This window comes from Micromonospora sp. NPDC049081, assembly GCF_040648835.1.
Lineage (GTDB): Bacteria > Actinomycetota > Actinomycetes > Mycobacteriales > Micromonosporaceae > Micromonospora > Micromonospora antibiotica.
Window position 1 is genome coordinate 1 of record NZ_JBEZEK010000025.1, and the last position, 56614, is coordinate 56614.

58 protein-coding genes, 2 tRNA genes and 1 pseudogene (1 of these 61 cut by a window edge) are annotated in these 56614 nt (G+C 73.3%); 23 read left to right on the forward strand and 38 right to left on the reverse strand.

The window, feature by feature from the left end; all coding sequences use genetic code 11:
• The 8 genes and pseudogenes from AB0B63_RS26755 to AB0B63_RS26790 all read right to left on the reverse strand — a co-directional run.
• Window positions 1–143, reverse strand: a pseudogene (locus AB0B63_RS26755) (sulfate adenylyltransferase small subunit); the annotation flags it as partial.
• Window positions 144–221: 78 nt separating this feature from the next.
• Window positions 222–1025, reverse strand: a complete 804-nt coding sequence (locus AB0B63_RS26760; protein ID WP_357023656.1) for a 3'(2'),5'-bisphosphate nucleotidase CysQ — start codon at window positions 1023–1025, stop codon at window positions 222–224.
• A gap of 116 nt (window positions 1026–1141) precedes the next feature.
• On the reverse strand, window positions 1142–1732 hold the full coding sequence (gene pth, locus AB0B63_RS26765) for an aminoacyl-tRNA hydrolase (protein ID WP_208570412.1): 591 nt from the start codon (window positions 1730–1732) through the stop codon (window positions 1142–1144).
• A 99-nt stretch (window positions 1733–1831) separates the two neighbouring features.
• Complete coding sequence (locus AB0B63_RS26770; RefSeq protein ID WP_208570411.1) at window positions 1832–2524, reverse strand: 50S ribosomal protein L25/general stress protein Ctc; 693 nt, start codon at window positions 2522–2524, stop codon at window positions 1832–1834.
• A 415-nt stretch (window positions 2525–2939) separates the two neighbouring features.
• Window positions 2940–3920: a ribose-phosphate diphosphokinase gene (locus AB0B63_RS26775; RefSeq protein ID WP_208570410.1), complete on the reverse strand. Its 981-nt coding sequence runs from the start codon at window positions 3918–3920 to the stop codon at window positions 2940–2942.
• Window positions 3921–4006: 86 nt separating this feature from the next.
• Entirely contained in the window at window positions 4007–5506 is a 1500-nt protein-coding gene (gene glmU, locus AB0B63_RS26780) for a bifunctional UDP-N-acetylglucosamine diphosphorylase/glucosamine-1-phosphate N-acetyltransferase GlmU (RefSeq protein WP_219466876.1), read from the reverse strand.
• A gap of 102 nt (window positions 5507–5608) precedes the next feature.
• A tRNA-Gln gene (locus AB0B63_RS26785) sits at window positions 5609–5680 on the reverse strand.
• A 46-nt stretch (window positions 5681–5726) separates the two neighbouring features.
• Entirely contained in the window at window positions 5727–6029 is a 303-nt protein-coding gene (locus tag AB0B63_RS26790; protein WP_357023551.1) for a helix-turn-helix domain-containing protein, read from the reverse strand.
• Window positions 6030–6297: 268 nt separating this feature from the next.
• Between AB0B63_RS26790 and AB0B63_RS26795 the strand changes: the two genes are divergently transcribed.
• On the forward strand, window positions 6298–6987 hold the full coding sequence (locus AB0B63_RS26795; RefSeq protein WP_208570407.1) for a TetR/AcrR family transcriptional regulator: 690 nt from the start codon (window positions 6298–6300) through the stop codon (window positions 6985–6987).
• Window positions 6988–6995: 8 nt separating this feature from the next.
• Here AB0B63_RS26795 and AB0B63_RS26800 read toward each other — a convergent pair whose 3' ends face one another.
• From AB0B63_RS26800 to AB0B63_RS26830, 7 genes are all read right to left on the reverse strand, one after another.
• Entirely contained in the window at window positions 6996–7457 is a 462-nt protein-coding gene (locus tag AB0B63_RS26800; RefSeq protein ID WP_208570406.1) for a DUF4383 domain-containing protein, read from the reverse strand.
• A 101-nt stretch (window positions 7458–7558) separates the two neighbouring features.
• On the reverse strand, window positions 7559–8014 hold the full coding sequence (locus tag AB0B63_RS26805) for a DUF4383 domain-containing protein (RefSeq protein ID WP_357023554.1): 456 nt from the start codon (window positions 8012–8014) through the stop codon (window positions 7559–7561).
• 90 nt (window positions 8015–8104) lie between these two features.
• On the reverse strand, window positions 8105–9907 hold the full coding sequence (locus AB0B63_RS26810) for an ABC-F family ATP-binding cassette domain-containing protein (protein ID WP_357023557.1): 1803 nt from the start codon (window positions 9905–9907) through the stop codon (window positions 8105–8107).
• A 236-nt stretch (window positions 9908–10143) separates the two neighbouring features.
• On the reverse strand, window positions 10144–11097 hold the full coding sequence (locus AB0B63_RS26815; RefSeq protein ID WP_208570403.1) for a 4-(cytidine 5'-diphospho)-2-C-methyl-D-erythritol kinase: 954 nt from the start codon (window positions 11095–11097) through the stop codon (window positions 10144–10146).
• Window positions 11094–11234 (reverse strand): hypothetical protein, encoded by a 141-nt coding sequence (locus tag AB0B63_RS26820; protein WP_208570402.1) that lies wholly within the window; start codon window positions 11232–11234, stop codon window positions 11094–11096. The genes AB0B63_RS26815 and AB0B63_RS26820 overlap by 4 nt, the downstream gene beginning before the upstream one ends.
• A 9-nt stretch (window positions 11235–11243) precedes the next feature.
• Window positions 11244–12113, reverse strand: coding sequence for a 16S rRNA (adenine(1518)-N(6)/adenine(1519)-N(6))-dimethyltransferase RsmA (gene rsmA / locus AB0B63_RS26825; RefSeq protein WP_208570401.1), 870 nt, complete (start codon window positions 12111–12113; stop codon window positions 11244–11246).
• A 32-nt stretch (window positions 12114–12145) separates the two neighbouring features.
• Complete coding sequence (locus AB0B63_RS26830; RefSeq protein WP_219466865.1) at window positions 12146–13042, reverse strand: TatD family hydrolase; 897 nt, start codon at window positions 13040–13042, stop codon at window positions 12146–12148.
• 197 nt (window positions 13043–13239) lie between these two features.
• Between AB0B63_RS26830 and AB0B63_RS26835 the strand changes: the two genes are divergently transcribed.
• Window positions 13240–14484 (forward strand): hypothetical protein, encoded by a 1245-nt coding sequence (locus tag AB0B63_RS26835; protein ID WP_208570400.1) that lies wholly within the window; start codon window positions 13240–13242, stop codon window positions 14482–14484.
• 65 nt (window positions 14485–14549) lie between these two features.
• On the forward strand, window positions 14550–15401 hold the full coding sequence (locus tag AB0B63_RS26840; RefSeq protein ID WP_357023563.1) for an alpha/beta hydrolase: 852 nt from the start codon (window positions 14550–14552) through the stop codon (window positions 15399–15401).
• Window positions 15402–15462: 61 nt separating this feature from the next.
• On the opposite strand, the gene metG is transcribed toward AB0B63_RS26840, so the two are convergent.
• Window positions 15463–17265, reverse strand: a complete 1803-nt coding sequence (metG, locus tag AB0B63_RS26845; RefSeq protein WP_357023566.1) for a methionine--tRNA ligase — start codon at window positions 17263–17265, stop codon at window positions 15463–15465.
• A gap of 152 nt (window positions 17266–17417) precedes the next feature.
• Between metG and AB0B63_RS26850 the strand changes: the two genes are divergently transcribed.
• Entirely contained in the window at window positions 17418–18284 is an 867-nt protein-coding gene (locus tag AB0B63_RS26850; protein WP_357023569.1) for a hypothetical protein, read from the forward strand.
• 52 nt (window positions 18285–18336) lie between these two features.
• Here AB0B63_RS26850 and rsmI read toward each other — a convergent pair whose 3' ends face one another.
• On the reverse strand, window positions 18337–19185 hold the full coding sequence (rsmI, locus tag AB0B63_RS26855) for a 16S rRNA (cytidine(1402)-2'-O)-methyltransferase (RefSeq protein WP_208570397.1): 849 nt from the start codon (window positions 19183–19185) through the stop codon (window positions 18337–18339).
• 83 nt (window positions 19186–19268) lie between these two features.
• Between rsmI and AB0B63_RS26860 the strand changes: the two genes are divergently transcribed.
• From AB0B63_RS26860 to AB0B63_RS26885, 6 genes are all read left to right on the forward strand, one after another.
• Window positions 19269–21161, forward strand: coding sequence for a phospholipid carrier-dependent glycosyltransferase (locus tag AB0B63_RS26860; RefSeq protein WP_357023572.1), 1893 nt, complete (start codon window positions 19269–19271; stop codon window positions 21159–21161).
• A 592-nt stretch (window positions 21162–21753) separates the two neighbouring features.
• Window positions 21754–23034, forward strand: coding sequence for a VWA domain-containing protein (locus AB0B63_RS26865; protein WP_357023575.1), 1281 nt, complete (start codon window positions 21754–21756; stop codon window positions 23032–23034).
• 2 nt (window positions 23035–23036) lie between these two features.
• Complete coding sequence (locus AB0B63_RS26870; protein WP_208570422.1) at window positions 23037–23816, forward strand: peptidase; 780 nt, start codon at window positions 23037–23039, stop codon at window positions 23814–23816.
• A 149-nt stretch (window positions 23817–23965) separates the two neighbouring features.
• Window positions 23966–24622, forward strand: a complete 657-nt coding sequence (locus AB0B63_RS26875) for a 4'-phosphopantetheinyl transferase superfamily protein (RefSeq protein WP_357023578.1) — start codon at window positions 23966–23968, stop codon at window positions 24620–24622.
• Window positions 24623–24677: 55 nt separating this feature from the next.
• Window positions 24678–25775: a DUF4352 domain-containing protein gene (locus tag AB0B63_RS26880; RefSeq protein ID WP_357023581.1), complete on the forward strand. Its 1098-nt coding sequence runs from the start codon at window positions 24678–24680 to the stop codon at window positions 25773–25775.
• A gap of 170 nt (window positions 25776–25945) precedes the next feature.
• Window positions 25946–26839, forward strand: coding sequence for a S1 family peptidase (locus AB0B63_RS26885; RefSeq protein ID WP_357023584.1), 894 nt, complete (start codon window positions 25946–25948; stop codon window positions 26837–26839).
• Window positions 26840–26923: 84 nt separating this feature from the next.
• On the opposite strand, the gene AB0B63_RS26890 is transcribed toward AB0B63_RS26885, so the two are convergent.
• The 6 genes from AB0B63_RS26890 to AB0B63_RS26915 all read right to left on the reverse strand — a co-directional run bounded on the left by AB0B63_RS26890 (window position 26924) and on the right by AB0B63_RS26915 (window position 33599).
• A tRNA-Ala gene (locus tag AB0B63_RS26890) sits at window positions 26924–27000 on the reverse strand.
• A 307-nt stretch (window positions 27001–27307) separates the two neighbouring features.
• Complete coding sequence (locus tag AB0B63_RS26895) at window positions 27308–28120, reverse strand: hypothetical protein (RefSeq protein WP_208570392.1); 813 nt, start codon at window positions 28118–28120, stop codon at window positions 27308–27310.
• Between the two features lie 178 nt (window positions 28121–28298).
• Complete coding sequence (locus AB0B63_RS26900; protein WP_208570421.1) at window positions 28299–28907, reverse strand: GNAT family protein; 609 nt, start codon at window positions 28905–28907, stop codon at window positions 28299–28301.
• A gap of 85 nt (window positions 28908–28992) precedes the next feature.
• Window positions 28993–30285, reverse strand: coding sequence for a gephyrin-like molybdotransferase Glp (gene glp / locus AB0B63_RS26905; RefSeq protein WP_208570391.1), 1293 nt, complete (start codon window positions 30283–30285; stop codon window positions 28993–28995).
• Window positions 30282–31283 (reverse strand): UTP--glucose-1-phosphate uridylyltransferase, encoded by a 1002-nt coding sequence (locus tag AB0B63_RS26910; RefSeq protein ID WP_208570390.1) that lies wholly within the window; start codon window positions 31281–31283, stop codon window positions 30282–30284. The genes glp and AB0B63_RS26910 overlap by 4 nt, the downstream gene beginning before the upstream one ends.
• A 9-nt stretch (window positions 31284–31292) precedes the next feature.
• Window positions 31293–33599, reverse strand: coding sequence for a diguanylate cyclase (locus tag AB0B63_RS26915; RefSeq protein ID WP_357023589.1), 2307 nt, complete (start codon window positions 33597–33599; stop codon window positions 31293–31295).
• An 85-nt stretch (window positions 33600–33684) separates the two neighbouring features.
• On the opposite strand from AB0B63_RS26915, the gene AB0B63_RS26920 reads away from it, so the two are divergent.
• The 3 genes from AB0B63_RS26920 (at window position 33685) to AB0B63_RS26930 (ending at window position 36325) form a co-directional block, all read left to right on the forward strand.
• Window positions 33685–34350, forward strand: a complete 666-nt coding sequence (locus tag AB0B63_RS26920; RefSeq protein ID WP_357023592.1) for a 5-formyltetrahydrofolate cyclo-ligase — start codon at window positions 33685–33687, stop codon at window positions 34348–34350.
• A 462-nt stretch (window positions 34351–34812) separates the two neighbouring features.
• Entirely contained in the window at window positions 34813–35190 is a 378-nt protein-coding gene (locus AB0B63_RS26925; RefSeq protein ID WP_208570387.1) for an FmdB family zinc ribbon protein, read from the forward strand.
• Window positions 35191–35884: 694 nt separating this feature from the next.
• Window positions 35885–36325 (forward strand): hypothetical protein, encoded by a 441-nt coding sequence (locus AB0B63_RS26930; protein ID WP_244253448.1) that lies wholly within the window; start codon window positions 35885–35887, stop codon window positions 36323–36325.
• 153 nt (window positions 36326–36478) lie between these two features.
• Here AB0B63_RS26930 and AB0B63_RS26935 read toward each other — a convergent pair whose 3' ends face one another.
• The gene (locus AB0B63_RS26935; RefSeq protein WP_244253477.1) at window positions 36479–36661 is read right to left on the reverse strand and encodes a hypothetical protein; all 183 of its coding nucleotides are present in this window, start codon (window positions 36659–36661) and stop codon (window positions 36479–36481) included.
• 978 nt (window positions 36662–37639) lie between these two features.
• On the opposite strand from AB0B63_RS26935, the gene AB0B63_RS26940 reads away from it, so the two are divergent.
• Window positions 37640–37804 (forward strand): hypothetical protein, encoded by a 165-nt coding sequence (locus AB0B63_RS26940; protein WP_307799874.1) that lies wholly within the window; start codon window positions 37640–37642, stop codon window positions 37802–37804.
• A gap of 315 nt (window positions 37805–38119) precedes the next feature.
• Here AB0B63_RS26940 and AB0B63_RS26945 read toward each other — a convergent pair whose 3' ends face one another.
• Window positions 38120–38602 (reverse strand): DUF2231 domain-containing protein, encoded by a 483-nt coding sequence (locus tag AB0B63_RS26945; RefSeq protein WP_208570420.1) that lies wholly within the window; start codon window positions 38600–38602, stop codon window positions 38120–38122.
• 209 nt (window positions 38603–38811) lie between these two features.
• Here AB0B63_RS26945 and AB0B63_RS26950 point away from each other — a divergent pair, with 209 nt between their 5' ends.
• Window positions 38812–39663, forward strand: a complete 852-nt coding sequence (locus tag AB0B63_RS26950) for an oxygenase MpaB family protein (protein ID WP_357023599.1) — start codon at window positions 38812–38814, stop codon at window positions 39661–39663.
• Between the two features lie 60 nt (window positions 39664–39723).
• Here AB0B63_RS26950 and AB0B63_RS26955 read toward each other — a convergent pair whose 3' ends face one another.
• The 10 genes from AB0B63_RS26955 to AB0B63_RS27000 form a co-directional block, all read right to left on the reverse strand.
• A complete protein-coding gene (locus tag AB0B63_RS26955; protein WP_208570419.1) occupies window positions 39724–40584 on the reverse strand; it encodes a PD-(D/E)XK nuclease family protein in 861 nt (286 codons plus the stop codon).
• Between the two features lie 126 nt (window positions 40585–40710).
• Window positions 40711–41325, reverse strand: a complete 615-nt coding sequence (locus tag AB0B63_RS26960; RefSeq protein WP_208570384.1) for a MarC family protein — start codon at window positions 41323–41325, stop codon at window positions 40711–40713.
• Window positions 41326–41365: 40 nt separating this feature from the next.
• On the reverse strand, window positions 41366–42232 hold the full coding sequence (locus AB0B63_RS26965; protein ID WP_357023602.1) for a PHP domain-containing protein: 867 nt from the start codon (window positions 42230–42232) through the stop codon (window positions 41366–41368).
• A gap of 35 nt (window positions 42233–42267) precedes the next feature.
• Window positions 42268–43512, reverse strand: coding sequence for a hypothetical protein (locus AB0B63_RS26970; protein ID WP_357023605.1), 1245 nt, complete (start codon window positions 43510–43512; stop codon window positions 42268–42270).
• Complete coding sequence (locus AB0B63_RS26975) at window positions 43509–44345, reverse strand: SigE family RNA polymerase sigma factor (RefSeq protein ID WP_357023608.1); 837 nt, start codon at window positions 44343–44345, stop codon at window positions 43509–43511. The genes AB0B63_RS26970 and AB0B63_RS26975 overlap by 4 nt, the downstream gene beginning before the upstream one ends.
• 103 nt (window positions 44346–44448) lie before the next feature.
• Window positions 44449–45315 (reverse strand): PH domain-containing protein, encoded by an 867-nt coding sequence (locus AB0B63_RS26980; RefSeq protein ID WP_208570381.1) that lies wholly within the window; start codon window positions 45313–45315, stop codon window positions 44449–44451.
• A gap of 6 nt (window positions 45316–45321) precedes the next feature.
• Window positions 45322–45480, reverse strand: a complete 159-nt coding sequence (locus tag AB0B63_RS26985) for a hypothetical protein (RefSeq protein WP_165942702.1) — start codon at window positions 45478–45480, stop codon at window positions 45322–45324.
• A 116-nt stretch (window positions 45481–45596) separates the two neighbouring features.
• The gene (locus AB0B63_RS26990) at window positions 45597–46289 is read right to left on the reverse strand and encodes a DUF6758 family protein (protein WP_357023661.1); all 693 of its coding nucleotides are present in this window, start codon (window positions 46287–46289) and stop codon (window positions 45597–45599) included.
• A gap of 159 nt (window positions 46290–46448) precedes the next feature.
• The gene (locus AB0B63_RS26995; RefSeq protein ID WP_208570380.1) at window positions 46449–47072 is read right to left on the reverse strand and encodes an RNA methyltransferase; all 624 of its coding nucleotides are present in this window, start codon (window positions 47070–47072) and stop codon (window positions 46449–46451) included.
• Between the two features lie 98 nt (window positions 47073–47170).
• Window positions 47171–47740 carry a hypothetical protein gene (locus AB0B63_RS27000; protein WP_357023613.1) on the reverse strand — a complete coding sequence of 190 codons (570 nt, stop codon included), beginning with the start codon at window positions 47738–47740 and terminating at the stop codon, window positions 47171–47173.
• Window positions 47741–48533: 793 nt separating this feature from the next.
• Here AB0B63_RS27000 and trxA point away from each other — a divergent pair.
• The 4 genes from trxA to AB0B63_RS27020 all read left to right on the forward strand — a co-directional run bounded on the left by trxA (window position 48534) and on the right by AB0B63_RS27020 (window position 51264).
• On the forward strand, window positions 48534–48896 hold the full coding sequence (gene trxA, locus AB0B63_RS27005) for a thioredoxin (protein WP_088647038.1): 363 nt from the start codon (window positions 48534–48536) through the stop codon (window positions 48894–48896).
• A gap of 70 nt (window positions 48897–48966) precedes the next feature.
• Entirely contained in the window at window positions 48967–50013 is a 1047-nt protein-coding gene (locus tag AB0B63_RS27010; protein WP_357023616.1) for an Rv2578c family radical SAM protein, read from the forward strand.
• 90 nt (window positions 50014–50103) lie between these two features.
• Entirely contained in the window at window positions 50104–50511 is a 408-nt protein-coding gene (locus AB0B63_RS27015) for a CoA-binding protein (protein WP_208570377.1), read from the forward strand.
• 126 nt (window positions 50512–50637) lie between these two features.
• A complete protein-coding gene (locus AB0B63_RS27020; protein ID WP_357023619.1) occupies window positions 50638–51264 on the forward strand; it encodes a DUF4190 domain-containing protein in 627 nt (208 codons plus the stop codon).
• On the opposite strand, the gene AB0B63_RS27025 is transcribed toward AB0B63_RS27020, so the two are convergent.
• A complete protein-coding gene (locus AB0B63_RS27025; RefSeq protein ID WP_208570417.1) occupies window positions 51265–52101 on the reverse strand; it encodes an SDR family NAD(P)-dependent oxidoreductase in 837 nt (278 codons plus the stop codon).
• Between the two features lie 184 nt (window positions 52102–52285).
• Between AB0B63_RS27025 and AB0B63_RS27030 the strand changes: the two genes are divergently transcribed.
• Both AB0B63_RS27030 and AB0B63_RS27035 read left to right on the forward strand, forming a co-directional pair.
• The gene (locus tag AB0B63_RS27030) at window positions 52286–52849 is read left to right on the forward strand and encodes a DUF4190 domain-containing protein (RefSeq protein WP_208570375.1); all 564 of its coding nucleotides are present in this window, start codon (window positions 52286–52288) and stop codon (window positions 52847–52849) included.
• 234 nt (window positions 52850–53083) lie between these two features.
• On the forward strand, window positions 53084–53908 hold the full coding sequence (locus AB0B63_RS27035) for an SDR family NAD(P)-dependent oxidoreductase (RefSeq protein WP_208570416.1): 825 nt from the start codon (window positions 53084–53086) through the stop codon (window positions 53906–53908).
• Between the two features lie 98 nt (window positions 53909–54006).
• On the opposite strand, the gene AB0B63_RS27040 is transcribed toward AB0B63_RS27035, so the two are convergent.
• Entirely contained in the window at window positions 54007–55149 is a 1143-nt protein-coding gene (locus tag AB0B63_RS27040) for a helix-turn-helix domain-containing protein (protein ID WP_357023622.1), read from the reverse strand.
• Between the two features lie 407 nt (window positions 55150–55556).
• Between AB0B63_RS27040 and AB0B63_RS27045 the strand changes: the two genes are divergently transcribed.
• The gene (locus AB0B63_RS27045) at window positions 55557–55778 is read left to right on the forward strand and encodes a winged helix-turn-helix domain-containing protein (protein WP_208570373.1); all 222 of its coding nucleotides are present in this window, start codon (window positions 55557–55559) and stop codon (window positions 55776–55778) included.
• A 194-nt stretch (window positions 55779–55972) separates the two neighbouring features.
• Window positions 55973–56140 (forward strand): hypothetical protein, encoded by a 168-nt coding sequence (locus AB0B63_RS27050; protein WP_208570372.1) that lies wholly within the window; start codon window positions 55973–55975, stop codon window positions 56138–56140.
• Between the two features lie 89 nt (window positions 56141–56229).
• Here the strand turns inward: AB0B63_RS27050 and AB0B63_RS27055 are convergent, their stop codons facing one another.
• Window positions 56230–56614, reverse strand: the final stretch of a protein-coding gene (locus tag AB0B63_RS27055) for an APC family permease (protein WP_357023626.1). It continues 1859 nt past the right edge of the window; 385 of the gene's 2244 nt are visible here — the last part of the coding sequence; the start codon falls outside the window, past its right edge; its stop codon occupies window positions 56230–56232.

Sequence of the window (56614 nt, forward strand, 5' to 3'; positions counted from 1 at the left end):
AGCATCACGATCGAGTCCTTGCCACCGGAGAAGAGCAGCACCGGCCGCTCCATCTCGGCGACCACCTCACGCATCACGAAGATGCTCTCCGCCTCGAGCGCGTCGAGGTGGGAGACCTGGTAGAAGCGGCCGGGGGCGGTCATGCCACAGGCTCGATCGGCGCGGATCCGTTCATGGATTCCAGACCTTTCCGGTCGGACAAATCAAAAACAGCGCTCAGGCTACCCGGAATGCCTCTGCAGCGCTGCAAGCAACCGGCTGGCGAGATCCTTGCGGCAGACCAGCAGGTCCGGCAGGCGCGGATCCGCCTCGTTGTATCTCAGCGCAGAACCGTCGATTCGGGAAGCGTGCAGCCCGGTGGCCGTCGCCACAGCGATCGGGGCCGCCGAATCCCACTCGTACTGGCCGCCCGCGTGGATGTAGGCGTCGACGTCACCGGTCACCACCGCCGCGATCTTTGCCCCCGCCGAACCCATCGGCACCAGTTGGGCGCCCACATCATCGGCCAGGTCGGTGAGGAAGGCCGGCGGTCGGCTCCGACTCGCCGCCAACCGCAGCGTACGGTCGCCCGACGTCGCCGCCTCCACCGTCATCGGCGGGTACGCCGGCGGATAGTCAGTGCCCAGCACCCGGTGCTGCGCCGGCAGACCCACCGCGCCCGCCACCAGCCCGTGCGGCGTCGGCGCGTTGCGCGCCCAGAGCGCCACGTGCACCGCCCAGTCGGCACGCCCCTGCTCGGAGAACTCCCGGGTGCCGTCCAACGGGTCGATGATCCACACCCGGTCGGCGGTCAGCCGGGAGACGCCGTCCGTGGAGTCCACCAGCCGGGACCCCTCGTCCTCCTCGGAGAGGACGGCGTCACCGGGCCGCCACTTCGCCAACTCGCTGCGGATCAGATCGTGGGAGATCTTGTCCCCGGCCGACTTCAACGCCGCCGCGTCCGCGAACCCCATCTCGTCGCGCAGCGCCAGCAGGGCCTGCCCGGCCCGGTCCGCCAGCCAGCGGGCGAACGCGCCGTCGATCATCGGAGGACTGCCCACGAACTCGCTCCCGTCCCAACCACGGCCCGTTGGGGGCACGCCACGTCAGAACGCGCAGACTACCGCCCTCCCCGCCGCGCCACGAGTACGCCCCCGCGAAATCAGGCCCCGTGGTAGGCGTTCTGGGTCGGCTCCACACCCTTGCTGACCACCGACTCCACCATGTCAGCAGCCCGATCCACCAGAAACTCCAACTCCTTGCGCTCCGCGGTGCCGAAATCCGACAGCACGAAATCCGCCGGGTCCTGCCGCCCCGGCGGCCGGCCGATGCCGAACCGCACCCGCACGTAGTCCTTCGTCCCGAGCGACTTCGACATCGAGCGCAGACCGTTGTGCCCGCCCTCGCCACCGCCCTGCTTCACCCGCAGCTGCCCGTACGGGATGTCCAACTCGTCGTGCACGGCGATCACCCGGTCGACCGGGATCTTGTGGAACTGCGCCAGCGCGGCCACCGGCCCACCGGACAGGTTCATGTACGTCTGCGGCTTGAGCAGCACCAGCTTCGGCCCACCGAAACCGAGCCGCCCCTCGGCGACGTCCGCCACCACCCGCTTGTACCGCCCGAACCGCCCGCCCAGCCGTACGGCGAGCAACTCGGCGACCATGAAGCCGACGTTGTGCCGGTTGCCGGCGTACTCCCGACCCGGATTGCCCAGGCCGACCACCAGCCACGGCCCCGTCTCGTCCGTCACGTCCCGTACCTCCCGCTCGCCGTCTGCCCACCGCCGGTGCCCCGATACGCCGGCAGGCGCCCCCGCGACGGGAGCGCCTGCCGTGAACGATGCGACCGGTCAGGCCTCGGTCTTCGCCTCGGTGCTCTCCGCGCCCTCGGCGGCCGGAGTCTCGCCGGCCTCGGCGGTCTCCGCACCCTCGGCGGCCTCTTCGGCCTCCGTCGCCGGGGTCTCGATCTCGGGCAGGGTCGCCTCGAGCTGCTCGGCGGTCGGGGCGGCGGTCACCGAGGCGACCGTCTGGTCCGCGTCGGCGGCCAGCTCGACACCCGAGGGCAGCTCGACGTCGGCGGCGGTGACCTGGCTGCCGGCCTCCAGGCCCTCGATCGAGGCCTCCAGGTGGTCCGGCACCTTGGTGGCGTCGGCGGTCACCGAGAGGGTGTCGTGGTCGTGCACGATCAGGGTGTCCCGCGCGGCCTCACCGGTCAGCTGGACCGGGACGTCGACGGTGACCTTCTCGCCCCGACGGACCAGCAGCAGGTCCACGTGCTCGAAGCTGTCCCGGATCGGGTCACGCTGGATCGCCTTCGGCAGGGCCAACACCTGGGTGCCGTCGCTGACCTCGATCGCGAAGAGCTGGTTGGCACCGCCCTTACGGATCGCGGCGGCGAACTCCCGCGCCGGAAGCGCGATGTGCTTGGGCTTCTCGCCGTGGCCGTACAGCACGGCGGGCACCTTGCCGGCCCGGCGGGTACGACGGGCACCACCCTTGCCGAACTCCGTACGGGGCTCGGCGCTGATCTTTACCTCGGACACGGGAAAACTCCTGATGCTCAACGCTACGGCGGCTTGTCGTCTGGCGGTGCTGGGGCGAGGGGCTCGCTTGGGGCTCATGCGTCATGAACGACTGCCCGGAGCACCGCGTCGATGACGGTGCCTCCGTGCGGCGCTCGATCAGCGACCCGCCGGGCACCCTCGCCGTGGCAACCGCACCAGTCTACCCGAGGTCTTTCCGCGCTCTCCGGCAGTCCCCGTCTCCGGGCGCGGCCCCGCCCCACCGGGCCGGACCACACCGTCGGCCGCGCCGCCCGACGTGCCCCGACCGAGCCGGCCCACCGGGCCCGGACCACATCGCCGGACGCGGCCCCGGCCACACCGGCCCACCGGCCCGGGACGCCGTCGTGCGCCGTCCCGGGCGGCGGTCAGCCGCTGCTGCTGACCAGGTGCCCCGTCAGCTCAGGCCACCGAAGAGGGTGGTCACCGATCCGTCGTCGAAGACCTCCCGGATCGCCCGGGCCAGCAGCGGCGCGATCGACAGCACGGTGAGCTTGTCCAGTTGCTTGTCCGCCGGCAACGGCAGGGTGTTGGTCACCACCACCTCGGTGATCGGGCTGTTCTTCAACCGCTCGGTCGCCGGGTCGGACAACAGGGCGTGGGTGGAGGCCACCACGATCTCCGCCGCACCGGACTCCTTGAGGATCTCGGCCGCCTTGGCGATCGTCCCCCCGGTGTCGATCATGTCGTCGACGATCAGGCAGACCCGGCCCTCCACCTCGCCGACCACCCGGTTCGCCACCACCTGGTTGGGCTTCAACGGGTCCCGGGTCTTGTGGATGAACGCCAGCGGGCAGCCGCCCAGCCGGTCCGTCCACCGCTCCGCCACCCGCACCCGACCCGAGTCCGGGGCCACCACCGTCATCGGCCGGCCGGCGAACTTGTGCTCCACGTACTCGGCGAGGATGTCCATCGCGAAGAGGTGGTCCACCGGGCCGTCGAAGAAGCCCTGGATCTGCGCGGTGTGCAGGTCGACGGTGAGGATCCGGTTCGCCCCGGCCGTCTTGAGCAGGTCGGCCACCAGCCGCGCCGAGATCGGCTCCCGGCCGCGGTGCTTCTTGTCCTGCCGGGAGTACGGGTAGAACGGCAGGACCACGGTGATCCGCTTCGCCGACCCCCGCTTCAACGCGTCGACCATGATCAGGGTCTCCATGACCCAGGTGTTGACCCCGTGCGTGACGGACTGCACCACGAAGGCGTCCGAACCACGTACCGAGTCGCGGAACCGTACGAAGATCTCACCGTTGGCGAACTCGTACGCGTCGGAAGGGGTCGGCGCCACGCCGAGCACCTCACCGATCTCCTTGGCCAACTCCGGAAAGCCACGTCCGGAAAAGAGCATCAGGCTCTTACGGTTTTCGGCGACGATGCTGCCCATGGGCCCGTCTGCTCCCGTTGGTCGGTGGTGCCCGGCGGTGGTGGGCCGGGGTATTCGGTTGCAGTATGCCCCGGCCCCGCCGACCCTCACACCGTCTCGGCACCCCCGTGGATTGCCTCACCTTCACTTGCCGACGGCGACCCGCCCGACGCATCCTCACCAGCCGCGCGGGCCTGCTCCGCCGCGCGTGCGGAGACCGTGCCCGGCCGGTTGCGCAGCACCCAACCCTCGATGTTGCGCTGCGGTGCCCGGGTCACCCCCAACGCCCCCGGCGGCACGTCCTGGCTGAGCGCGCTGCCCGCCGCCACGTACGCCCCCGCACCCACCTCGACCGGTGCGATCAGGTTGGTGTCGCAGCCGACGAACGCGCCGTCACCGACCACCGTGCGGTGCTTGTTCACCCCGTCGTAGTTCACGAAGATCGTCGCCGCGCCGATGTTCGCCCGCGCCCCGATCGTCGCGTCCCCCACGTACGACAGGTGCGGCACCTTCGCGCCCGGCCCGACGTCGGAGTTCTTCACCTCGACGAAGGTGCCCACCTTCGCCTTCTCGGCCAGCCGCGCCGCCGGCCGCAGGTAGGCGTACGGGCCGACGCTCGCCCCCGGGCCCACCTCGGCACCGGTGGCGTGGCTGCGCAGCACGGTCGCCGCCGGGCCCACCACCGTGTCGATCAGCGTCACGTCCGGCCCGACCACCGCCTCGGCCCCCACCACCGTCGCGCCACGCAACTGGGTGTTCTGGTCGAGCACCGCGTCCCGCTCGACGGTGACGGTCACGTCGATCCAGGTCGTCGCCGGGTCGAGGATCGTCACCCCGGTCCGCATCCACGCCTCGTTGACCCGGTCCCGCAGCAGCCGGCGCAGCCCGGCCAGCTCCACCCGGTCGTTGCAGCCCAGGGTCTCGACGTGGTCGGCGGCCACGTGCACGCCCACCGGCTCACCGGCCGAGACGAGCAGCCCGAAGACGTCGGTGAGGTACTCCTCGCCCTGGTCGTTGTCGGTGGACAGCTTGCCCAGCGCGGCCCGCAGCCGGGCCAGGTCGAAGGCGTAGATGCCGGCGTTGATCTCCCGCAGCGCGCGTTGGGCGGGGGTCGCGTCGCGTTCCTCGACGATCTGCTCCAGCCGGCCGGCGGCGTCCCGGACGATCCGCCCCAGGCCGGTCGGGTCGGGCACCTCCGCGGCGAGCACGGTGGCCGCCGCGCCCTCACCCTCGTGTGCCGTGACCAGTGCGTCCACCGTCCCGGTCCGCAGCAGCGGCACGTCCCCGTTGATCACCACGACGGTGCCGGTGGACTCCGGCACCGCGTCCAACGCGATCCGCACGGCGTGTCCGGTGCCGAGTTGCTCGGCCTGGAGGACCCCGGTGGCGTCCGGGGCGATCTCGGCCAGGTGGGCGCGTACCTGCTCGGCGCCGTGCCCGACCACCACCACGGTGCGGTCCGCGCCCAGCGGGCCGGCGGCGGCCAGCACGTGACCGAGCAGCGTCCGGCCGAGCAGTGGATGCAACACCTTGGGCAGCGCCGACTTCATCCGCTTGCCCTCCCCGGCGGCGAGCACGACGACGGTACGGCGGTGGGGCTGGGACACGGGTGGGCTCCCGTCGGGGAAGGCGACAGTCTCGCCGCCATGCTAACCAGACGGTGGGGACACTTCGCCCCTTACCCCGATCGGGGAGGATGCGATGGACGGCTCGGCCGCCAGGGTTCGAACCTGAAACACGGGTACCAAAGACCCGGGTGTTGCCAATTACACCACGGCCGAATGTGACGCAAGACAGCTTAGCGCCTCCGCCGGGCGGCCCCCACCCCTACGTGATCTTCTCGTCCGGGTCGAGGGGCAGGTGCCTGACCCAGAGGTAGGCGGTCGACTTCGCCACCCCCAGCCGGACCGCGATGTCGTTGACCGAGCGACCCTCACCGCGCAGTGCCACCGCCGCCGCGCGCAGCCCGTCCTTGGCGGTCGGCCGTCGGGTCCACGCCGGTGCCGCAACGCCGCGCAGCAGCGCGTACACCCGGTTGCGGCCCAGACCGGTGCGGGCCTGGATCTGCCGGACGGAGAGCCCCTCCTCAATGCGCAGCCGGCGCACCTCGGCGGCCGTGGGATCGGTCATGCCCGGCAGATTAGAACAGACGTACGACATCAGGTCGACCGCCGTGCCGCCGGGCAGCCCGGCGGCGACCGGGGGTGCGCGGAGGTCCGTCGGCAGCCGCGCCCTCCCGGCACCGGGCCGTGGTCGAGCGGGTGCGGGAGCCGGTGCGGCGCCGAACCCGGCGGTGCCGGGGTGGATCACCTGGCAGGATGGCCGGGTGACCGAGACAGGCGGGCACGACCGGAGCATTCCACGACAGGGCGTCACCGAGCGCCGACGAGGTGACGACATGGCGCAGGCCCCGGATGGGGAGAACACCGGTGCCCGACGGGCGCTGTCGGCGGCGGACGCGAAACCGGCGTCGCGGGTACGGATGTCGGCCGCGCGGCGGCGCGAGCAGCTGATCGCGATCGGTCGGCAGGTCTTCGCCGAGAAGGGCTTCGACGCGACCTCGATCGAGGAGGTGGCGGCGCGGGCGCAGGTCTCCAAGCCGGTGATCTACGAGCACTTCGGCGGCAAGGAGGGCCTGTACGCGGTGGTCGTCGACCGGGAGGTGCGGGCCCTGCTGGACCGGCTCAGCACGGCGCTGACCGCCGGTCATCCCCGGGAGTTGCTGGAGCAGGCGGCGCTGGCCCTGCTGGGCTACATCGAGGAGGAGACCAGCGGGTTCCGGGTGCTGGTGCGGGAGTCGCCGTTGATGTCGGCGACCGGCAACTTCAGCAGTGTGATGAACGACGTGGGACACCAGGTGGAGCACATCCTGGCGGCCGAGTTCTCCAGCCGGGGCTACGACCCGAAGCTGGCCGAGCTGTATTCGCAGGCGCTGGTGGGGATGGTGGCGTTGACCGGCCGCTGGTGGTTGGAGGTCCGCAGGCCGCGTAAGGAGACGGTGGCGGCGCACCTGGTGAACCTGGCCTGGAACGGGCTGTCCCACCTGGAGGCGAACCCGGGCCTGATCACCACCCGCCAGCCCGGCTGAGCGACGGCTCAGCGGGCTGGGTGGAGCCGGTCGGCCCGTTCCTGTTCGGCGTGCTCGTCGGTGCCGATCTTGTCGTACAGGCCGGTGGCGAGGAGCAGCAGCCCGAACAGCAACGAGACGATCACCGTCGACATGGAGAAGTTGAGGACGTTGGCCCGGGTCTGGAGCACGCTCATCATCGCGATGCCGGTGACCATGAAGACCACCCCGGCGGTGAGGTTCATGACGTGCCCGAGGTTGCCGCGCCGGGACGCCCCGATGATCAGGACGAGCCCGAAGAGCACCGAGACCAGCGAGAACGCCAGGTTGGTACGCAGGCCCAGCGCCCAGTGACCACCCCGGGCGAAGAGCGGCTCACCCCAGGTCTGCACGACGCCCCACACCCCGAAGACCAGGATGTAGACGCCGACGAGCCCGGCGAAGACCCGGTACAGCGGGCGGGCCGGGTGGTTGACCGGAAAGTGCGCCATGGCCCCTCCTCCACGCGGACGCGATATCGGGAGAATTGTCCCCCGTCCCGCCGTCCGGCGTGGGCGAAACGCCAGGCACCCGGCCCACCCCGCGAGCCGGGTCAGAGCACCAGGCGGGCCTTCTGCCAGGCTTCCTGCTCGTCGTCGGTGCCGACCTTGCCGTACATGCCGACCATCAGCAGGACGAGGCTGAGCGTCATCAGCACGACCACCGTCAGGATGCTGAAGTTGACCACGTTGGCGTCGGTCTGCAGGAAGGCCAGGCCGGCGAGGCTGATCACCATCAGGGTGTAGGACAACCACTGGTTGATCGCCACGTCGAGGTTGCGGCCGATCACCGTGCCGACCAGGATGACCACCCCGAACAGCACGGACAGCAGCGAGAACCCGAGGTTGGTGCCCTGACCGAGGACCTTGGTGTCGTCCTGGGCGAAGATGTCGTTGCCGGCGCTGGCGATGACGCCGAGCGCGCCGAAGACCACGAGGTAGAGACCGATGAGCCCGCCGATCGCCCGGTAGACCGGCCGCGCGGGGTGGTTGACGGGGGTGTGGGCCATGACTGTGTCTCCAACGCCGTTCGAGGTGAGGGTCGCCGACGATTGTCCCGTACGCCGGGGTGTGACGCCGCACACGGGGTCGTCCCCGGTCTACAGGGGCGGGATCTCCTCGGCCAGGGTCAGCCAGGTCTCCTCGGTCCGCTCCCGTTCGGCGCGTACCTCCTTGAGCTGCGCGTCGAGGTCGGCGACCCGGGCGTAGTCGGTGGCGTGCGTGGCGAGCTGGTCGAGGAGGGCGGCCTCCTTCTGGTCGAGCTTGCCGATCTGCCGTTCCAGCCGGGTCAGCTCCTTGCGGCCCTGCCGGGCGTCGGCGGCGGACATGCCACCCCCGGCCGGGACGTCGGGCGTGCCGGTGGGGGCGGTCGCCGTCCGGGCCGGGCCGGGTCCGGCGGCGCGGGCCAGGTACTCGTCGACGCCGCCCGGCAGGTGCACCAGCCGCCCGTCGCCGAACATCCCGTACGCGGCGTCGGTGACCCGTTCGATCAGGTAGCGGTCGTGGCTGGCCACGATGATCGTGCCGGGCCAGGAGTCGAGCAGGTCCTCCAGCGCGGCGAGGGTGTCGGTGTCCAGGTCGTTGGTGGGCTCGTCGAACAGCAGCACGTTGGGCTCCCCGGCGAGCAGCCGGAGCATCTGCAACCGGCGGCGCTCCCCACCGGAGAGGTCGCTCACCGGGGTCCAGAGCCGCCGGTCGTCGAAGCCGAACACCTCGGCGAGCTGGGCGGCGGAGATCTCCCGGTCACCGAGCTGCACCCGGCGGGCGACCTCCTCGACGGCCTCCAGGACGCGCAGGTGGCCGGGGAGTTCGGCGAGCTCCTGGGAGAGGAACGCCGGCTTGACGGTGGACCCGGTGTGGAACCGGCCGCCGTCGGCGCGGGTGATGCCGGCCAGCAGCCGCAGCAGGGTGGTCTTGCCGGCCCCGTTGCGCCCGAGGATGGCGATCCGGTCGCCGGGGCCGACCTGCCAGGTGGTGTCGTGCAGGATCTCCTTGGGGCCGGCGTGCAACCGGACGTGCTCCAGGTCGTACACCTGCTTGCCGAGCCGGGCGGTCGCCATCCGCTGCAACGACATGGTGTCGCGCGGCGGCGGCACGTCGTCGATGAGCGCGTTGGCGGCGTCGATGCGGAACTTCGGCTTGGAGGTACGGGCGGGCGGGCCGCGCCGCAGCCAGGCGATCTCCTTGCGGAGCAGGTTCTGCCGGCGGGCCTCGGTGGCGGCGGCGACCCGTTCCCGCTCGACCCGGGCCAGCGTCCAGGCGGCGAAGCCGCCCTCGTAGGCCCGGACGGTCTGGTCGGCGACCTCCCAGGTGGTGGTGCAGACCGCGTCGAGGAACCACCGGTCGTGGGTGACCACGACGAGCGCGCCCCGGCGGCCGACCAGGTGTTTCGCCAGCCAGTCGACGCCGCCGACGTCGAGGTGGTTGGTGGGCTCGTCGAGGATGAGCAGGTCGGACTCGCGGACCAGCAGCGCGGCCAGGGCCACCCGACGGCGTTCGCCGCCGGACATCGGGCCGACCGGCTGGTCGAGGCCGAGGTGGGGCATCCCGAGGCCGTCGAGGATGGCCCGGACCCCGGCGTCGCCGGCCCACTCGTGTTCGGCGCCCATGCCCTCGGCGAGCCAGGCGGTGCCGAGCACCACGTCCCGGACGGTGGCTTCGGGGGCGAGGGTGAGGGCCTGCGGCAGCCAGAGCACCCGCAGGTCGCGGCGGTGGGTGACCCGGCCGTCGTCGGGGCCCTCCTGCTTGGTGAGCATCCGCAGCAGGGTGGACTTGCCGGCCCCGTTGAGACCGACCACACCGATCCGGTCGGCGTCGTCGAGGCCGAGCGAGACGTCGGTGAGCAGCGGCCCGGCGGCGCCGTACCCCTTGGACACCCGGTCCAGGTTGACGATGTTGGCCACGGTCCCACCTCTCATGATCAAGGCGTCCCGGTGCCGGCGGGCACCTCGGGACGCCTGGGGCAAGGGTACGCGGGCACCCGCGCCGCCCCACCCGCCCGTGCCGCAACCGGGGTCGGACCGCCCCGGACAGCAGGTCGAGGCACGTTGATCAACTCATCGGGCCGATGTTGCGGGTTCCCGGTCGCCGGATACCGCGACCCCGGCCCACGGGAGCCGATCCCGACCCCGGGGAAGGCTCAGCCGACGCGGGCACCGGGCACGGGGCCGTGGGCCACCCGGGTCTCCCGGCACACCCCGGCGGATTCCACCTCGGCCGCGATCCGCTGCGCGTCGGCGGCGTCCCGGGCCAGGAAGACGCAGGTCGGACCGGAGCCCGAGACGATCCCGGCGAGCGCCCCGGCGGCCTCCCCGGCCTTCAACGTGTCGGCCAGGGCCGGGCGCATCGACAGGGCGGCGTCCTGCAGGTCGTTGCCGAGGCAGCCGGCCAGCACCCGGGGGTCACGTTGGCGCAGCGCACCGAGCAGGCCGTCGGTGCTGCCCAACGGGGTGCCGGCGGTGCCGGCGTCGCGCAGCCGGTCCAACTCCCGGTAGGCGGCGGGGGTGGACAGGCCGCCGTCGGCGACGGCCACCACCCAGTGCCAGGAGGTGGGGCGGGCCAGCACCGGGCTGACCGCCTCGCCCCGGCCGGTGCCCAACGCGGTGCCGCCGTGGATCAGGAACGGCACGTCCGAGCCGAGGTCGGCGGCGATCCCGGCCAGTTCGTCGCGGGACAGCCCGGTGCCCCACAGGGCGTCGCAGGCGACCAGCGCGGCGGCGGCGTCGGCGCTGCCCCCGGCCAGCCCACCGGCGAGCGGGATCTGCTTACGCAGGTGCAGCCGGGCGTGCGGCAGCACCCCGGCGTACCCGGCGAGGGCGTGGGCGGCGCGGATGGCCAGGTTGGAGTCGTCCAGGGCCAGCTCGCCGGTGCCCTCACCCTCCATGGTCAGGGTGAGCGTGTCGCCCCGTCGGGCGGTCAGCTCGTCGTAGATCGAGATCGCGTGGTACACGGTGTTCAGCTCGTGGTAGCCGTCCCGGCGCAGCGGGCCCACCCCGAGGTGCAGGTTGACCTTCGCGGGCACCCGGACCCGGACCGGTCCGCTGCTGCCGCGCCGATGCTGGTCGTCGTCGTCCGGTCGCCAGGCCTCGGTCACCGGGTGACGTCCCACCGGCACGGGCGGATGTCGAACGGCATCTCCACGATCAGCTCCTCGGCGGAGTCGGCGGCCGGCGGCGAACCGGCCGGCAACCAGGTCGTACGCGCAGGTGCGGCGTGTCCCTCGGCGGGCACGGCGTCAGCCTACTGTGCGACCGGCGCGGCGGTCGGAGCCGACGCGGCGATCGCCGCGAACTGCTCCACGGTGAGTGACTCCCCGCGTGCACCGGGGTCCACCCCGGCGGCGGTGAGCGCCGCGGCGGCCCGGTCGGGGCCGCCCGCCCAGCCCGCCAACGCGGCCCGCAGCGTCTTCCTCCGCTGGGCGAACGCGGCGTCGACCACGGCGAAGACCGCCTGCCGGGGCACGTCGTCGCGGGGCGGTTCGCGGCGGGTGAAGGCGACCAGTCCGGAGTCGACGTTCGGCACCGGCCAGAACACGTTCGGGGGCACCCGACCGGCGGCACGGGAGCGGGCGTACCAGGCGAGCTTGACCGACGGGATGCCGTACACCTTGGAGCCGGGGCCGGCGACCAGCCGGTCGGCGACCTCCTTCTGCACCATCACCAGCCCGTGCCGCAGGGTGGGCAGCCCGGCGAGCAGGTGCAGCACCACCGGCACGGCCACGTTGTAGGGCAGGTTCGCCACCAGCGCGGTGGGCGGCGGGTCGGCCAGGGCGTCGGCGGTGATCCGCAACGCGTCGGCCCGGTGCACGGTGAGCCGGGCGGCGGCCGGGCCGGCGTGGGCGGCGGCGGTCTGCGGCAACGCGCCGGCCAGCACCGGGTCGATCTCCACCGCGTGTACGTGGGCGGCGACCGGCAGCAGGGCCAGGGTGAGCGAGCCGAGCCCGGGGCCGACCTCCAGCGCCACGTCGTCGGGGGTGAGCCCGGCGGTGGTGACGATCCGGCGGACGGTGTTCGGGTCGTGCACGAAGTTCTGGCCGAGCTTCTTGGTCGGGTTGACGCCGAGGCGCGCGGCGAGTTCCCGGATCTCCGCCGGGCCGAGCAGGCCGGTCACCCCCCGAAGCGTAGTCGCGGGTTCCGGGCCGGTCACCACGGGCCGAAGACCCGGTCCCCGGTGGCGGAGATGGCCGCGCACAGCTCGTCGAGGTCGGCCCCGGTGGTCTCGGCCAGCGACCGCACCGTCAGCGGGATCAGGTACGACGCGTTGGGCCGGCCCCGGTGCGGCATCGGCGTCAGGTACGGCGCGTCGGTCTCCACCAGCAACTGGTCGATCGGGGTGAGCGCGGCGGCCTCGCGTAGCGCGGCGGCGCTGCCGAAGGTGACCGTGCCGGCGAAGCTGAGCAGGTGGCCCCGGCGGACGCACTCGCGGGCGAAGTCGGCGTCGCCGGAGAAGCAGTGCAGCACCACCGTGTCCGGGGCGCCCTCGTCGTCGAGGATGCGCAGCACGTCGGCATGCGCCTCCCGGTCGTGGATGACCAGGGCCTTGCCGTACCGCTTGGCGATGGCGATGTGCGCCCGGAAGCTCTCCTCCTGGGCGGCCCGGCCGTCGTCGCCGGTGCGGAAGAAGTCCATCCCGGTCTCGCCGACGCCCCGGACCCGGTCCCGGGCGGCCAGCGTCTCGATCTCGCGCAGCGCGGCGTCCAGGTCGGCCAGCCGGGGTGCCTCGTTGGGGTGCAGCGCCACGGTGGCGAGCACCGCCGGGTACCGGTCGGCGACGTCGGCGCCCCAGCGCGACGAGTCGACGTCCACCCCGACCTGCACGAGGCGGTCCACGCCGACGGTGGCGGCCACCCCGATCGCGGCGGCCACCGGGTCGGTGGTGTCGCCGCCGGGCGCCCCGGCCTCGGCGACGGTGATGTCGAGGTGGGTGTGGCTGTCCAGCACGGGACGGGGCAGCGGCGGCGGGGCGGGCGGGAACTCACCGGCCCGGCGGGCGGCGCGCTGCTTGCGGGATTCGGTCGGTCCGGTCATCGCGGTCAGCATCACACACCCGGCGTCCCGGTCGGCACCGACCCGCACCGGGTCGGTGCCGCCGACGGCGTCGGTGGATCGAGGGGTGGCGGCGGGACGGCAGGCGGCGGGACGGCCAGGCCGGCGCGGTGGGTCCCGGGTCGGGAGCGTTCCCGGTACGCCACCGGATGTTCACCGGGCCGGCATCTGACCGGCTTAGCCTCGCCGGGATGAGCGTCACCGACCGGGCCAGCGGCGCCGCCTCCGAGCGGACCGGGTTACGCGTCACCTACGGCGGGGTGGTCCACCCGGCGGAGGAGCTGGCCCGGGGCGCGGCCTACGAACTGTTCAGCGCCGAGGCGGCACCCGGCTTCGAGTGGGCGCCCCGCCCGGGTTCGACCTGGCCGTGGCGGCGGTTCGTGCACGTCACCGAGGTGACCGAGGTGACCGGCGGCGGGACACCGGCCGAGGAGCCGGAGGCGGCGCTGCTGATGCCGGTGCACCGGGACCGGGGCTGGTCGTACGTGCACCAGCTCAGTCAGCAGCCGACGGCGGCCGGCGACCCGACGGTGGTTGCGGTGCGCGGGTCGGCGGTGCTGCGCCGGGGCACCCGGATGGTCAAGGTGCTCTCGGCCCGGCAGCTCGCCGGGTACGTACGGGGTTGGTTGCCGCACGGTTTCTGCTACCGCGAGCACGACGTGGCGCACCTGCGTACGCCGGCCGCGCTGGCGGTGCTGCGCGGTGACGGCACCAGTGGCGACGGCACCGACATCGGGTACGCGCTGCGCTGGCGGGCCGCCGACCCGGGCGACTACGACGTGCCGGTCGGCGAGGCGCACCGCGGCCTGCTGGGGTTGGCGCCCCGGGAGCGGCTCGGCCCGCCGGTGCTGGGCACCGGGTTCGTGCCGAGTTCGGCGCAGTTGATCCCCGAGTTCGTCACCCGGGACTTCGCCGACCTGCCGATGCCGGCCAACGCCACCCTGCTGGCGTACACCGCGGAGGGGGCCGAGGTGGTGCTCTACAGCTACCAGGCGGAGCAGCGGGGCTGGTTGCGGATGGTGGGGCCGCAGTGGCGGCACCTGCTGGCCGCGGTGCCGGGCCTGTCGCCCGACCAGGAGTACGTGCCGACCGGCGAGGTGCCCCGCTCCACCCAGCTCGTCGGCGGGTACGCGGGTGGCGAGTACGAGGCGGTGGCGGACCTGCCGGGCGGGTTCCGGGTGTTGGCGATGACCCGGGCGGCCCGGTACCCGGTGGACCAGGTGGCCCGCCGGCTGCGGTACGTCCGGTGGCGGGGGGTGCCGTGCCTGGTGCTCCGGGAGGAGGCGGGCTGGTTGCGGCTGCGGCTGCGCCGCCCCGATCCGGACGCGGTGCGCGACACCGGGGCGCAGTGCCACGAACGGGGCGTGTACGAGACGTGGGCGCCGACCGCCGAGGTGACCGACGACCAGGTGGTGGACCTGCCGTACGCGCTGTGAGGGCATACCGGGGGTCGGTCGGGGAAAGCGCGGGGGGTCCGACACCGACGGATCAGGAGAAGCGCATGCCCTTCATCACCGTGGGTACGGAGAACTCCGCCCCCATCGACCTGTACTACGAGGACCACGGTCAGGGTCAGCCGATCGTGCTGATCCACGGCTTCCCGTTCAACGGGGCGACCTGGGAGAAGATGTCGGGTCCGTTGCTCGCGGCCGGGTACCGGGTGATCACGTACGACCGGCGGGGCTTCGGCAGCTCGGCCCAGCCGGCCATGGGCTACGACTACGACACGTTCGCCGCCGACCTCGACGTGCTGATGACCGAGTTGGACCTACGTGGCGCGATCCTGGTGGGTCACTCGATGGGCACCGGTGAGGTGACCCGCTACCTCGGCACGTACGGGTCGAACCGGGTGGACCGGGCGGTGCTGATGGCGCCGCTGGCGCCGTACCTGTTGCAGACGAAGGACAACCCGGAGGGTGTCGAGAAGAGCCTCTTCGACGGGTTCCAGCAGGCGATCATCGCGGACCGGTTCGCCTACCTGACCCAGTTCTGCGACGCGTTCTTCAACTACTCGGAGAACAAGGGCAAGTGGGTCAGCGAGGAGGCGTACCGGGCGCACTGGCAGATCGGTGCGCAGGCGTCGGCCAAGGGCACCCACGACTCGGTGGACGCCTGGCAGACCGACTTCCGGGGCGACGTGCCCAACATCGACGTCCCGGTGCTGATCATCCAGGGCGACAAGGACAACGTGCTGCCGTACCCGAAGACGGGTCAGCGGTTGGCGCCGATGCTGCCCAACGGCAAGCTGGTCACCCTGAAGGGTGCGCCGCACGGCATTCCGTGGACGCATCCGACCGAGGTGAACCGGGCGCTCATGGAGTTCGTCGGTGCGCCGTCGATGGCCCGCGCCTGACGTTGTGCCGGCGCGGCCCCGGGGGGTTCCCCCGGGGCCGTTGCCCGTCCGTGGCGGCCGGTCAGCTCTCCAGCCGGGCCAGTTCCTCGTCGACGATCGACGGGTCGAGCTTGCGGAAGACCGGCTTGGGCGCGGTGAGCGGCCGGCCGGCCGGTAGCGGCACGGACTCCCAGCGCGCGCCGACCGTGTAATCCCCGGTGAGCACCGGGTAGCCGGGGCCGCCGTCGAGGTCGTCGACCTCTTCGAGGACCGGCATCGGGGCGTGCACGCCGGTGCCGCCGAGCAGCTCGTGGATCTGCTGCGCGGAGTGCGGCAGGAACGGGGTGAGCAGGGTGTTGGCGTCGCTGATCACCTGGAGGGCGACGTGCAGGATGGTGCCCATCCGGGGCTTGTCGGCGTCGGCCTTGAGCTTCCAGGGGGCCTGTTCGGACAGATAGCGGTTGGCCTCGGCGACGACCTTCATGGCCTCGCCGATGGCCTGCTTCTGCCGGTGCCGGGCGATCAGGTCGCCGACCGTGGCGAAGCCGGCGCGGGCCACCGCGAGCAGCGCCTCGTCGGCCTCGGTGAGCCCGGCCGGGTCGACCGGCGGGACCGCGCCGAAGTTCTTGGCCGCCATGGAGACCGACCGGTTGACCAGGTTGCCCCAGCCGGCGACGAGTTCGTCGTTGTTGCGGCGGAGGAACTCGGCCCAGGTGAAGTCGGTGTCGTTGCTCTCCGGGCCGGCGACGGCGATGAAGTAGCGCAGCGCGTCGGCGTCGTAGCGTTCCAGGAAGTCCCGGACGTAGATGACGACCTTGCGGGAGGAGGAGAACTTGCGCCCCTCCATGGTCAGGTATTCGCTGGAGACGACCTCGGTGGGGAGGTTGAGCCGGCCCAGATCACCGGGCTGGCCGTCGTGCGCCCCGGCCCCGGAGTAGCCGCCGAGCAGGGCCGGCCAGATCACCGAGTGGAAGACGATGTTGTCCTTGCCCATGAAGTAGTAGCCCGGGGAGTCCTTGCCTTCCCCGTCGGCCGACCACCACCTGCGCCACGCGTCCGGGTCGCCGGTGCGGCGGGCCCACTCGATGGACGCGGACAGGTAGCCGATCACCGCGTCGAACCAGACGTAGATCCGTTTGTCACCGCGGTCCTGCCAGCCTTCGAGGGGGATCGGTACGCCCCATTCGAGGTCCCGGGTGATGGCCCGGGGCTGGAGGTCGTCAAGCAGGTTGCGGGAGAAGCGCAGCACGTTGGGCCGCCAGCCCTCGCGGGTGTCGAGCCACTGGCGCAGCGCGTCGGCGAGGGCGGGGAGGTCGAGGAAGAAGTGTTCGGTCTCCACGAACTCCGGCGTCTCGCCGTTGATCTTGGACTTGGGGTCGATCAGGTCGATCGGGTCGAGCTGGTTGCCGCAGTTGTCGCACTGGTCGCCGCGGGCGCTGTCGTAGCCGCAGATCGGGCAGGTGCCCTCGATGTAGCGGTCGGGCAGGGTCCGCCCGGTGGACGGGGAGATCGCCCCGGTGGTCACCTTGGGGACGATGTAGCCGTTGCGGTGCAGCCCGGCGAACAACTCCTGCACCACCGCGTAGTGGTTGCGGGTCGTGGTCCGGGTGAACAGGTCGTACGACAGGCCCAGCGCCAGCAGGTCCTCGGCGATCACCCGGTTGTACCGGTCGGCCAGCTCGCGCGGGGTGACCCCCTCGGCGTCGGCCTGCACCTGGATCGGGGTGCCGTGCTCGTCGGTGCCGGAGACCATGAGCACGTCGTGACCGGCCATCCGCATGTACCGGGCGAAGACGTCGGAGGGTACGCCGAAGCCGGACACGTGGCCGATGTGGCGCGGACCGTTGGCGTAGGGCCAGGCGACCGCGGCGAGAACGTGACTCATGACCAGCAAGCCTAGTGACCCGGGTCGGGGGGCGGCGAACCAATAGGGTCACCCGCGCCGCAGCGGCGGGAATTGCCGTCCACCGGAATTGCCCACCGACACGCGGAGTCAGCTCACGGACACCGAGCGCCACGCGGTGTCCAATGGCTGACGTGACGGGCAGACGATCGGGGCACGACGAATCGACGGCGGGCACCCGACGACCACCGCGTCCGGGCCCCGGGGACGGCCCGCCGCCGCGCGGGTCGACCGTCGCCCCGCAGCCCCGACCCGTCCCCGGCCCGGATGACGCGACCGTCGAGGTCGAGCCGACCACCGGAGCGCCGGTCGACGCGGTGCCCCGGCGGGTCCCGGTCCGTCAACCGCGCAAGCACCGCCCCGGCCGCTCCCCCGACGGCGGTACGGACGACGACTCCTTCTTCTGGGCCCCGATCGAACAGGTGCACTGGGACGGCACCCCGCTGCGCAAGGAGCCGAAGCAGCGGCTGCGGTCCCCGCGCCGACCCCGGCCCACCCGGCTCACCCATCCCCCGGACCCGGTGCGGGGGCTCGCCGTACTGCTGGCGTTGAGCCTGGTGGCGGCGTTCTTCGCCTGGGTGAGCGCCGGGCCGCTCTGGCTGGCCGTCGGGCACTCCACGAGGGGGACGGTGATGATCACCCACTGTTCGGGCGGTGGGCTCACCCAACGCTGCCGGGGCATCTTCGCCGCCGACGACGACCGGTTCCTGGTCCACGGGATACGGGTCAGCGGGGTCCCCGCCGATCACACCGACACCGGCACCACGCTGCCGGCGCGGGTGACCGGGCCGGGCGCGGACACCGCGTACGTGGACACCGGGGCGGGTGCGCACCTGCGCTGGCTGCTCGGCCTGCTGGCGGTGGCCGGCTGTTCGGCGGGGATCGTCCGGTGGACCGGGGCGAGCCTGCTGGCCGACCCCCGGCAGCGCCGCTGGGCGACCGGCGGCGGGTACGCCGGGCCCGTGCTGATCACCCTCGGCTTCCTCGTCGCCGCCTGGTGAGGCGGGCCGACCGGCACGCGTCGCGGTCCAGCGGATCGGCCCGTACCACGGCTCAGCGGTGCACGACGGTGTACACGTCCCGGCGGCGCAGCCCGTACCCGGTGGCCACGTCGCTGATCGCGTCCCGCCGGGACATGCCGGCGGCCTCCCGGTCGGCCACCCGGGCCCGCAGCGTGTCGTCGTCGGGGCGCTCGGCGGGGGTTTCCGGCGCCCCGGCGACGACCAGGGTGATCTCGCCGCGCGGTTCACCCTGGGCCGCCCAGTCGGCCAGTTCGCCGAGCGGCCGGCGGACGACCTCCTCGTAGGTCTTGGTCAACTCCCGGCAGAGCGCGGCGGGCCGGTCGACGCCGAACGCGGCGGCGAGGTCGGTCAGGGCGGCGGCGATGCGGTGCGGGGCCTCGAAGAGGACGAGGGTGCGCGGTTCGGCGGCGAGCGCCTTGAGCCGGGCCCGCCGGCCGCCGGGTGAACGGGGCAGGAAGCCCTCGAAGCAGAACCGGTCGCTGGGCAGCCCGGACAGGGCCAGGGCGGTGGTGACGGCGCTCGGGCCGGGCGCGGCGGTGACCGGCACCCCGGCGTCGAGGGCGGCGGTGACCAGCCGGTAGCCGGGGTCGGAGACGCTGGGCATGCCGCCGTCGGTGACCAGCGCGACCAGGTAGCCCTCCCGGAGCACGTCGACCAGTTCCGGGGTACGGCGTTCCTCGTTGCCCTCGAAGTAGGAGACGATCCGGCCGCCGACGGTGACGCCGAGATCGCGGGCGAGCCGGGTCAGCCGGCGGGTGTCCTCGGCGGCGACCACGTCGGCGGTGGCGAGGACATCGCGGAGCCGAGTGGACGCGTCGGCCGGGTTGCCCAGCGGCGCACCGAGCAGAACCAGGCGCCCAATCTCGGACATTTCACCCACGAGACGTGCTCCTTCATCGATAGTCGTACCAATCTCGGGGACGATGGGCGCCACCGGGCACCTTCGCAGCCTACGATCGCCGGGTGACGAGTGCGTCGACAGCACAGAGTGCGAGCGCGGACCGGACCGACCCGGAGGCCCCGCCTCCCCAGGGCGGAGGAGGCGGCGTGCCGGCGATCATCCGCCGCAGGCTGGCCACCGTCGAGACCCGGCTGGACGTGAACTCGTGGATCGCCACCGCCGTGGTGGTGACGATCGCCGCCGTCCTGCGCCTGCTCGGGCTGAGCAGCCCCAAAGGCAAGATCTTCGACGAGATCTACTACGCCCGGGACGGCTACGGCCTGATCGACAAGGGCGTCGAGTGGAACTACAAGGACAACGGTCCCTCCTACGTGGTGCACCCGCCGCTGGGCAAGTGGCTGATCGGGCTCGGTGAGTGGGCCTTCGGCTACCAGGACGCGGAGACCAACATCTCCGTACCGGGCCACCTGATGACCACCGCCCCGGAGTTCGGCTGGCGCATCGGCGCCGCGCTCGCCGGCATCGTCTCGGTGCTGCTGCTGACCCGCATCGCCCGCCGGCTGTTCCGCTCCACCACCCTCGGTTGCGCCGCCGGTCTGCTGCTCGCCCTGGACGGCTTCCACCTGGTGCTCTCCCGCACCGCGCTGCTCGACATCTTCCTGCTGCTGTTCGTGCTCGCCGCCTTCGGCGCGCTGGTGCTCGACCGGGACGCCCGGCGACGGCGCTGGGCCCGCGCCCTCGACGAGGGTCTCGACCCGACCCTCCCCGGTCGGGCCGGCCGACCCGCCGGTGGCTGGCGGAACTGGCCCTGGTGGCGGCTGCTCGCCGGGGTGCTGCTCGGCTGCGCGTGTGCGGTGAAGTGGAGCGGGATCTACTTCGTGCCGGTCTTCGGGCTGCTGGTGCTGCTCTGGGAGGTCGGCGTCCGCCGGTCGGCCGGGGCCCGCCGGCCGTGGCGCGACGCGCTCCTGGACGAGTTGCCCTGGCTGGTGCTCGCCGGGCTGCTGGTGGTCGGGACGTACGTGCTGAGCTGGTCGGGGTGGCTGCTCTCCGACGAGGGCTACTACCGGTCCGCGGCCAAGTACCCGAACCTTCCGGGGCTGAACGACACCCCGATCATCGGCGCGCTCAACAACCTCTTCCACTACCACAAGGCGGCGTTCGAGTTCCATACCGGCCTGGAGACCGCCCACAAGTACCAGTCGTGGCCGTGGCAGTGGTTGCTGCTGGGCCGGCCGGTGGCGTTCCACTGGTCCGGTGACGGTGCCTGCGGTGCGCCGACCTGCGCCTCGGAGATCCTGCTCCTGGGCACCCCGCTGCTCTGGTGGTCGTTCCTGCCGGCCCTGGCCGCCACGCTCTGGCTCGGCGTGGCCCGTCGGGACTGGCGGGCCGGGGCGATCCTGGCGGCCGTCGCCGCCGGCCTGCTGCCCTGGTTCTGGTACGCCCTCGACGGCCGGACGATGTTCTCCTTCTACGCCGCCCCGGCACTGCCGTTCCTGGTGCTGGCGGTGGTCTACGTGCTCGGCGCGATCGCCACGCCCACCACCCCGGACCCCACCACCCCGACCGGCCGCGTCCAGCCCGGCACCGCCCCCGACGGCACACCACCCGACGGCACCGCCCCGGACGTCACGCCACCGGACGGCACCGCCCGGGACGACACGCCACCGGCGGGCACCGCCCCGGACGGCACGCCACCGGACGGCACCGCACCCGACGACCCGGGGTCGGACGTCGGCCGACCGGTCGACCCGAAGGCCACGGTCATGGTCGCGCAGGCCGATGCCGCCACGGCTGAGCAGCTCGCCGACCGGCGACTGATCGGCGGGGTCATCGTCGGCGCGTACGTGCTGCTGGTGGCGCTCTGTTTCGCCTACTTCTATCCCATCTTCGTCGGCAACCTCCTGCCGTACGACGACTGGTCCGCCCGGATGTGGCTGGACGGCCGCTGGATCTGACCCACCCCGTCCACCGTTACGCGTCTGCCCCGGACCCGCCCGACCCGACCGGTCGAGGCGGGTCCGGCGCGTTCCGGGACGGTCGTCACCAGGCACCACAGTGGACGAGGGCAGACGGCAGGGTGCCGGCCGACACCGCAGGCACCACGGGTCGGGATCAGACACCTGGCGGACTGGGGAGACGACGGGCCGGCAGCGGGGCGGAAGACCGGAGGCGGATCGCGTCGGCCGGGATCTCCGGGGGGAACCGTCGGCGGCACCGGGAGCGGTGGCGCGGGAGGGGTGTCCCACGAGTGTGCCGCAACGAAAGGACGCGCCCCGATCGCCTGCCACGGGGGAAGCGGGCGATTGGGGCGCGCATGGAGAGCTTAACCACGTTATGCCACCGGCACAACGGGTCGACTTGGGTCAGATTTCCGACCGATGCGTCGCGCGGCAAATGCTTTACATCTAGCATCTAACGGACGGTCGACGGTCATCGATCTCACACCGGTCCGCCGACGCGCCGTGCCGGGCCGACGATCCCGTGGTCGAGACTCACCCGGGTGTACCCCGACGAATCTCCACAGTGGATCTCACTACACTTCGCCCGGTGATCAACACGAGACGACGATCAACGACCGTCCTGATCGGAGTGTTGGCGGCGACCGCGCTGACCGGCCCCGTGCCGGCCCTCGCCGACAACGAGGAGCCCGCCGAGCCACCCAAGGTCGAGCTGGTCCTCGACGTCAGCGGCTCGATGCGGGCCAACGACATCGACGGACGCAGCCGGATCTCGGTCGCCCAGCAGGCGTTCAACGAGGTGGTCGACGCGCTGCCCGAGGAGACCCAGCTCGGCATCCGGGTGCTCGGCGCGACCTACCGGGGCAAGGACAAGAAGCAGGGCTGCCTGGACACCCAGCAGATCGTGCCGGTCGGCCCGGTGGACCGGACCGCCGCCAAGGCCGCGGTGGCGACGCTGCGACCGACCGGCTTCACCCCGGTCGGGCTGGCCCTGCGCTCCGCCGCCCGGGACCTCGGCACCGGCACGACCGCCCGCCGGATCGTGCTGATCACCGACGGCGAGGACACCTGCGCCCCGCCCGACCCGTGCGAGGTGGCCCGGGAGTTGGCCGCCCAGGGCACCAAACTGGTGGTCGACACGCTCGGCCTCGCCCCGGACGAGAAGGTCCGCAAGCAGCTGCTCTGCATCGCCACCGCGACCGGCGGCACCTACACGGCGGCCCAGAGCGCCGACGAGCTGACCGGTCGGATCAAGCAGCTCGTCGAGCGCGCGAAGGACACCTACACCGCCGCACCGACGGTGGTCACCGGCCGGGCCGGGTGCGCCGACGCCCCGTTGCTCGCCCCCGGCGTCTACGCCGACCGGGAGGCGTTCTCCGAGCACCGCTGGTACCGGGTGCCCGTCCGACCGGGGCAGGAGCTGCGCGCCTCGGTCAGCGTGGCGCTGGACCGGCCGGTGAACCCCGACCACGCGGTGCTGCTGCGGGCGACCACCGCCGACGGCCGGGAACTGGTCCGGGGCGTCGACGCGGGCAGCGGTCGTACCGACGTGGTGTCGGCGGGGTTGCGCTGGTCGGGGGCGGAGGACGAGGCGTCGCCGAGCCCGTCGGCCAGCGACGCGCCGGTCCCGGCCACCACGGTCTGCCTGGTGGTCAGCAACGCGTTCGCACCCCGCCCGGGCACCCGGGCCGAGCCGGGCATGCCGGTCGAGCTGACCATCGACGTGGTCGCCTCGTCACCCGCCCCGACCGCGCCGGACCTGGGGCGCGGCTGGGTGCTGCTGCTCCTGCTCACCCTGGCCGGCCTACTCACCGGCCTGGTCGTCGGGCTACTCACCCGCTGGTGGGTGGCGACGTGGAGGACGAACTGACGATGCGTACCCCGATCATGCGGACCGGCGCGGCACTGGCCGCCGCCGGACTCACCCTGCTCGCCGCCCCGGCCCCCGCCTCGGCCGCGCCCACCCCCTCCCCCGGCGCCACCCCGGTCACCCGGGCCGGCACGTCCTTCCTGACCGCCACCGGCATCGCGGCCGGCCAACCGGTCCGGGTGGACGCCTCCACCGGCGACTTCCTGTACTGGTCGTTCCCGGCCTCGGCTGGGCAACGGCACGACATCACCGCCACGGTGTCCCTGCCCAAGGCCCGCACCGGCGCGTCCACCTGGACGGTGGAGGTGTTCGACGGGCTGCGCCGCCGGCAGGCGTGCACGGCCGGGGCGCAGACCCCGACGGTGGCCGCCTCCGCCGGCAGCGTGGCGCTCGGCTGCACGTTGCGTCAGGTGCGCTCCTGGGCGGAGCCGTGGTCGGCCGACCCGCTGCCCGGCACCTACTACGTCCGGCTGTCGGTCACCGACCTGCCCGAACCCGACCTGGGGCTCCCCGTCGACGTGGAGCTGCTGGTCTCCGCCGAGGGCGAGGGCTCGCGCGACGACGGCGAGTTGAAGGCGCCGCTGGTGCCGAACACCAAGGCCGGCGCGGTGCTGACCGGCGAACCGGCGGCGGCACCCGCCGACGCCGACGACGACTGGTTCGACGGCGACTGGCTGCCCGCGCTCGGCTCCCGCTGGGCGTGGAGCGCGGTCGGCGGCGTGCTCGCCGCCGTGGCCGGGGTGTTCGGCTTCGCGCTGACCCGCCGCCCCCGCCGCCGCTGACCCGTCGTGGTGGCCGACCCCGGGTGCCGGGGCCGGCCACCACGACGGGACCCTCCGGTGTCGCCCGGTTGCGGTACGTTCACCAACCATGGCCGATGGTCCGCACACCGGGCGGACCCGGCGGTGGTCGTACCGGAGAGGGGTGGGTTATGCGTGACCTGCTGCCGGCGGCGGTCTCGGTGGCGGTGGCCGAGGGCGCCGACTGGGTCGGTGAACTGCTCCCCGAGGAGCGGGCCGGGCTGGGCGAACGGGCCGTGGAGAGCCGGCGACGGGACTTCACCGCCGGTCGGGTCTGCGCCCGACGCGCGATGACCGCCCTCGGCCTGCCCGCCACGCCGGTCCCCGCCGCACCGAACCGCGCACCGGTCTGGCCGACCGGGCTGATCGGCACCATCACCCACACCCGGGGCTACTGCGCCGCCGCGGTCGCCCGCCGCGCCGACCTGCGTGCGGTCGGCATGGACGCCGAGCGGCACCGGGAACTCGACCCGGGGGTACGCCGGATGATCCTGCGCCCCGAGGAGGCCGACCGGCTGGCCCGGTTGCCGGCCGGGGTGAGCTGGCCGGTGGTGGTGTTCAGCGCCAAGGAGACCGTCTACAAGGTCTGGCACCCGGTGGTGGGCTCCTGGTTGGACTTCCTGGACGCCACCGTCGACCTGGACCCGGACGCCGGCGTCTTCACCGCCCGGATCGACCCGGCGCGGGTGTCGGCGGCCACCGTGGCGGATCCGCCCTCGGTGGTCACCGGCCGGTTCGTGGTCGAGGGCGATCTGGTCCGCACGGCGGCGGTGCTGCCACTACGCTGACCCCTTCGTCAGCACCACCAGCTTTCCCGAGTGACGACCGTGTGCGAGGAGTACGGTGAGCCAGCCCCAACCCCCTTCCGGGCCGCAGGACCCCAACCAGCCGCCCCCGGTCGATCCGACCGCCCCGCCGCCCCCGGTCCCCGAACCGCCGCAACCGACCTACTCCACCGACCCGTACGCTCCGCCGTCGCCGTACGCGCCGCAGCCGCCGGTCTCCGCAGCACCACAGCCGACGTACCCGCCGCCGCCCACGTCGGGACAGCCGTACCCGTCGTACGAGCCGGGGACGGCACCGCCGGTGTCCGGCGCGGGCTACCCGCCGGTGTCCGGTGCGGGCTACCCGCCGGTGTCCGGTGCGGGCTACCCGCCGGTGTCCGGTGCGGGCTACCCGCCGGTGTCCGGTGCGGGCTATCCGCCTCACGGGGCGGGCTATCAGCCGCCCGGTGGGGGTTACCCGCCGCCGGGTGGGGGTTACCCGCCGCCGCCCGGTGCTCCGGTTCCGCCCGGCTATCCGTTGGGTCCGCCGCCGGGTGGCTCGTCGGGCAAGAAGGTCTGGATCGTCATCGGCATCGTGGTCGCCGTGCTGGTGCTGCTCTGCTGCGGTGGCATCGTGGTCGCCGCGGTCGTCGGGGGCAGCCGGGCCAACGAGGCGGCCGATGACTGGGAACGCTCGTTGCCCACCCCCGGTGCCACCGCCGCGCCGACGCTGCCGGGCGGGAGGCCGTCGGCGGCACCGTCGTCCACCGGCGACGAGACGTTCAACCTGAAGGCCGGCGAGACGCTGGTGATCAGCGACGACGACGGCACCATCGAGATCACCGTCCGCAGCTTCAGCACCTCGACCAAGGGGTGCCGCTCGTTCGCCCCGCCGCCGGACAAGGGCATGTACCTGATCGCCGACGTCACCGCCACGGTGACCAAGGGCACCGCGTCGATCAACCCGTTCTACTTCCAGTGGGTGGCCGACAACGGCACCACGGTCAACGGGCTGGCCGGCGCGCTCTCCGGCTGCGGTGGCGACATGCTCGACTCGGGCAGCAGCATCCCGGCCGGCAGCAAGCGCTCCGGTGCGGTGGTGTTCGACGTCGCCGACAAGAAGGGCGTGGTCGAATACCAGCACCGGTTCGAGGCGGCGGGTTCCTGGAAGCCCTGATCTCCCGGGTCCCGTGCCGGGCCGGCTCCCTCGACGGGGGCCGGCCCGTTGCGTTGTCGGGCCCCGGCAGCAGCGTGGGCGGGCCGGAATCGCTGCCGTCGCTTGAATCGGCCCCGGCATCGGCGGATGCTTAACGAATCGAACCCTACCGATCCATAGGGAGGTGGGAGATGCGTCGTCTCTCGCTCGTCGCCCTGGCCCTGGCCGTCGTCGTGCTGCCGGCGACCCCGGCCAGCGCGTACGCAGGCGGCACCGACCCGGCCGCCGTCCACCCCGGTGCCGCCGCACCGGCCGCCGCATCTCCCGGGGCCGTCGGGCCGACCGTGCAGGACGTGCGGACCGTCGGCACCGCCTGGGGACCCGACCCGGTCACCGGTCGCCTGACGCTCACCGTCGACGACACCGTCGCACCCGAGCAGGTACGCGCGCTGCGCGCCACCGCCGCGCGGGCCGGCGCGGACCTGCGCCGGGAGCCCGGCCGGCTGCGCCTGCTCATCGCCGGGGGGCAGGCCGTCTACGGCGGGGGCGCCCGCTGCTCGCTCGGCGCGAACGTGCACAGCGGCAGCACCTACTACTTCCTCACCGCCGGGCACTGCACCGCCGCCGCGACGACCTGGTACGCCGACAGCGGCGGGACGACCGTGCTGGGCAGCCGGGTCGGCAGCAGCTTCCCCGGCAACGACTTCGGTCTGGTTCGCTACACCGGGAGGGTCAGCCACCCGAGCGCCGTCTACACCTATCCCGGCCTGCTCACCATCAACGGCGTCGGCACCCCGTACGTGGGTCAGGCGGTCTGCCGCAGCGGCACCACCACCGGCGTCCGGTGCGGCACGGTGACCGGCCTCAACCAGACGGTCAACTATGCCGAGGGCAGCGTGTCCGGGCTGATCCGCACCAACATCTGCGCGGAGCCCGGCGACAGTGGCGGGCCGCTCTACGTCGCCGGGACCGGGCTGATCCTCGGCATCCTCTCCGGCGGCAGCGGCAACTGCACCAGTGGCGGCACCACCTTCTACCAGCCGATCGCCGAGGCGCTCGCCGTCTACGGCGTGACCATCCCCTGAGCGCTCCGGTCGGCGTCGCCCGACCCCGGCCCACGACGATCAAGGGCGGGCCCCGAGTGGGGCCCGCCCTTGATCGAATGTTGCTGGTGGAGCTGTGGGGATTCGAACCCCAGACCCCCTCGATGCGAACGAGGTGCGCTACCAGACTGCGCCACAGCCCCTCCGCCGGATGGAACCGGCTTCGGTCCCACCCGGCTTTCACCGGGCGGGCCGGCAGCAAGACTAACAGCCCACCCGCCCCCCGGGCGAATCACCCCTCCCGCCGCGCGAACCGGCTGGTCCGCCGCACCGGTGAGCCGACGTCGGGGTATCCGAGCGCCCCGGTAGCGCCCACTTCGGCCCACGTGAGAGTCGATCAGGAGACCCGACCAGCCGAGCAGGGCGAGCAGGTGGGGCGGGCGGGGCGGGCAGGTGGGGCGGGCGGGGCGGGCAAGCGGGGCGGCAGGGCCGGCCCTGGGGCCAGCGGGGTCAGCGGGGGTCGCGGCCGGACTGGTAGGGGCGGCCACGCAGGCCGCCGGAGCGGCGGTAGGACACCGAACCACCCCCGCTGGCCGCCGCCGGCAGGTCGGTCGGCCGGTCCAGGCCCATCGCCGTGCGGCGTACCGCCTCGCGTTGGGCGGCCAGGCGGCGCTGCGCCTCCCGGCGGGCCGCCGCCCGACGGGCCTGTTCGCGGCGCACCTCGGCCTGCCGGGCGGCGAGCCACGCCGCCTCCCGGGCCCGTAGCCGCCGCCGACGGCGTTCGGCCAGCGCCCGCCGCCGCAGGTGTACGACGTACACGACGAGCAGGCCGGCGGTGACCGAGAAACTGATCCAGAAGCCGGGGCTGACCACGATCACGCCGACCAGCTCGACGAGGTTGAGCAGCAGCAGCGCGGCGAGCACCCGACGCCGCCGGTACACGGCCGGGGTGTGCGGCCGGGGCGGACGCCGACGGGCCTGCCGGGGGGCGGGCGGCACGGCGCGCAGCCGGCCGGAGCGGCGGGCGGACGCCGACAGGGCGGCACGGCGGCCGGGGGCCGGGGGCGCGGAGACCGGGGCGGCCAGGTTCCCGGTGGTGGCGTCCTCGGCGAGGGTGACGACGAGCGCCCGGGGCTGGTTGACCGGTCGCCGACCGGGGACGGTACGACGCCGCCGGCGGCGCTGGAGCACCCGCGCCGTCGACTGCGCCCGCTCCGCCACCAGCCGCTCGGTGGCGTCGTACCGACGGACCAGCGCCGGCGCGAGAGCGAGCAGGCCGGCGGCGGCGAGGACGGCGAGGAGCACCGAGGTCGGCACCCTCACCCCTCCCGTCACCGAATTTCGGGGCAACCACCGAAATCAGCAAGATCTTCCCCGAAAGATCACTCTCGACGCAGATCCTGCGGTCGGGCGGTGCTTGCCGCAGCTTGCAGTTACTTGAGGTTACGGGCCGCCGACCGGGATGCCGACGCGCCGCGCCGGATCCCGTCCGTGGGACGACTCACCCGGCCTCGTGACGCATCCGGTGCCAGCGGGCCAGCAGACCACCCTCGGCGGCCACCTCCTCGCTGGTCAGCGCGTATCCGATGTGGTCCCGCCAGACCCCGTCGATGTGCATGTAGCGCACGTGGTACGCCTCCTCGCGGAAGCCCAGCTTCTCCACCACCCGCCGGGACGGCTTGTTCTCCGGCCGGATGTTCACCTCGACCCGGTGCAGTCCACCCGGGCCGAACGCGTGGTCGACGGCGAGCGCCATCGCCGTGGGGATCACCCCACGCCCGGCCACCCGGGAGTCCACCCAGTAGCCGACGTAGCCGGAGCAGAACGCCCGCCGGACGATGTTGCCCACGTTCAGGTGCCCGACCAGCCGTTCCTGCCCGTCCTCGCGCAGGCAGACCGCGAACGGCATCCCCTCACCGCTACGCGCCGAACGCCGCTGGTCGGCGTGCACGTAACGGAACGCGGCCGGCGAGTTCGTCTCGTCCCAACTGCCCGGCAGGTGCGACTCCCAGGGCGCCAACCAGGCCCGGTTCGCCCGACGAACCGCCGACCAGGCGGTGGCGTCGGACCGCCGGTACGGTCGCAGCACCACCGGACCGTCCATCAGCATCACCGGCCACCCCGGCACCCGCCCGAACCAGCTCACCGCGCCGACCTCCCGTCCACGCCCGGGGCGACGGCCGACCCGCGCCGGCTCACCGCCGTCGGTCCAGCAACAACACGTCCACCGTGGAGCCGGCCGCCGCAGTGGTCACCCGCTCACCGAGCACCATCAGGCCGTTCGCCTCGGCCAACCCGGAGAGGGTGTACGGCCCACCGCTGAGCGGCTGCACCGTGTAGCCCCCGCCGCGCCGCTCGGCCACGTGCGCCGGCCGGAACTCGCGCAGCCCACCGGGCGACGAGATGGTCTCCAACAGGTGCGCCCGTACGCTCGGCCGGAACACCGGCTCCGCACCGGCCAGCAGCTGGATCGCCGGCCGGGCCAGCACCTCGAAGCCGATCAACGCCGCACCGGGCTCACCGGGAAGACAGACCACCGGCACCTCCTCGGCCCCGACGGTACCGAACCCGAGGGCCGTGCCGGGGTACAGCGCCACATCGGTGAACGTCACCGGCCCGGCCCGGCCGCCCTCCCGTCGGGACAGGATCCGCCGGACCATGTCACCGGGGCCGGTGCCGGTGCCGCCGGTGGTGATGATCAGATCGGCCCGCAGGGTCTGGTCCTCCAGGAGGCCACGCAGCCCCTCCGGGTCGTCGTCGCAGATCCCCACCCGGTACGCCAACGCGCCCACCTCGGCGGCGGCGGCGGTCAACGCGTGCGAGTTGGCGTCCACCACCTGACCGGGCTGGCTGCCCCGGCCCACGTCGACGAGTTCGTCGCCGGTGGCCACGATCACCACCCGGGGGCTGGGCCGGACCACCACGTGTCCGATGCCGGTGGCGGCGAACACGGCCACCAACGCCGGGGCGACGTACGTGCCGGCGCGGGCGAGGACGGTACCGGCGGGCAACTCCTCACCGGCACGACGGACACCGTACCCCCGCTTGGGGGTACGGAAGATCTCCACCGCCGCCATGCCCTGGTCGGTCCACTCCACCGGCACCACCACGTCGGCGGCGATCGGCATCGGCGCACCGGCCGCCACCGAGAAACACGAGCCGGGGGTCAGCCGGACCGGCCGCCAACTCGCCGCGCCCAGGTCGCCGACCACGTTGAGCCGCACCGCCCGGCCCGGTCCCTGCGTGGGGATCGGGCCGTAACCGACGAGGTCCTCCCAGCGCGCGGCGTACCCGTCCACCGCCGCCTGGTCGAAGGCGGGGAACGAGTGCGGGGCGACGACGTCCGAGGCGAGGACGTTGCCGTACGCCTGGGTGAGGTCGAGGTCGAGCGGGGGCAGCGCGCGCAACCTGCGCAGCACGCTGCCCAGGTAGTCGGCGAGCGGCGTCAACTCGTTCGCGGCCGCCTCGGCGTCGGCCGTCGAGGTCATGTACCGGAGCCGCCCGCCGTGTCGCGTACCCCGTTGATGATCGCCGCGGTGACCGTCTCGTCGCCGTTGTTGACGAACCCGGTCAGCCAGGCGCGGAACTCGGCGCCGAGGTCCTCCCGCTCGACGGCGATCTGCACGACTGTCTGGAGGTAGCCCAGCGGCATGCCGGTGTCGTAGCGGGTGCCCCGGTAGACGATCGCGTGCACCGGCACCCCCTCGCTGCGCAGCAGTTCCATCGCGTCGGTCAGCTGGATCTCCCCGCCGCTGCCCGGTTCGGTACGCCGGATCGCGTCGAAGATCCGCCCCGGCAGGACGTACCGGCCGAGGACGGCCAGGTTGCTCGGGGCGTCCTCCGGCTGGGGCTTCTCCACCATGCCGGTGACCCGGACGACCTCGCCGATGTCGGTCAGCTCCGCCTCGGCCGGTTCGACCGAGGCGATGCCGTACCGCTTGGTCTCGGCCGGGTCGACCTCGAAGAACGCCAGCACCACCCCGCCGGTACGGGCCTGCAGCTCCAACATGGCCGGCAGCAGCGGCTCCGACGGCTTGACGAACTCGTCGCCGAGGAGCACCGCGAAGGGCTGGTCGCCGACGTGCGACTCGGCGTACCCGACGGCGTGGCCGAGGCCGAGCTGCTCCGGCTGCCGGCAGGTGTAGATCTCGGCCAGCTCGCTGGGGCGCTTGACCGCGGCGAGCCGCTCGGCGTCGCCCTTGGCCTCCAGCCGGGCCTCCAGGTCGGGGCGACGGTCGAAGTGGTCCACCATCGACGTCTTACCGCGGCCGGTGATCAGCAGCACGTCACCGATGCCGGCCTGGGCGGCTTCCTCGACGATGTACTGGAGCACCGGTCGGTCGATCACCGGTAGCAGCTCCTTGGGCACCGCCTTCGTGGCCGGCAGGAACCGGGTGGCCAGGCCGGCGGCCGGGATCACGGCCTTGACCGCGCGGGCGCGACCGGTCGCGGCGGTCGTTGAGGGGTTCGCTGAGTGCTCCGACATGCCGCGAGACTATCGGCCACGGCTCTGCCGCGGCGGGTGAGGACCGGAAGACGCGCCGCCCGGCTGCGTCACACCGGGAGCACCGACGGCGTGCCGACCGGCCGGCCCACCGGTCGACCCGTCGGCAGGTAGGTCGATCGACCCGTCGGTCGGCAGGTCGTCGCCGGCTACCCGGTCGGTGGGCGGCCGGTGGGCGGGTGGCCGGGTGGCGCTGGTCGGCCCGACGGGTGGACCGGCCCGGGGCAGGCCGTCGTCCGGGCTGGTCGCCCCCGCCGGTACGGCGATCTCCTCGACCGCACCGTCGGCTGCCGGCGTCGGTCGGGGCCGCGCCGTCGCCACCCGGTAGCCGTCACGGCCGGCGCCCTTGGCCGCGTACAACGCCTCGTCGGCGGCGTCCAGCACCTCCGCGCCGGTGCAGGCGTGGTCGGGATAGACGGCGATGCCGATCGAGACCGACACCGCGATCGTGGTCGGGACACCCGCGTGGCCGGCGACCACGACCGGGGCCTCCCGCACCGCCGCACCCAACCGCTCGGCGACGGTCGCCGCGCCCCGGGCATCGGTCTCCGGCAGCAGCACCACGAACTCCTCACCGCCCTGCCGGAAGGCCAGGTCCACCTCGCGGATCTCGCCCCGGACCCGGCGGGCGAACTCGGCGAGCACGGCGTCCCCGGCGGCGTGCCCGTAACTGTCGTTGACGGTCTTGAACCGGTCCAGGTCGAGGACGAGGATGCTGAGCATCCGGCCGAACCGGCTGGCCCGTTCCACCTCCCGGCGCAGCGACTCACGCAGGTACCGGTAGTTCCACAGCCCGGTCAGCGGGTCGGTCAACGACAACCGCTGCGCCTCCTCGTGCACCCGGACGTTCTCCACCGCCACCGCCGCGTGCCCGGCGAAGGTCCGCAGGGTCGCCAGGTCGTCGTCGTCGAACTCGCCGACGCCCAACCGGTCGTAGAGGACCAGCACCCCGACCGCCGGTTCCCGGCCGGCGGCGTCCCCACCGGGTGCGGTGAACGGCACCGCCACGTACGTCTCGCACCACGGTTCGCCGGTCGGCGTCGGGCCCGGCGGGACCCGGCCCCGCTGCGGTTCACCCGTGGCGGCGACCGCACCGACCACCCCCGTCCCCACCGGCACCCGCAACTCCTCCGGCTCGGTGCCCGGCGGGCAACGCCCGGCCAGCCCTTCCGCGCACTGCCCGACGAGCACCCCGGCGTCGTCGACCAGCAGCACCGCCCCGGCCCGCGCCCCGGTCGCCGCGATCGCGCTGTGCAGGATCACCCGCAGGATGCGTTGCAGGTCGTGGGTGCTGGCCAGGGTGTCCCCGAGCACCCTCAGGTGCCCCCGCAACTGGTCCCGGCTGCTGGTCAGCGCAGCCACGTACCCGGCGGTCTCCCGGATCATCCGGTTGAACGCGGCAGCGAGCCCGCCGATCTCGTCCCGGCTGCGCACCGGCACCCGGGCGGTCAGGTCACCCCGGGCGACCCGGTCCACCGCACCGGCCAACTCCACCAACGGCCGGGTGGTGACCCGGGCCAGCCGCCACGCCGTCAGCACCGCCACCACCACGGCGAGCAGCACCGCCCCGACCAGTGCCGCCGGCAGGCCCGACGGTCGCTCCCCGGCCACGGAAAGGACCAGCGGCAACGGCTGTCCCGGGGCCGGCCCGAGCCGCCGCACGTACCGGCCGTCCCGGGTCGCGGTGACCCGGTCACCGTCGAGGGTGCCGGCGGCGGCGAGCACCGCGTCGCGTACCCGACGGGTCTCGGTGGTGTGGGTGATCCGGTCGGGGCCGGCGGTGTCGTCGAGGAGGGTGACCGCGACGCCGGTCGCGGCGGCCAGCCGGGCCACGAACGCCGGGTCGACCACCTCGGCGGCGGCCACCGCGCCGAGCGGCGTGCCCGCCGGGTCACGCAGGTCCACCCGGGCGCTGAGCGCCCGGACCGGTCCGCCGGTGCGGACGCCCGCGCAGTCCTGCCACGGGGTCGCCGGCCCACCCGGGGTGGCGTACGTGGTGCCGCCGGTCACGTCGGTGACCAGCACGGCGGTGGCCAACCCCCGGCTGACCACCTGACCCGCCGCGCCCGCCCGGGTCGCCGGATCGGGGCGCAGGGCCACCGCGTCGGCGGCGGCCCGCAACTGCTGGCACAACGCGTCGATCGAGGTACGCACGGCGGACGCGGCCAGGCCGAGCCGTTCGGTGGACCGGGTGCGGTCCACCGTCGACAGGGTGGTGCCGACGAAGACCGCGCCGAGCAGCACCGGACCGAGCACCACCGTGAGGAAGGCCGCCGTCAACCGCCCGCGTAGCGTCAACGCTGTCCCCCCGGAAGTTCCAGGCCCGTTCCTGCGATGCTGACACAGAGCGACCACTTTGACAGCGTTGCGTCAGGAGTGTTGCGTGCCCGATTTTTCTGATGAAGCGGAAGCCCTCCACGCGGCCAAACGCGAGACACGCGCCGCGCTGCTCGCCCGCCGCCGGGCGCTCACCGCAGCCCACCGGGCCGCCGCCGCGACGCGCGTCCAGGCCGAACTGACCGCGCTGGTACGCCGCCTGCGGCCGGCCACGATGACCGGGTACGTGCCGGTCGGCTCCGAGCCGGGCGGCCCCGACCTGCCCGAGGTGCTCCGGGCCGCGCTGCCGGCCGGGGCGGAGCTGCTGCTGCCCGTGCTCCGCGACGACCTCGACCTGGACTGGGCCCCGTACGCCGGACCGGGCACCCTGGTCGCCGCCGGCCGGGGGATGCGCGAGCCGGACGGACCCCGGCGGGGCCGGACGGCGATCGTCGGAGCATCCCTGGTGGTGGTGCCCGCCCTGGCGGTGGACCGGCACGGCCTACGGCTGGGCCGGGGCGGCGGCTCCTACGACCGGGCGCTGGCCCGGGTACCGGCGGCCACCATGACCGTGGCGTTGCTGCACGACGGCGAACTGCTCCCGGCGCTGCCCGCCCAGCCGCACGACCGGCCGGTGCGGGCGGCCCTCACCCCGTCGGAAGGTCTGCGCCTGCTCACCCTGGACGGGATTCCGCTGACGGCGTCGGGCCCAGCTGATGCTGCGGTCGGCTGACGGCGTCGGGCCCCGCTTCGGCTGACGGCGTCGGGCTCGGCCGGCGGCTGACGGCGTCGGACTCCGCCGGCGGCTGACGGCGTCGGACTCCGCCGGCGGCTGACGGCGTCGGACTCCGCCGGCGGCTAACGGCGTCGGACTCCGCCGGCGGCTGACGGCGTCGGACTCCGCCGGCGGCTGACGGCGTCGGACTCTGCCGGCGGCTGACGGCGTCGGGCTCTGCCGGCGGCTGACGGCGTCGGGCTCAGTGGTGGCGCGGTGCAGTGACGACGTCGGACTTCGCCGGTGGTGGGGTGCGGACCCGGCTCGCCGAGGTCCGGTTCGCGCCTGCTCCCCGCTGGTCCGGACCTCCCGGCGGGTGGGTGACGATCACGTCCGCTGGACGAACCCGGGTCCGATGACGCACCATTGGCACTCGAATACGTCGAGTGCCAATCGGCTGAACCAGATCCGGAGGAGAACGTGCCCACGTACCAGTACGCCTGCACCGCGTGCGGCCACCAGCTCGAGGCGGTGCAGTCGTTCTCCGACGAGCCGCTGACCGAGTGCCCCGCGTGCGAGGGGCGGCTGCGCAAGGTCTTCAACTCGGTCGGTGTCGTGTTCAAGGGCTCCGGCTTCTACCGCACCGACTCCCGGGCGGCGGGCACCGAGGGCAAGGGCGGCACGACGAAGCCGGCGAAGTCGGAGGGCACCTCTTCCGGTGGCGACTCCTCGGGCTCCGGCTCGTCGTCGACCTCGGGCGGTTCCTCGACCCCCAACTCGTCCTCCTCGTCCACCACCTCCGGCCCCTCGGGCTCGACCAGTTCCACCAAGCCCGCCCCCACCACCACGACCTCCTGACCCCCTCCCCCACCGCCCCTCCCCAACCGCTTCCCCTCCCCACTGCCCCCTCCCACCCCCGTGATCAAGAGGTTTGCGTCACGCCGCCCCCGTGATCAAGAGCTTTGCGTCAAGTTGATCGCGGTATTTGACGCAAACCTCTTGATCACGCCACTTGTGGGTGGGTGGGGACGGGGGTGGGTGGGCGGGGACGGGGGTGGGTGGGTGGGGACGGGGGTGGGTGGGCGGGGACGGGGGTGGGTGGGCGGGGGCGGGGTGGGGGTGGGGGTTTTCCACAGGTGGGGTGTTGTCCACAGGGTGTGGGTGAGGGGGCGTGGGGTTTGGGTGGGTGGGACATAGCCTGCTGGGCCGGGGGGTGCCGCCAGGGCATCCGGTGAGCGGCAGAGGGTGTTGCATGGTGGCCGGTGGGGTCGATGGAGAAGGCTCGCTGCGAGCATTCCGCTGGCCGCGTCGCCCCGGTGGGGGGACCATGTTGCGGGCGGCCTTGGTGGCGGTCCTGCTGGGGCTGGCGGTGATCGTCATGGACACCCCGGCTGGCTGTTCCACCGGTGCCCCGCCACCTGCCGTCGCCCTCGGCCCGGCGGGACCTTCCATGGGGAGGCCCCGTGCCACAGATCCCGCCACCGGCAGGCCCAGCGCGGCCAGACCTCCCGCCGGCACAGTCGACGCGGCGGGATGTCCGGACCCACCGACCGTGGCCGGGCCCGCCGTCGGCGGCCAGTCCGGCCAGCCGCACCATCGGACGGTACGACCGGGCGTCAGCGGAGCCGGCGTCACCGACGGGGTGGGCGACCCCCGGTCCGGTACGCAGGAGACCGGAAGGCCCGCCGAGGGAGGCACCCCGGCTGCCGTACCGCTGCCGAGCGGCTTCGTGGGAGTGCCCGTCCGCCTGGCCGAACCGGCCGCCCTCGCGGTCCTGCGCCCCGGTGCACGGGTCGACCTGCTCGTGCTGCCGGCCGGACGCAGCGCTGGAGCACCTGTTCTGCTGGCGGCCGACGCCCTGGTCCTCGACGTGGTGGGTGCCGGGGCCGGGGACGGCTCGTCTGCGCTCTACCTGGCCGTACGCCCCGATCAGGCGCAACGGTCCGTCGGTCAGCCGGAAGGGAGCCGCTTCAGCGTCGTCATCCGAGGATGATCCACTCCTGCGGCGAGGTCTTCGGCAAGGTCGTCGTCGACCACACCGCCTGACCGCCAGACTGCGGGCCGAGACAGTGCTGTCGCGCCCATCCGGAACCGCATTGTCGCCACCCTGGAGTGGATGTTGCGGCCTACCCGCGGCCGACGATGGTCAACTCCAGTGTGGGGGGCGCTCGGCGAGCAACCAGTCGTCGTTGCCGCCCCGGCGCTCGCCCCACCCGAAGTCGGTGTCGTCGGCGGTCTGCTCAGGCAGCACCACGAAGTCGTCGCTGAGGTCGACCGCGCGGTCGTCATCGCCGGGCACACCGCCGCCGGCCAGATCCTCGGTGCTCACGAGCGGCAAGGTTACTCCTCAGACCGCCCACTTCCCGCACACCACCACGGCGGCCAACTGCCGGGTCTCCCCGGCAAGGGTCCGCCGCGTCCGGCCCTCACGTTGGTAGCGTCGGATGGCGTGACGACCCCCAGCGGTGCCAGCCCCGACGACGAATACTGGCGACGCCCACCCGCACAGCCGCCCACCCCCGCACCCGCCGGGCCGACACCCCCCACACCCCCGGCACGCCCCGCCAGCCCGACGGACACCACCAGCCCAGCGGACACCACCGAGCCGACACCCTCGACCCGCCAGCCTCACCCGAGCACCATCCCCGGCGGAACGGGTGCCCCGCACCACCTTGACGGATCTCCCACCACCGGGGTTGACGCGGCCCCTGAGGCCGGGACCGAAACCAGAGCCGAGACCAGAACCAGTGCCGGAACTGAGCAAAGGGCCGGAACCGATCAAAGGGCCGAGACCGCACAAAGGGGCGCGATCGAACAAGAGGCCGAGACCGAGCAAAGGACCGAGACCGAACACGGGGCCGGAACCGAACGCAGGGCCGGAACCGAACACGGGGCCGAGACCGGACAAAGGGGCGGGACCGAACAAGAGGCCGGGACGGGAGGAGGTGCCGGGACCGGAACTCGTGCCGGAGAGGAGGCCGGAGCAGAGAGCGGGGTCGCGACCGGCGCGGGTGCCGGGGGTGCCGCGGAAGCGGAAAGTGGGGCGACGCACCAGCCTTCGCCCTGGGCCAGCCCGGTCGACGCGCCGGCACCCGGCCTGCCGTCCGGTCGACCCAGCCCACAGGCCGGCCCACCGTCCGGTGAGCCGGCCGCGCCGCCGAGGGTGGGTACGTCGATCCCGGGAACGGTCCCGACCACTCCCTGGACGGGCAGTACCGCACCGGGGACGAGTTCGGCCGGGTCGGGGCGGGGTGGTTACCACGGGCCGCCGCCCACCACGCCACCGCCGCCGGGCTGGCGTCCCCCGGTGCACCTGGAAGCGACTCCCGCCCGCACCCTGCCGGTGCAGGACATGGAGGCGATGGACGCGGCAGAGCAACGGGCGCAGCGGGTCACCTGGAGCGTCGGCGCGGTCATCGGCACCGTGTTGCTACTGCTGCTCTGTCTGCTCTGCTCCCGGGCACTGTTCTGAACACCCGCCGAACACTCCCGCACGCCATCCGGCGCACACGCCGAAGGCGCTGCCCGGCCCACGCGCCCCTAGGCGCTGCCCGACCCACGCGCCGACCGACCAGTTCGATCGACCAGGCCGACCGGTCAGCACGAACAAGACCACTCAGCACCCGGACAACCGACCGGGCCCGACCGGGCCGCCAGGCCGACCGGCACACCGGGCCGCCAGGCCGACCGGCACACCGGGCCGCCAGGCCGACCGGCACACCGGGCCGCCAGGCCGACCGGGCCCGACCGGGCCGCCAGGCCGACCGGTCAGCACCCGGGCGACTGGTCAGAACGTGTTGCTCCACACCGAGGCGGCACCGCTGTCCCCGGTGAGATAGACGTAGACGAGCGCGAACACCGACAGCACCACGACGATCGCGGTGAGGACCCAGGGCGCCCAGCCGGGCAGGTTCGGGGTACGCACCCGACTGCTGGTCACCGCCAGCAGCAGCAGCGCCGCCACGGCCAGCCCGATGGTGAACCACTGCAGCGTCTCGCCGTACTCGGAATGTTCGTGGATCTTGGCGAGTAGCTCGGGCGAGTAGCCCTTCGCCCGCAGCGCCTCCTCGAACGCCTCCCCCGATTCGGTCGCCACCCAGGCGAGGACCGGGGTGATCACGGCCAGGATGGCCACCGCCCAGTCGAGGCGGGGCCGCCAGCGCGGCATCAGCCCGTAGGCGCTGGCCAGCAGCGCGAGCAGTGGGACGAAGACGACCACGGCATGGACCACCAGGACGTGACCTGGCAGACCGTTGATCTCCTTGAACACCGACACCTCCGAGCGTGGAATGCGGGTTGCGGCAGACAGCGTACGTCGAGCCTGGTATCGCAGCGTCTCGCCGTACGCGTACACGCGGTGGTGGAGGTTCCGGTTCACCGCGTCCCGGCCTGTCCCCGGCCCGTCCCGCACCCGCTGGTTCCGGGCGAGGGTCACGATGACGGACGGCGGTACCTCGTCGAGCGTGGCACTGTTGACGGGTGGACACCGACGATCTCGGCCTCTTCGGTCCCGGTTCGGTCACCTGGAAGGTGCACGACGAACCGATCATGATCGTCGCCGGCCTGCGTTCCCTCTATCTTCAGACCCTGCACCCCCGGGCGATGGCCGGGGTGGCCCAGAACAGCAACTACCGGTCGGACGCCTGGGGGCGGCTGGTCCGCACCGGCACGTACATCGACACGGTGAACTACGGCACCACCGCCGAGGCCGAGACGGCCGGTCGGCGGTTGCGGGCCCTGCACGCCCGGCTGCGCGCCACCGACCCGTTCACCGGGGAGCGGTTCCGGATCGACGAACCGGACCTGCTGCGCTGGGTGCACGTCACCGGGGCCGAGTCGTTCGTCGGCACCGCCCGCCGGGCCGGCCTGTCGCTGACCGACGCCGAGGTGGACGGATATTACGCCGAGCAGCGGCGGGCCGCCGCACTCGTCGGGCTCGACCCGGCCGGGGTGCCCGGCAGCGCCGCCGAGGTGGCCGACTACTACCGGGCGGTCCGGCCCGAGCTGCGGATGACCAGGGAGGCGGCGGAGACCGCACTGTTCCTGACCGCCCCGCCGATCCCGTGGAAGCTGAGCCGGCCGGCCCGGCTCGGGTTGAACCTGGGGCCACCGCGCTGGGCGTACTTCGGGGTGGCCGGCACGGCGCTCGGGCTGCTGCCACCGTGGGCGCTGCGACTCTACGGCGGGCTGGGGCTGCCCACCACCGCGCTGTCGGCCGACCTGAGCGTCCGCACGCTGCGACTGGCCCTGACGGCGTTGCCGCGCACCTGGCGGGAGAGCCCGATCCGGCAGACCGCGAAGGACCGTGCCGTCCGCCTCACCGCCGCCTGATCGACCACGTGGCGGCGGTCGTGCCGGACCGGACGCGTCGACCTCGACGGAGCCGGCCGGTCAGTCGGCCAGCGGGGCGGCGGGGCGGTCGGCCTGCGGAGCGGTGGGGCGGTCGATCGCCGACCACGGCTCCCGGCCGGGGGTCTGCGCGCCGACCGGGCAGGTACGCCGGTAGTCGCACCAGCCGCAGCGGGGCCCGGCGACGGCAGGGAACGCCTCGTCCGGGTCGGTTCCGTCGGCCACCGACCGCTCGGCGGCCATGATGTCCCGGGCGGTGTCCTCGGCGCGGCTGAGCTGCCGGGTCAGCGACTCGACGGTGTGGTCGTGTCCGGCGACGGTGCCGGTCGGCAGATGGTGCAGCTCCACCCGGCGGCAGGGTCGGCGGAACGTCCGCTCGGCGGCGTACGCGTAGAGGGCCAGTGCCTGCGAGCCGCGCGCGTCGTCGGCGTCCAGCCCGGTGCGGCCGGTCTTGTAGTCGACGATGACCAGTTCGGGACCGTCCGGGCCGGGGCGGGAGTCGATCCGGTCGGCCCGCCCGTTGAAGGCCAGCACGGCGGTCTTGACGGCGACCACGCGTTCCACACCCAGCGGGTCGTCGCCCGGGTCGAGGGTGGCGACGTACCCCTCCAGCCAGCCCAGCGCCCGCTGGTAGGCCGCCCGCTCCTGCTCATCGTCGCGGTAGCCCTCGCGGACCCAGGTGCCCTTGAGCAGGGCGGGCAGCGCCTCGGGACGACGCCGGTCGGTGGGCAGCGCATACCAGTTCTTCAGGGCGGTGTGCACGCTCGCGCCGAGCGAGTTGTGCGCCCACGGCGGCCCCTTGGGCGGGGCGGGCCGGTCCAGGTAGGCGTAGCGGTAGCGGCGGGGGCAGTCGGCGTACGCGCCGAGTTTGCTGGGTGTGCAGGTGAAGAGCCGTTCGGGCATGCCGGCGAAGCCGAGTTGCTCGGGTTGGCCGGAGCGGGGCCGGGGAGTACCGGCGGAGGAGGCTCGTCGCACCCCGGTGATCCTGCCAGCCCGGTGCGACAGCCCGGCGGCGGCACGGCGGGCGACTCAGCTCATGTTCACGTACTGGGTGACGAAGGCGGCCACCGCGTCGGCGATGAGCTGCACCGCGATGGCGGCCAGCAGCAGGCCGGCGATCCGGGTCAGCACCTCGATGCCGCCCGGCCGGAGGATCTTGACGATGCCGCCGGAGAACCGCAGCACGATCCAGACCGCCAGCATCACCGCGACGATCGCGGCGGCGATCGCCGAGACCTGTCCCACCCCGTCGGCCTGCTGCACGAACAGCATGGTCGCCACGATCGCGCCGGGCCCGGCCAGCAGCGGGGTGCCCAGCGGCACCAGGGCGATGTTGGAGGTGGCCTGTTGGCTGGGGTCGTCGGCCTTGCCGGTGAGCAGTTCCAGCGCGACCAGGATCAGCAGCAGGCCACCGGCCGCCTGCAACGCTGGCAGGTCGACGTGCAGGTAGGCGAGGAGGGTCTGGCCGGCGACGGCGAAGACCACGATGACGCCGAGCGCCAACGCGACCGCCTGCCAGGCGGCCCGGTTACGGTCACGGGCCGGCAGCGGGCCGGTCAGGGCGAGGAAGATCGGCATCATGCCCGGCGGGTCGACGATGACCAGCAGGGTCACGAAGACCTCACCGAAGAGCTTGAGATCCACCGGACGAGGGTAGCGGTGCCGCTGGCAGGCGGAACGCGGATCACCCGGAAGCGACGCCGGTCACTCCGGAGGACGCCGCGACGATCCGCTCGTACGCCTCCACCGCGGTGGTGTGCGCGCCCAGCCGGACGGTCTTGTGGCTGCCGTGGAAGTCCGACGAGCCGGTGACCAGCAGGCCCAGGTCGGTGGCGAGCCGCCGGACGTGCGCCGCCTCGGCGGGGGTGTGGTCCTCGTGGTCGGCCTCCAGGCCGGCGAGCCCCGCGTCGGCCAGCTCGGCGATCAGCGTGTCCGGGACGATCCGCCCCCGCCGGCTGGCCCGGGGATGGGCGAACACCGGCACGCCGCCGGCGGCCCGGACCAGGGCCACGGCCCGGAACACGTCGATGTCGTCCTTGGGTAGCCGGTACCGCTGCCCCAGCCACTGCGGGCCGAACGCCTCGGTGGTGGTGGTGACCAGGCCGGACCGGATCAGCGCGGCGGCGATGTGCGGGCGACCCACCGTGCCTCCGTCGGCGGCGGCCAGGATCTCCGGCCAGCTCACGTCGATCCCGTCGGCGCGCAGCAGCTCGACGATCCGTTCCCCGCGTACCTCCCGGGCCTGCCGTACCCGGGCCAGCTCGGCGACCAGCTCCGGGTGCTCCGGATCGAACAGGTACGCCAGCAGGTGCAGCGGCAGCGCCGGTTCGGCACCGTGCCAGCGGCAGGACAGCTCCGCCCCCCGCACGAGGCTGAGCCCGGCCGGTAACGCGTCGACCGCCGCCGCCCACCCGGCGGTGGTGTCGTGGTCGGTGACCGCCACGACGTCCAACCCGGCGTCGGCGGCGGCCCGGACCAGCTCGGCCGGGCCGAGCGTGCCGTCGCTGGCGGTGGAGTGGGCGTGCAGGTCGATCAGCGGGCGTTCGGGCATGGTCCCGACGCTACCGGCGGGCGGGTCGGGGCAGGTCACCCGGTGCCGGCCACCACCACCGGTCGGGCGTCGGCCCCGGCCCCGGCCACCGGGGTGGGGGTGGCCGGCCTGCCCGCCAGCAGCTCGTCGGGGCGCACCCGGGCGAGGTCGCCGTCCCCGTCGACGTACGCCGCATGGTGGTCGTCGGTCCAGACCACCGCACCGTCGATCGCCGGGCCGGCGCCGCGTGGGGCTGGGGCGGTGCCGGTCAGGTCGACCAGGATGGCGTCGTCGGATCCGGCGAGTCGGCCGTTGACCAGCAACCACCGTCCGTCGGGAGAGACCGCGCCCCGGCCGTCGGCGGTCGGGGTCACGTCGCACCGGGTGCTCGCCGGGGCCAGGTCGGAGTCGAGCAGGGCCAGGCAGCTCCCGCTGCCGACCCGCACCCGGGCGACCAGCCGGCCGTCCGGCCTGGTCCCGTAGACCTCCTGGACGTCCGGCGCGACGATGCCGGGCGGCCCCGCCGGGCTCCACCGCCACCACAGGTGACCACCCTCGGCGGCGGCCCGCAGCAGGACCCGGTCGCCGACCACCCGGACCGGGACCGCGTCGACGGACGGCCCGGCGACGGAGGCGATGAGCTGCCCGGCCACGATCCCGGCGGCGAAGAGTCGGCCGCCGTCGCGCCAGGCCACCTGCCGGCTGTCGGGTGACAGCACGATCTCGTCGGCACCGGCGAGCAACGCCTGCGGTTTCCCGCCCGAGGGCACCACCCAGAGGGTACGGCCGGCAGCGGTGACCGCCCCGGTCAGCAGCCAGCCGCCGCGGTCGGGCAGGCGTTGCGCGCGTTCGACCGGCCCGATCCCCAGCTCGTACCGCTGCCCGGCGGCGGTGACCAGCGCACCGGCCACGATCAGGTCGACCTCGCCGTCGGTCGGCCGGTCCGCCGGGTGGGGAGCGACCGGCTCGGGGGACAGGGTGGCCACCCCCTGCGGGTCGCCGAGCACGACGGTCGGGGCGGTGGGCTGGTCCGCCTGCCCACCGAGCTGGGTCATGCCGCCGGCCGCCAGGGCGGTCACGATGCTGGCCAGGGTGAGCCCGGCGACCGTGCGCCGCCGCCTGACCCGCCGGGCCCGGCCGAGCGCCAACCCGGCCGGGTCGACGGGGAGCCGGTGCGGCACCGCGACCCGCTGGGACAACGTCTCCCGCAGCGCCCGCTCCAGCTCGTCGTCGTGCGTCACGAGGAGTTGACGCCCCGACCCGTCGGTCTGGTTGCCGGGCCGCGACGGTGCGGGCTTCATCGGGTCTCCGTGGCGAGCGGCACGGTCGGGATCGGCAGGACGCCCGCGCCCACCGGCCGGGGCGACGCCGGGCCGGCACCCGCCCGCTCCCCGGGTACGACGCGCGCCGCGCCGGACCGCCCCGTCCCCGTCCGGGCCGGTGCACCGGGGCGGGCCGGCATCCCCCCGGTGTGGCCCGGCACAGGCTCGCCGGGGGTGCCCGGTGCGGATGTCCGGGTCTGCCCGGTGGTACGCCCGGGTGACGGCGGCCGGGAGGCCGTAACTGCCCCGGTGGGCGTGGTCCGGGTGGTCGTGGCTGTGGTCGGACGGGTGACCGGTCCGGGGGTCAGGTCGTGCAACGCCTCCGCCCCGAGCCGGCGGCGCAGGGTGGCCAGGGCCCGGGACGTCTGGCTCTTCACCGTGCCGGGGGAGATCTCCAGCAGGGCCGCCGTCTGGGCCTCCGACAGGTCCTCGTAGTAGCGCAACACCAGCACGGCACGTTGCCGGGCGGGTAACGCCCGCAGGTGCCGCCAGAGGACGTCGCGGTCGAGCTGCTGCTCGATCTCGTCCACTCCGGCCCGCTCGGGCAGCACCTCGGTGGGCCGCTCACCGTGCCACCGCCGCCGCCACCAACTGGTGGACGTGTTGACCAGCACCCGCCGGGCGTACGGTTCGACCGCCTCGATCCCACCCAGGCGCCGCCAGGCCAGGTACGTCTTGGTCAACGCGGTCTGGAGGAGGTCCTCGGCGGTGGCCCAGTCCCCGGCGAGCAGGTAGGCGGTCCGCAGCAGGGCACTGGAGCGCGCCGCGACGAAGTCACGGAACTCGTCCTCCAGCGGATCCCGGTCGGCCACCGCTCACCTCCGCACGCCGTCCCGCCTGGCAGACTGCCATGCCGGGCATCACCCGGTCGACGGCGGAAGGTGTGCAGTTCGTCCGACGGACGGACGACACGTGTCAGGCGCCGTCGTCGGCCTTGGCCTCGTCGGCCTCCTTGCCCAACCGGGCCTCGACCGCCTGCGGCTCGTACATCTCCTCGACCACCCGCAGGTAGAGCTCGTTCGGGTTGGGCAGGTTCTTGATCTCCCGTAGCGCCTGTTCCTGGCCGGCGGACTCCAGCACGAAGGTGCCGTAGTTGAGTGCCCGGCCGGTCGGGGTCTGCTCGTATTTCATGTCGGTGACCCGGGCCAGCGGCATCATGGCGACCTTGCGCGTGACGATGCCGTTGACCACCATGACCCGCTTGTTGGTCAGGATGAACCGGTCGTACCACCAGTCGGCGACCTTCCAGGCGACCCAGCCCATCACCGCGAACCAGAGCAGCACGGCGATGGTGGTGAGGGCGCCGACGTCCTGCCCGGCGAGGAAGCCGGAGAGGTAGCCGAGGATGAAGGTGGCCGCCACGCCGACGACGATCGGGGTGGCGAGGTGGATCCAGTGCCGCTTCCACTCGCCCCGGTAGCGCTCGGTCGGGAAGAGGTAGCGGGCGACGAGGGAGCTGGGCTCGTCCTCCAGGGGGAGCACCCGGCGGGGGGCCATGCCCTGGGAGTCGGACCGCAGACCGGACAGCTCCTCTTCGGAGATGACCGGCGGTTGGTAGCCCGCCTCCGGATCACGGACCCAGGTCCGCCCCTGACCCCCGAATCCCGGGACGTCGCCGTAGCCGGCGTCGTCCGAGAAGGACGGTCCACTGGCGGGTCCCGCCCCGGACCCGTAGGCCGGCCCGTCGTCGGGTCGGTACCTCGGGATGGGTTCGGTGTCCCGCTCCCGGCGGTCCCGGCCGGGATCGTCCGGGTCGAACGGGGGTCCGGAGGGGCTGCCCATCGGCGGCTAGGCGACGAGGCTCGTGAAGAAGTCACCGAAGCCCTGGGCGATGTCCACGATGCCACCGCCGAGCGACTTGAAGACGTCCGCTGCCGAGTTTGGCCGGTAGGCAACGAAGAAGATCAAGAATGCGATACCGGCCCAGGTGAGGACCTTCTTGACCATAGCGGGCCATCCTCTCGCGCGGCGCCGGGTCCGTTTACCGCAGCGGCACCCAGAGTATCAGCATGATGTCGTAGCGTGAATATCTGCGTCCCATCTCCGACTCACCCGGAGGGCCGTCAAGCCCCTCCGTGCAGGTACGGGGACGGTGCGCCGAACACGAGCTCGGACGGAGTCCACTCGGTGAGGTCGTGCAGGACGACATCTTCCGCGAGGAGGTGACCCGCGCTCGCCGGCCAGGCTATCGCATGAAGCCACATTCCCCGAGCCTCACCGGCGTACGCGCTTCGATCCGTGGCGGAATTGACCAACCACAGTGGAGTCGGATGACCGCCCACCCGGATCCGCGCCGGCTCGACGTGCTCGGGATGACCAGGGCCGGGACCCGGCCCGGCCAGCACCTCCGTCAACTCTGGACCGGGGTCCGGACCGGCCAGCCCGGCGAATCGGGTGCCCAGTCCGACCCCGGGCTCCTCCGCCACCAGAACCAGTTCGGCCGGACCGCCACCGAGGGGCGCCGGACCGGCGCACGCGACGGCGGTGGCCCGGACGCCACCGGCCTCGTCCCCGGCCCAGGCCACCCCGGTGACCGTCCAGCCGGCCGGCAGCGGCCACGGGCACCACAGCGGCAGCGCGGGCCGCTCTGGGCCACCCTCGGCAGCCACCCGCTCCACCACGCTCGCCACGATCTCGGCGTCGATGTGCTCGGGCACGTGCAGCGGGGCGACCGGCCCACAACGGACGCAGCGCGACTCACCGTGCATCAGGTCCGGTGGGCGCACCTGCCCCGCACACCTCGGACAACTCACCATGACACTCACATCCCCACCGTGGCCCGACGATGCGGGTCCGTCAAGCCGACCCCGCCGACCCGCCGCCACCTTTCCCACTACGGTGTCCCGCCCAGCCGGCGAGGACCGGGGCAGCCGCCCGGGACCGGGTCGGCCACGGCCCGACCGGCGGCGTGCCGGTCAGGACGGCGGGGCGGCGGCGTGGGCGCGGATCCAGGCGTGCATGGCGATGCCGCTGGCCACCCCGGCGTTGATCGACCGGGTCGAGCCGTACTGGGCGATCGAGAAGAGCTGGTCGCAGGCGGCCCGCGCGGCGTCGGACAGGCCGGGGCCCTCCTGGCCGAAGAGCAGCACGCAGCGCCGGGGCAGGGTGGTGGTCTCCAGTGGCCGGGAACCGGGCAGGTTGTCGATGCCGACCACCGGCAGGTCGTGCCCGCCGGCCCAGCCGACGAACTCCTCGATCGTCGGATGGTGCCGGACGTGCTGGTAGCGGTCGGTCACCATCGCGCCCCGACGGTTCCACCGCCGCAGCCCGACGATGTGCACCTCGGCGGCGAGGAACGCGTTGGCGTTCCGGACCACCGTGCCGATGTTGAAGTCGTGCTGCCAGTTCTCGATGGCCACGTGGAAGTCGTGTCGCCGCTCGTCCAGGTCGGCCACGACGGCCTCCCGCCGCCAGTAGCGGTAGCGGTCCACCACGTTGCGCCGGTCGCCCGCCGCGAGCAGCTCCGGGTCGTAGCGTGGGTCGTCCGGCAGGTCGCCGACCCACGGTCCGACACCCACGTCGAGCTGGTCCTCGGTCACGATTGCCAGAGGGTACGGCCCGCCGCCGCCACCGCCGCACGCCACCCCGGCCGACACCACGACGGGTCCGGCGGCACCACCGGTCGACGGTGCACCTGTCAGCGCAGGTCCAGGGCGTCGCCGAGGCGGTCCAGGAAGCGCCGGTGGCTCGGTTGCGGGGTGCCGGTCCGGCAGACCCGCACCGCCACCGACTCCACCCACTGCCGGTACGCGGCGGAGTCGGCCGGGTCGGCCCGGCGGCGCAGCACCCGCACGGCGGCCCGGCACACCTGTGGCAGCTCCGCCGGGTCGGCGAGCCCACCGGCCAGGGCGGCAGCACTGTCGGTCGGGGCCGCCGCACTGTCGGTCGGGGCGGTCGCGCTGCCGGTCGGGGCGGTCGCACCGTCGTGCCGGGCGTAGATCGCGGCGGCCACGGCGCGTACCAGGTCACTGTCGGAGGCCCGACCGGCGGCGACGGCGTCCAGTCCGACGAGACCGGCGGCGACGTCCCGGGCCGGACGACCGGGACCGGGCGACGCGGCGGCCACCAGCACCCGGCCGGGCAGGGTGGTGAGCAGGTCCCACTCGACGGCGGAGTAGGCGGCGGTGGTCAGCGGTGCGGCACGCCGTCCGGCAGAGGGCGGCTCTCCGGCGAGGGAGTGGCTCATCAGGACCTCCGCCGTCAGCATATGCCCACCGCAACGGGCGACGGGCCGGTCCTGCCTCGATCCGCCCCACAGCCGGCCTCGAACCGCCCGGGGCGGGCCTCGAAACGCCCGGGGCGGGCCTCGAAACGCCCGGGGCGGGCCTCGAAACGCCGTGGCGCGCCGTGGCGGCCGGACCGGAAGACGCCCGACTGGCCCTCGTCGTGGTTGTTGCTGATCTGCGTCCTGCCCGCCGACGGGTGACGACGCCCTGTCGGGCCCTGGCCGACGAGCCGACGGGGTCCGACCCGGCGCGTCTTACCGCCGGTTCCCGCCTTAGCGGTGGTTAAGGAGATGCCGGGGGCGTGGGGGCCGGGGAAATGTCACACCGGGGCCCACCCGGGGGGAGACGCAATGAGCGGCGGGGCCCTCCCCGGCACCCGCCGCCCACGCTCTGATGTCGAAGATTCTGCCCCACCGAAGCGATGAACGGACAGAGACGGAGGTCACATTTATCTTTTCGTAACAATACGGAGAGTCATTATTGATCAACGAGAGAGCGATCTCCGCAGGTGAAGTAGCACCTTGTCAGGCCACAAATCGATGCGTGTTCGCTGGTCCGGGGGGCGATCTCCCTGGAAACGCTCCCATCACGGGCGGTCACGCAAATGCGTCATGCAAGTGCAGTCCGCATGCGCACATCGACCGACGCGGTTCGATGAGCATGATCGGGCCGTCCCGAGCGTGCCGGTTTCGGCGGCCCCCACCCGGGAATTTGCCGGGGTACCACCTGGTTCTACCGGACGGAAAACGCAATCTGCGCTGATCGGAGAGTCCAATGGCAACCGTTGAGCTGACCACGGCCAACTTCGACGAGGTGACCGAGAGCAGCGGCATCGTGCTGGTCGACTTCTGGGCCGAGTGGTGTGGCCCGTGCAAGCGGTTCGCCCCGGTCTATGAGCGTTCGTCGGAAAAGCACCCGGACATCACCTTCGGCAAGGTCGACACCGAGGCGCAGCAGGAGCTGGGAGCCAAGTTCGACATCCGCTCCATCCCCACGATCATGGCGATCCGGGACGGCGTGATCGTCTTCGCCCAGCCGGGCGCGCTGCCCGAGTCGGCCCTGGAGAACCTGATCGAGCAGGTCCAGGCCCTCGACATGGACGACGTGCGTAAGCAGCTGGCCAACCACCAGCACTGAGCACCGCACCCGCGGCCGGGCCACGTCAGGTCACTTGCGTTCCGGTCGCACACATGTTCGAATAATCGGCATGCGCTGGGATCACCTCTCCGCTCCCCCGGACGAGGAGCATCCCGACCGGGCAGTGCCAGCGACGCCACCCCTGCCGCTGGCGCTGCCCGGAGCGATCGTCCGCACCTTCGACACCCCTGACTTCGCCGGGATGACCTTCTACGAGGTGCAGGCAAAGTCGATCATCAATCGGGTGCCGGGCGAGTCACGGGTGCCGTTCAGCTGGACGATCAACCCCTATCGGGGCTGCACCCATGCCTGTGTCTACTGCTTCGCGCGCAGCTCCCACACCTATCTCGATCTCGACGCCGGGGCGGACTTCGACCGCAAGGTGATCGTCAAGGTCAACGCCGGGGAGCTGGTCCGCCGCGAGTTGGCCGCCCCGCGCTGGCGTGGTGCGGCCATCGCGATGGGCACCAACGTCGACTGCTACCAGCGGGCCGAGGGCCGTTACCGGCTGTTGCCGCCGATCATCGAGGCGCTGCGCGACTTCGCCAACCCGTTCTCGATCCTCACCAAGGGCACCCTGATCCTGCGCGACCTGCCGCTGCTGCGGCAGGCCGCCGAGGTCACCCGGGTCAGCCTGTCGTTCTCGGTCGGCTTCGTCGACGAGGCGCTGTGGCGGGCGGTGGAGCCCGGCACCCCGAGCCCGGCCCGCCGGCTCGACGCGGTGCGCCGGCTCACCGACGCCGGTTTCGAGGTGGGGGTGCTGATGGCGCCGATCCTGCCCGGCCTCAGCGACGACGACGAGTCGATCGACGCCACCGTCGCGGCGATCGCCGCCGCGGGCGCCACCGGCGTCACCCCGCTGACCCTGCACCTGCGTCCCGGTGCCCGCCAGTGGTATGCGTACTGGCTCGGTCGGGAGTTCCCCCACCTGGTCCCCCGCTATCGCGAGCTGTACCGGTCCGGGGCCTACCCGCCGCAGGCGTACCAGCGGGAGGTGACCGCCCGGGTGCGGATCGCGGCTCGCCGGCACGGCCTGCCCCAGGGCGGACCCGGCGACATGCGCCGGCCCCCGGACCCGTCGCCCACGCCCACCGGCGAACAGCTCGCCCTGCTCTGACCGTCCGCGACGGTGGCCGCGCCGCCGTGCCCCCACCCGGCGCTGCGCTGCGCGCAGGACGGTTCCGACCCTCGGAGCTAGGCTCGGCGGATGCGGACCGCCCAGCAGCTCCTCGCCGACTCAGCCGTGATCGCCGTCGTGGGTGCGTCCCGCGACCCGGGCAAGGCCGCACACCGGGTGCCTGCGCAGATGCAGCGGTACGGCTGGCGGATCATCCCGGTCAACCCGACGGTGGACGAGTTGTTCGGTGAGCGGGCGTACGCCTCACTGGCCGACATCCCGCACCCGGTGGACCTGGTGAACGTCTTCCGACCGGCCCGGGACGCGGTGGAGGTGGTCCGTCAGGCGGTCGCGATCGGTGCTCCGGCGGTCTGGCTACAGCTCGGCATCGTCTCGGCCGAGGCGCGGCGGATCGCCGAAGAGGCCGGCATCGACTACGTCGAGGACCGTTGTCTGATCGTCGAACGGGCCGCCGCCGGTCTCAGCCGGCTCGGCTGAGACCGACGCCGATCCGGAGCCGGACCCGCCGGCGACCCGTCCCGCCAACCGCCGGGAAAAGGTGCACCGCTACCGGTAGCGTCCGCAGGGGAAAGGGCCACTGAACTGCGGCGGAAGGCGGACATCGTGAGTACGCCACCGGGGGGACCGGAGCAGCCACCATCGCCGTACGAACCGCCCCGGCCCGACCCGTCGCCCTGGGCGCAGCCCACCGGACCGTCCCCGTCGGGCCACCCGGCCGAACCACCGCCGACCGGTGAGCCGGCCGAACCGTCGCAGTCCGCTCCGCCGACCCCGCCATCATGGGGACAGCCACCGCCGGACGAGCCGCCGCCGTGGGGACAGCCACCGGCGGACGGGTCGCCGGACCGGACACCGCCGGCTCCCGCCGAACCACCCTGGGGGCAGCCGACGCCGGGCGAACAGCCCTGGGGACAGCAACAGTGGGGGCGACAGCCGTGGGAGCAGCCGGCGTACCCGCCGTCCGGGCAGTACGGGCGGCCCGGCGGTGCAACCAACGTGCTGGCGATCCTGTCCCTGGTCCTCGCCTTCGTCTTCGCCCCGGCCGGCATCGTCCTCGGCCACCTGGCCAAGCGGCAGATCCGCCGCACCGGCGAGGCGGGCGACCAGCTCGCCACCTGGGGGCTGGTCCTGGGCTACGCGTTCACCGTGATCGGGGTGCTCGTCTGCTGCGGCTGGCTGGCCCTCGTCGTGTGGGCCGGCGCCAGCGGCGGCAGCGACACCGGGTACTGATCAGCGGAACTGCGCCTCCCGGACGCTGTTGCCGCCGTCGACCACCAACATCTGGCCGGTGATGTACGACGCCGCCGGCGAGCAGAGGAAACTGATCGCGGCGGCCACCTCGTCGGGGGTGCCGGGGCGGCCGACCGGGGTGCCCAACCCCTGCTTGATCTCCGCGATCGTGGACGCCGCCGTGTAGATCGTCCCCGGGGCCACCGCGTTCACCGTCACCCCGTCGGCGATCATCTCCATCGCCAGCGCCCGGGTCAGTCCGACCACCCCCGCCTTGGCCGCCGCGTACGCCGCCTCGGTGGGCAGCGCCTTGACCGGCCCGGCGGTCGCCGAGAGGTTGACGATCCGCCCCCAGCCCCGTTCGGCCATCCCGCCGATGAAGGCCCGGCTGCACAGGAACGCGGTGGTCAGGTTCCGGTCGATCTCGCCGCGCCACTCGTCATAGCTGAGCTGGGCCACCGGACGCAGCACCTCGGGGCTGGCCCGGCTGGCCAGGCCGGCGTTGTTGACCAGCACCTCGACGTCACCGAGCTGCTCGGCGACCGCGTCGGCCAGTGCACCGACCTCGGACTCGTCGGTCAGGTCGGCGACGAAGCCGGTCACGCCCAGTTCCCCGGCCCGGTCGTGGATGCGCCGGGTGGTGGAGACGATCGCCACCCGGGCACCCAGGTCGGCCAGTCGGCGGGCGGTCGCGTACCCGATGCCGTCCGCGCTGCCCGCGCCGGTGACCAGCGCGACCCGGCCGTCCAGCCGCATGGTCACCGGGTCGGCCACCGGCACCGGCTCGTCCTGGCCGGCGTCGCTGCCGCCGCCGACGGCGCGGGTGCGCCGGGCCAGGCCGGGACGGCTCACGTCCCGCCTCGGTCGGCTGCCGGATCGGTCGGCCCCACGTGCGTCGATAGCCATGCCGCGATCCTGCCCGCTCGGTGCGACGTGGGCAACGAGCCACCACGGGCGGACCCCACCGCTGTTGCACCCTGGCTACCCTGACGGCGCACCTACATGCGACGGAGAAGATCAGATGACCTACCCCCCGCCCTCGGACGGCTGGCAGGACCCGGCATGGTCGGGCCACCAGCCCGATCCGACACTGCCGGCCAGCGGCCCTCCGGTTTCCGCCCAACCGATCGGCAAGGACCCGTACGCCCCGGCTGACCCGTACGCGGGTGCGCCGCTCATCCCCGGCCAGGCCGGCCCGGTCGACCCGTACGCCGCCGCAGCCGCCTACCCGCAACCGTCCGGTTACCCGCAGCCGGCCGGGTTCCCCGGCTACGGCGGCTACCAGCCCCCGCCCCCGCAGAGCGGCCTCGCCATCGCCTCGATGATCGTCTCGATCATCGGCGCGATCGGCCTGTGCGGTTACGGGCTCGGCGGCTACATCGGCATCATCGGCGCGATCCTCGGCCACGTGGCCCGCAAGCAGATCAGGGAGCGGGGCGAGGGCGGCGCCGGCTTCGCCACCGCCGGCATCGTCGTCGGCTGGATCTCCACCGTCATCGCGGTGCTGGCCACCATCGCCCTGGTGGTCTTCTTCGTCTGGCTGGCCAACCAGGAGTCGACGACCGGCTACGGCACCAGCTACTGAGCAGCGGGGCCGCCCCGGGACCCGGGGCGGCCCACCGGGTCACTGCCGCGATGGGGTGACGTGCGGGGTGCGCGCCGACCCGGGCGGGACCGCCAGGGCGTGTCGGTGTTCGCGGACCCGCAGGAGCGGCGGCGTCGATGGCCCGCACCGCGCTGGACATGACAGGGACCCGACGGTCCCCGGGGCTTGGTGACCTCGCGGTAACCTCGTGCCGTGACCGGGGTGAACGGACCTGTGGAAGATCTCGCCGGGCGGCGGACCGTGGTGGTGACCGGGGCCAGCTCCGGCATCGGACTGGCCGCCTCCGTGGCGCTGGCCCGGCGGGGCGACCGGGTGGTGCTGGTCGGCCGGGACCCGGCCCGCCTCCAGGCCGCCGGTGACCGGGTACGCGAGGCGTCCGGCGAGCGCCCCGAACTCTTCCGCGCCGACTTCGCCGTGCTGGACGACGTACGCGGGCTCGCCGAGCGGCTGCGGGCGGCGTACGACCGGATCGACGTGCTGGCCAACAACGCCGGGGCGATCGTGTTGGAGCCGCTCACCACGGTCGACGGGTTCGAGCTGTCGATCCAGGCCAACCACCTGGCCCCGTTCCTGTTGAGCAACCTGCTGATCGACCGGGTCGGCCGGCTGGTGGTGACCGCCTCCGGTGCGCACCGCAGCGGGACCCTCGACCCCGACGACCTCAACGCCGCGCTGCGCCGTTACCGGCCGATGCGCGCGTACGGCACCAGCAAGCAGGCCAACATCCTGTTCGCCGCCGAGGCGGCCCGACGCTGGCCCGACGTGCCGGCGTACTCGTTCCACCCGGGGGTGGTGCGGACCCGGTTCGGCGCGGACAGCAGGCTGGTCGCCCTCGGCATGCGGGTGATGCCGTTCCGCAGCCCGGAGAAGGGCGCGGAGACCCTGCTCTGGTTGGCCAACCAGCCCGCGTCCCGGCTGGTCGACGGGGGCTACTACGCCGACCGGCGGCTGCGCCGGCCCTGGCCGCGCGCCGCCGACCCGGCGCTGGCCGCGCGCCTCTGGACCGCCAGCGCCACCGCCGTCGGCCTCGCCGCCTGACCCGGCCGCGCCGTCCCAGGCTCCCCACCCGCTGCTGCGCCTCGGGATCGCGGTAACCATCACGGATGCTCAGAAATGCTCGCCAGCACCCGATCGGTTCACCGGGTCAGGCCGACGATGGCGGCCAGCCGGGTCACGCCGGCCGCCGCCGGGCCGCTGCGGGCGATTTCGGCGATCACGGTACGGGCGTACGGTCGGTAACGAACCTCGGCAGGGGCGATCCGGTCGGCATCGACGAGGGCCTGTCCGGCGGCAGCGACGTTGCCGGTCTGGAGGTAGGCGCGGGCGACATCGACAAGGTGGGCGGCCCGGTGCTCGGCGGGCAGGGCCGGCCAGTCGGCACGCCGGGCGGCCCGCTCATGCCGATAGATCGCTTCCTCCGTGTCGCCGAGGGTGAGGGCGGCGAGGGCCCGTGCCAGCAGCACGGCGGTGGGGCCGAAGGCGGTGTGATGCGGGTCGTCGGTTGTCCGGCGGTCGGCCAGGTCGGCGGCGTGGTTGAGGAGGTCATCGGCGTTGCGGCGATCGCCACCACTGGCGGCGGCGAGACCACCTTGTACCAGCAGAGTTCCGCGTACCGCGTCGTCTGTGGTGGTGTCCGCCGCCCTGACGCAAGCGGTCAGGGCGAGTCGGTCGCGGCTGAGAGCACGCAGTGCCTGGGCGACGGCGATGGTGGCGGTGCCGGTGCGGGTGGGATCGGTTGCTGCGGCGGTCACTGCGCGATCGGCGGCGAGCCAGGCGAGATCGGCTTCACCGAGCTTGACCAGCACCGATGCGGTGATCCGGTACGCGGGCACCAGCAACGTGGGGGCACCGTGGGCGGCGTCGAGCAGTGCGGGCAGGGACCGCAGTAGTTGTGCATAGTGGGCATGCTGGTAGGTCAGCCAGGCGTGCGCGAGGTGTCGTTCCACTTGATCGCCCGGGACGGCCCGGATCACTGGCCGGTGGTAGCGAGCCAGCGCGTCGCGGAGCGCGTCGACCCCGTCCAGGCCGGCGGCCGTTGACGGCGGAGGCTGGCGGGGACCGAGCAGGACGGCCGGGTCGAGGTGGAGCACTTCGGCGATCTCCTGGATCACCGAATACCGGTCCAGCGCTCGGACACCGCGTTCGACCTTGTCCACCCAGCTCTTCGACTTGCCGAGCCGATCGGCGAAGACCTGTTGGGTCATCCGCCGGCGTACCCGCCAGCGTGCCACCTGCCGCCCGATTGGCAACTCGGCACGCTCCCGCTGCACCAGGCTCATCGGTGCCGCTCCGTCGGCCGGCGGACGGCCTCGGTGGACCCGCCGCAGCGCGGACACCACCGGGATTTGACCCGGAATGCAAACAGCCCGACCAGAAAACCAGGCACCAATCCACCGAACACCATCGACACCACTGCGGGAGCTGCAAACGCTCTCACCTTGACCTCCTCGGAAGGGCGTGCAAGCGACCTGAACGAGCTCGTTGGTGGGTTGATCAGGTCCGGTGCCTGCCGAACCCGACCCGGGGGACAACTGAGCAGGCACCGGACGTGTGCTCCTCCTGGTGCGACCCGAGGACGAACACGACAGCAGCTTAATCAACTATGTCTACCTGGTCTAGCTTGCTCGACATAGTTGATGCAGCTTTCTGAAAGTGATCTACTCGGGGTGCGACCCGAGGAGTACAGATGCCCGCCAAGTACGAGCGGGTGGCCGAGGCCATCCGCGAGCAGATCCGGACCGGTGAACTCGCTGTGGGGGACAAACTCCCGTCCACCGCGGAACTCAAAGCCGAATACGACGTGTCCTACGGATCGATCCGTGGAGCGATGCTCGTCCTCAAGACCGAGGGCCTGGTCGAGGGACGCCAGGGCGAAGGCGTCTACGTGAAGGCGGTGCCGGCAGACTGATCCCACCCGTCGAAACGAGCAGGCCCCGCGGAGACACCCTGTCCTGTGGAGATCTGTTGCTGCTGGAGCGACAACAAGTCTCCCCGATCCTGCTGCTCTCCCTGGCGGGCCCGGCGACGCGGTGCTCGACGGTCCGCCGGGGACCCGTCCGCGCGGCGCGCTCGGCAGGTGGCGTCGGTCGCTACAGTCGGGTCATGGCGCGTCACGTGCGGGTTGCGTATCCAGTGGCACTGCTGATCCTGGTCGTTGTCGGATTGATCGCGGATCTGCCGGTCTGGCAGGCGGCGCTCGTGGGGGCGGCTGCGATGACGCCGATCCTCCTGGTCGACCTCATCCTGACGCACCCCGGCAGGAGCGCATGATCGGGCGTGGGCAGTAGGCGAGGACGCCGCCACCCGGCCGGCCGGCCAACGGTGGCGAGGGCGACCGCCCCGCGCCGCCGGGATGGTCCTCACTCGACGACGTGGACCGGGACGGTGGTGACCGCCACGCCGGGCAGCGCCCGCAGGGCCCGGCGCAGCCGGTGACCGGTGCGGTTGTGCAGCAGGCGGTGCCACGGCCGGCGCAGCACCACCTCCGGCACCACCACGGTCAGCACCAGCTCCGGCGCGGCGACGTGCAACGCCGCCAGATAGTGCGCCAACGGCCCGACCACCGCCCGGTACGGCGAGACGATCGTCTCCAACCGCACGTGGTCCCCCCAGGCCCGCCACTGCTCCCGGAACCGGTCCGCCTCGGCGTCCTCCGGGGCTAGGTGCACCGCCAGCGTCGGCCGACCCAGCGACACCGCGTACGCCAGGGCGCGCATCGAGGCCCGGTTGAGGCGTACCACCGGG

Coding starts and splice junctions, on each gene's coding strand:
- AB0B63_RS26760 (WP_357023656.1), bottom strand. CDS start 1,025: ATGATCGACGGCGCGTTCGCCCGCTGGCTGGCGGACCGGGCCGGGCAG.
- AB0B63_RS26775 (WP_208570410.1), bottom strand. CDS start 3,920: ATGGGCAGCATCGTCGCCGAAAACCGTAAGAGCCTGATGCTCTTTTCC.
- AB0B63_RS26790 (WP_357023551.1), bottom strand. CDS start 6,029: ATGACCGATCCCACGGCCGCCGAGGTGCGCCGGCTGCGCATTGAGGAG.
- AB0B63_RS26795 (WP_208570407.1), top strand. CDS start 6,298: ATGGCGCAGGCCCCGGATGGGGAGAACACCGGTGCCCGACGGGCGCTG.
- AB0B63_RS26800 (WP_208570406.1), bottom strand. CDS start 7,457: ATGGCGCACTTTCCGGTCAACCACCCGGCCCGCCCGCTGTACCGGGTC.
- AB0B63_RS26805 (WP_357023554.1), bottom strand. CDS start 8,014: ATGGCCCACACCCCCGTCAACCACCCCGCGCGGCCGGTCTACCGGGCG.
- AB0B63_RS26830 (WP_219466865.1), bottom strand. CDS start 13,042: ATGCTGACCGCGATGACCGGACCGACCGAATCCCGCAAGCAGCGCGCC.
- AB0B63_RS26835 (WP_208570400.1), top strand. CDS start 13,240: ATGAGCGTCACCGACCGGGCCAGCGGCGCCGCCTCCGAGCGGACCGGG.
- AB0B63_RS26840 (WP_357023563.1), top strand. CDS start 14,550: ATGCCCTTCATCACCGTGGGTACGGAGAACTCCGCCCCCATCGACCTG.
- metG (WP_357023566.1), bottom strand. CDS start 17,265: ATGAGTCACGTTCTCGCCGCGGTCGCCTGGCCCTACGCCAACGGTCCG.
- AB0B63_RS26870 (WP_208570422.1), top strand. CDS start 23,037: ATGCGTACCCCGATCATGCGGACCGGCGCGGCACTGGCCGCCGCCGGA.
- AB0B63_RS26875 (WP_357023578.1), top strand. CDS start 23,966: ATGCGTGACCTGCTGCCGGCGGCGGTCTCGGTGGCGGTGGCCGAGGGC.
- AB0B63_RS26885 (WP_357023584.1), top strand. CDS start 25,946: ATGCGTCGTCTCTCGCTCGTCGCCCTGGCCCTGGCCGTCGTCGTGCTG.
- AB0B63_RS26900 (WP_208570421.1), bottom strand. CDS start 28,907: ATGCTGATGGACGGTCCGGTGGTGCTGCGACCGTACCGGCGGTCCGAC.
- glp (WP_208570391.1), bottom strand. CDS start 30,285: ATGACCTCGACGGCCGACGCCGAGGCGGCCGCGAACGAGTTGACGCCG.
- AB0B63_RS26910 (WP_208570390.1), bottom strand. CDS start 31,283: ATGTCGGAGCACTCAGCGAACCCCTCAACGACCGCCGCGACCGGTCGC.
- AB0B63_RS26955 (WP_208570419.1), bottom strand. CDS start 40,584: ATGCCCGAACGGCTCTTCACCTGCACACCCAGCAAACTCGGCGCGTAC.
- AB0B63_RS26965 (WP_357023602.1), bottom strand. CDS start 42,232: ATGCCCGAACGCCCGCTGATCGACCTGCACGCCCACTCCACCGCCAGC.
- AB0B63_RS26970 (WP_357023605.1), bottom strand. CDS start 43,512: ATGAAGCCCGCACCGTCGCGGCCCGGCAACCAGACCGACGGGTCGGGG.
- AB0B63_RS26980 (WP_208570381.1), bottom strand. CDS start 45,315: ATGGGCAGCCCCTCCGGACCCCCGTTCGACCCGGACGATCCCGGCCGG.
- AB0B63_RS26985 (WP_165942702.1), bottom strand. CDS start 45,480: ATGGTCAAGAAGGTCCTCACCTGGGCCGGTATCGCATTCTTGATCTTC.
- AB0B63_RS26990 (WP_357023661.1), bottom strand. CDS start 46,289: ATGGTGAGTTGTCCGAGGTGTGCGGGGCAGGTGCGCCCACCGGACCTG.
- AB0B63_RS27000 (WP_357023613.1), bottom strand. CDS start 47,740: ATGCTGACGGCGGAGGTCCTGATGAGCCACTCCCTCGCCGGAGAGCCG.
- trxA (WP_088647038.1), top strand. CDS start 48,534: ATGGCAACCGTTGAGCTGACCACGGCCAACTTCGACGAGGTGACCGAG.
- AB0B63_RS27010 (WP_357023616.1), top strand. CDS start 48,967: ATGCGCTGGGATCACCTCTCCGCTCCCCCGGACGAGGAGCATCCCGAC.
- AB0B63_RS27015 (WP_208570377.1), top strand. CDS start 50,104: ATGCGGACCGCCCAGCAGCTCCTCGCCGACTCAGCCGTGATCGCCGTC.
- AB0B63_RS27030 (WP_208570375.1), top strand. CDS start 52,286: ATGACCTACCCCCCGCCCTCGGACGGCTGGCAGGACCCGGCATGGTCG.
- AB0B63_RS27040 (WP_357023622.1), bottom strand. CDS start 55,149: ATGAGCCTGGTGCAGCGGGAGCGTGCCGAGTTGCCAATCGGGCGGCAG.
- AB0B63_RS27045 (WP_208570373.1), top strand. CDS start 55,557: ATGCCCGCCAAGTACGAGCGGGTGGCCGAGGCCATCCGCGAGCAGATC.
- AB0B63_RS27050 (WP_208570372.1), top strand. CDS start 55,973: ATGGCGCGTCACGTGCGGGTTGCGTATCCAGTGGCACTGCTGATCCTG.